This is a genomic window from Geodermatophilus sp. DSM 45219 (assembly GCF_900104025.1).
In the GTDB taxonomy this organism is placed as follows: domain Bacteria; phylum Actinomycetota; class Actinomycetes; order Mycobacteriales; family Geodermatophilaceae; genus Geodermatophilus.
On sequence record NZ_FNIQ01000006.1, the window covers coordinates 113,733 to 171,257 of the forward strand.

50 protein-coding genes and 1 pseudogene (1 of these 51 cut by a window edge) are annotated in these 57,525 nt (G+C 76.2%); 31 read left to right on the forward strand and 20 right to left on the reverse strand.

The genetic code is table 11. The features are described from left to right. From BLR12_RS18955 to BLR12_RS18975, 5 genes are all read left to right on the forward strand, one after another. Nucleotides 1-563 carry the final stretch of a sugar ABC transporter ATP-binding protein gene (locus BLR12_RS18955; RefSeq protein ID WP_255363633.1) on the forward strand. It extends 985 nt beyond the left edge of the window, so the window shows 563 of its 1,548 coding nt (coding positions 986-1,548); the start codon falls outside the window, past its left edge; the stop codon is at nt 561-563. After that, nucleotides 560-1,732, forward strand: a complete 1,173-nt coding sequence (locus BLR12_RS18960) for an ABC transporter permease (RefSeq protein ID WP_091381467.1) — start codon at nt 560-562, stop codon at nt 1,730-1,732. The genes BLR12_RS18955 and BLR12_RS18960 overlap by 4 nt, the downstream gene beginning before the upstream one ends. A 102-nt stretch (nt 1,733-1,834) precedes the next feature. Beyond that, a complete protein-coding gene (locus BLR12_RS18965) occupies nt 1,835-2,884 on the forward strand; it encodes a substrate-binding domain-containing protein (RefSeq protein WP_091381469.1) in 1,050 nt (349 codons plus the stop codon). Between the two features lie 65 nt (nt 2,885-2,949). Continuing rightward, nucleotides 2,950-4,128: a Gfo/Idh/MocA family protein gene (locus tag BLR12_RS18970; RefSeq protein ID WP_091381471.1), complete on the forward strand. Its 1,179-nt coding sequence runs from the start codon at nt 2,950-2,952 to the stop codon at nt 4,126-4,128. Then, nucleotides 4,128-5,135 carry a sugar phosphate isomerase/epimerase family protein gene (locus BLR12_RS18975; protein WP_091381472.1) on the forward strand — a complete coding sequence of 336 codons (1,008 nt, stop codon included), beginning with the start codon at nt 4,128-4,130 and terminating at the stop codon, nt 5,133-5,135. The genes BLR12_RS18970 and BLR12_RS18975 overlap by 1 nt, the downstream gene beginning before the upstream one ends. An 88-nt stretch (nt 5,136-5,223) precedes the next feature. On the opposite strand, the gene BLR12_RS18980 is transcribed toward BLR12_RS18975, so the two are convergent. From BLR12_RS18980 to BLR12_RS18995, 4 genes are all read right to left on the reverse strand, one after another. Beyond that, a complete protein-coding gene (locus tag BLR12_RS18980; protein WP_091381473.1) occupies nt 5,224-5,715 on the reverse strand; it encodes a plastocyanin/azurin family copper-binding protein in 492 nt (163 codons plus the stop codon). A 217-nt stretch (nt 5,716-5,932) separates the two neighbouring features. Continuing rightward, nucleotides 5,933-6,445, reverse strand: coding sequence for a hypothetical protein (locus BLR12_RS18985; protein WP_091381475.1), 513 nt, complete (start codon nt 6,443-6,445; stop codon nt 5,933-5,935). A gap of 92 nt (nt 6,446-6,537) precedes the next feature. Next, nucleotides 6,538-8,133, reverse strand: a complete 1,596-nt coding sequence (locus BLR12_RS18990; RefSeq protein WP_255363634.1) for a DEAD/DEAH box helicase — start codon at nt 8,131-8,133, stop codon at nt 6,538-6,540. 220 nt (nt 8,134-8,353) lie between these two features. Next, a complete protein-coding gene (locus BLR12_RS18995; protein ID WP_091381943.1) occupies nt 8,354-9,310 on the reverse strand; it encodes a GlxA family transcriptional regulator in 957 nt (318 codons plus the stop codon). Nucleotides 9,311-9,793: 483 nt separating this feature from the next. Here BLR12_RS18995 and BLR12_RS19005 point away from each other — a divergent pair, with 483 nt between their 5' ends. Both BLR12_RS19005 and BLR12_RS19010 read left to right on the forward strand, forming a co-directional pair. After that, on the forward strand, nt 9,794-11,110 hold the full coding sequence (locus BLR12_RS19005) for an MFS transporter (protein WP_255363636.1): 1,317 nt from the start codon (nt 9,794-9,796) through the stop codon (nt 11,108-11,110). Between the two features lie 157 nt (nt 11,111-11,267). Next, a complete protein-coding gene (locus tag BLR12_RS19010) occupies nt 11,268-12,134 on the forward strand; it encodes an endonuclease domain-containing protein (protein WP_143018813.1) in 867 nt (288 codons plus the stop codon). Nucleotides 12,135-12,189: 55 nt separating this feature from the next. On the opposite strand, the gene BLR12_RS19015 is transcribed toward BLR12_RS19010, so the two are convergent. From BLR12_RS19015 to ppk2, 3 genes are read right to left on the reverse strand one after another with little or no spacing between them, the layout of a single operon-like run. Continuing rightward, nucleotides 12,190-13,803: a GMC family oxidoreductase gene (locus tag BLR12_RS19015; protein ID WP_091381479.1), complete on the reverse strand. Its 1,614-nt coding sequence runs from the start codon at nt 13,801-13,803 to the stop codon at nt 12,190-12,192. Then, on the reverse strand, nt 13,800-15,299 hold the full coding sequence (locus BLR12_RS19020; protein WP_091381480.1) for an aldehyde dehydrogenase family protein: 1,500 nt from the start codon (nt 15,297-15,299) through the stop codon (nt 13,800-13,802). The genes BLR12_RS19015 and BLR12_RS19020 overlap by 4 nt, the downstream gene beginning before the upstream one ends. Nucleotides 15,300-15,346: 47 nt before the next feature. After that, nucleotides 15,347-16,279 (reverse strand): polyphosphate kinase 2, encoded by a 933-nt coding sequence (gene ppk2 / locus BLR12_RS19025; protein WP_091381482.1) that lies wholly within the window; start codon nt 16,277-16,279, stop codon nt 15,347-15,349. Nucleotides 16,280-16,342: 63 nt separating this feature from the next. Here ppk2 and BLR12_RS19030 point away from each other — a divergent pair, with 63 nt between their 5' ends. Together BLR12_RS19030 and BLR12_RS19035 are read left to right on the forward strand one after the other, a co-directional pair. Further along, nucleotides 16,343-16,891 carry a hypothetical protein gene (locus BLR12_RS19030; RefSeq protein ID WP_143018814.1) on the forward strand — a complete coding sequence of 183 codons (549 nt, stop codon included), beginning with the start codon at nt 16,343-16,345 and terminating at the stop codon, nt 16,889-16,891. A 23-nt stretch (nt 16,892-16,914) separates the two neighbouring features. After that, complete coding sequence (locus tag BLR12_RS19035; protein ID WP_255363637.1) at nt 16,915-19,902, forward strand: sacsin N-terminal ATP-binding-like domain-containing protein; 2,988 nt, start codon at nt 16,915-16,917, stop codon at nt 19,900-19,902. Between the two features lie 125 nt (nt 19,903-20,027). Here BLR12_RS19035 and BLR12_RS19040 read toward each other — a convergent pair whose 3' ends face one another. Continuing rightward, a complete protein-coding gene (locus BLR12_RS19040; RefSeq protein ID WP_091381487.1) occupies nt 20,028-20,396 on the reverse strand; it encodes a hypothetical protein in 369 nt (122 codons plus the stop codon). A 187-nt stretch (nt 20,397-20,583) separates the two neighbouring features. Next, nucleotides 20,584-20,880 carry a hypothetical protein gene (locus BLR12_RS19045; protein ID WP_143018815.1) on the reverse strand — a complete coding sequence of 99 codons (297 nt, stop codon included), beginning with the start codon at nt 20,878-20,880 and terminating at the stop codon, nt 20,584-20,586. Nucleotides 20,881-21,080: 200 nt separating this feature from the next. Here BLR12_RS19045 and BLR12_RS19050 point away from each other — a divergent pair, with 200 nt between their 5' ends. From BLR12_RS19050 to BLR12_RS19085, 8 genes and pseudogenes are all read left to right on the forward strand, one after another. After that, nucleotides 21,081-21,437, forward strand: coding sequence for an STAS domain-containing protein (locus BLR12_RS19050; protein ID WP_255363638.1), 357 nt, complete (start codon nt 21,081-21,083; stop codon nt 21,435-21,437). 499 nt (nt 21,438-21,936) lie between these two features. Beyond that, the gene (locus BLR12_RS19055; protein WP_091381491.1) at nt 21,937-22,725 is read left to right on the forward strand and encodes an ABC transporter ATP-binding protein; all 789 of its coding nucleotides are present in this window, start codon (nt 21,937-21,939) and stop codon (nt 22,723-22,725) included. Beyond that, complete coding sequence (locus BLR12_RS19060) at nt 22,713-23,633, forward strand: ABC transporter ATP-binding protein (RefSeq protein ID WP_255363639.1); 921 nt, start codon at nt 22,713-22,715, stop codon at nt 23,631-23,633. The genes BLR12_RS19055 and BLR12_RS19060 overlap by 13 nt, the downstream gene beginning before the upstream one ends. After that, nucleotides 23,630-24,520 carry a branched-chain amino acid ABC transporter permease gene (locus tag BLR12_RS19065; protein ID WP_091381495.1) on the forward strand — a complete coding sequence of 297 codons (891 nt, stop codon included), beginning with the start codon at nt 23,630-23,632 and terminating at the stop codon, nt 24,518-24,520. Before BLR12_RS19060 ends, BLR12_RS19065 begins: the two co-directional genes overlap by 4 nt. Then, the gene (locus tag BLR12_RS19070) at nt 24,513-25,766 is read left to right on the forward strand and encodes a branched-chain amino acid ABC transporter permease (protein WP_091381498.1); all 1,254 of its coding nucleotides are present in this window, start codon (nt 24,513-24,515) and stop codon (nt 25,764-25,766) included. The genes BLR12_RS19065 and BLR12_RS19070 overlap by 8 nt, the downstream gene beginning before the upstream one ends. After that, a complete protein-coding gene (locus BLR12_RS19075; RefSeq protein ID WP_091381500.1) occupies nt 25,763-27,013 on the forward strand; it encodes an ABC transporter substrate-binding protein in 1,251 nt (416 codons plus the stop codon). Before BLR12_RS19070 ends, BLR12_RS19075 begins: the two co-directional genes overlap by 4 nt. A gap of 113 nt (nt 27,014-27,126) precedes the next feature. Next, nucleotides 27,127-28,338: an acetyl-CoA C-acetyltransferase gene (locus BLR12_RS19080; protein WP_091381501.1), complete on the forward strand. Its 1,212-nt coding sequence runs from the start codon at nt 27,127-27,129 to the stop codon at nt 28,336-28,338. Between the two features lie 40 nt (nt 28,339-28,378). Beyond that, nucleotides 28,379-29,145 (forward strand): annotated as a pseudogene (locus tag BLR12_RS19085) (SDR family oxidoreductase). Nucleotides 29,146-29,229: 84 nt separating this feature from the next. Here the strand turns inward: BLR12_RS19085 and BLR12_RS19090 are convergent. The 3 genes from BLR12_RS19090 to BLR12_RS19100 form a co-directional block, all read right to left on the reverse strand. Then, entirely contained in the window at nt 29,230-30,585 is a 1,356-nt protein-coding gene (locus BLR12_RS19090; RefSeq protein ID WP_176832592.1) for a DUF2254 domain-containing protein, read from the reverse strand. After that, nucleotides 30,582-31,352, reverse strand: coding sequence for a DUF1206 domain-containing protein (locus tag BLR12_RS19095; protein ID WP_255363641.1), 771 nt, complete (start codon nt 31,350-31,352; stop codon nt 30,582-30,584). The genes BLR12_RS19090 and BLR12_RS19095 overlap by 4 nt, the downstream gene beginning before the upstream one ends. 170 nt (nt 31,353-31,522) lie before the next feature. Beyond that, nucleotides 31,523-32,368: a DUF1206 domain-containing protein gene (locus tag BLR12_RS19100; protein ID WP_091381505.1), complete on the reverse strand. Its 846-nt coding sequence runs from the start codon at nt 32,366-32,368 to the stop codon at nt 31,523-31,525. Nucleotides 32,369-32,413: 45 nt separating this feature from the next. On the opposite strand from BLR12_RS19100, the gene BLR12_RS19105 reads away from it, so the two are divergent. From BLR12_RS19105 to BLR12_RS19120, 4 genes are all read left to right on the forward strand, one after another. Further along, complete coding sequence (locus BLR12_RS19105) at nt 32,414-33,106, forward strand: hypothetical protein (RefSeq protein ID WP_143018816.1); 693 nt, start codon at nt 32,414-32,416, stop codon at nt 33,104-33,106. A 59-nt stretch (nt 33,107-33,165) separates the two neighbouring features. Continuing rightward, entirely contained in the window at nt 33,166-34,791 is a 1,626-nt protein-coding gene (locus BLR12_RS19110) for an SIR2 family NAD-dependent protein deacylase (RefSeq protein WP_091381949.1), read from the forward strand. Between the two features lie 120 nt (nt 34,792-34,911). After that, the gene (locus BLR12_RS19115) at nt 34,912-36,141 is read left to right on the forward strand and encodes a cytochrome P450 (RefSeq protein WP_091381508.1); all 1,230 of its coding nucleotides are present in this window, start codon (nt 34,912-34,914) and stop codon (nt 36,139-36,141) included. 95 nt (nt 36,142-36,236) lie between these two features. After that, nucleotides 36,237-36,440: a hypothetical protein gene (locus tag BLR12_RS19120; RefSeq protein ID WP_091381510.1), complete on the forward strand. Its 204-nt coding sequence runs from the start codon at nt 36,237-36,239 to the stop codon at nt 36,438-36,440. A 109-nt stretch (nt 36,441-36,549) separates the two neighbouring features. Here BLR12_RS19120 and BLR12_RS19125 read toward each other — a convergent pair whose 3' ends face one another. The 4 genes from BLR12_RS19125 to BLR12_RS19140 form a co-directional block, all read right to left on the reverse strand. Further along, nucleotides 36,550-37,764 (reverse strand): HNH endonuclease signature motif containing protein, encoded by a 1,215-nt coding sequence (locus BLR12_RS19125; RefSeq protein WP_091381512.1) that lies wholly within the window; start codon nt 37,762-37,764, stop codon nt 36,550-36,552. Between the two features lie 405 nt (nt 37,765-38,169). Further along, entirely contained in the window at nt 38,170-40,482 is a 2,313-nt protein-coding gene (locus BLR12_RS19130; RefSeq protein WP_091381513.1) for a HelD family protein, read from the reverse strand. Nucleotides 40,483-40,585: 103 nt separating this feature from the next. Further along, the gene (locus BLR12_RS19135) at nt 40,586-41,278 is read right to left on the reverse strand and encodes an alpha/beta fold hydrolase (protein WP_218120744.1); all 693 of its coding nucleotides are present in this window, start codon (nt 41,276-41,278) and stop codon (nt 40,586-40,588) included. A gap of 29 nt (nt 41,279-41,307) precedes the next feature. Beyond that, on the reverse strand, nt 41,308-44,421 hold the full coding sequence (locus BLR12_RS19140) for an AfsR/SARP family transcriptional regulator (RefSeq protein ID WP_091381517.1): 3,114 nt from the start codon (nt 44,419-44,421) through the stop codon (nt 41,308-41,310). An 85-nt stretch (nt 44,422-44,506) separates the two neighbouring features. On the opposite strand from BLR12_RS19140, the gene BLR12_RS19145 reads away from it, so the two are divergent. Together BLR12_RS19145 and BLR12_RS24680 are read left to right on the forward strand one after the other, a co-directional pair. Continuing rightward, nucleotides 44,507-45,385 carry an alpha/beta fold hydrolase gene (locus tag BLR12_RS19145; RefSeq protein ID WP_091381520.1) on the forward strand — a complete coding sequence of 293 codons (879 nt, stop codon included), beginning with the start codon at nt 44,507-44,509 and terminating at the stop codon, nt 45,383-45,385. Between the two features lie 240 nt (nt 45,386-45,625). Further along, entirely contained in the window at nt 45,626-45,790 is a 165-nt protein-coding gene (locus tag BLR12_RS24680; RefSeq protein ID WP_176832593.1) for a hypothetical protein, read from the forward strand. Nucleotides 45,791-45,845: 55 nt separating this feature from the next. Here the strand turns inward: BLR12_RS24680 and BLR12_RS19150 are convergent, their stop codons facing one another. Further along, on the reverse strand, nt 45,846-46,562 hold the full coding sequence (locus BLR12_RS19150) for a hemerythrin domain-containing protein (protein WP_091381523.1): 717 nt from the start codon (nt 46,560-46,562) through the stop codon (nt 45,846-45,848). 180 nt (nt 46,563-46,742) lie between these two features. Between BLR12_RS19150 and BLR12_RS19155 the strand changes: the two genes are divergently transcribed. From BLR12_RS19155 to BLR12_RS19175, 5 genes are all read left to right on the forward strand, one after another. Then, nucleotides 46,743-47,537, forward strand: coding sequence for an alpha/beta fold hydrolase (locus tag BLR12_RS19155; RefSeq protein WP_091381525.1), 795 nt, complete (start codon nt 46,743-46,745; stop codon nt 47,535-47,537). 8 nt (nt 47,538-47,545) lie between these two features. Further along, on the forward strand, nt 47,546-49,819 hold the full coding sequence (locus BLR12_RS19160) for a SpoIIE family protein phosphatase (RefSeq protein WP_091381528.1): 2,274 nt from the start codon (nt 47,546-47,548) through the stop codon (nt 49,817-49,819). Between the two features lie 93 nt (nt 49,820-49,912). Continuing rightward, a complete protein-coding gene (locus tag BLR12_RS19165; protein ID WP_091381530.1) occupies nt 49,913-50,284 on the forward strand; it encodes a hypothetical protein in 372 nt (123 codons plus the stop codon). Nucleotides 50,285-50,373: 89 nt separating this feature from the next. After that, complete coding sequence (locus BLR12_RS19170) at nt 50,374-51,534, forward strand: acyl-CoA dehydrogenase family protein (protein WP_091381532.1); 1,161 nt, start codon at nt 50,374-50,376, stop codon at nt 51,532-51,534. 154 nt (nt 51,535-51,688) lie between these two features. Beyond that, nucleotides 51,689-52,762: an acyl-CoA dehydrogenase family protein gene (locus BLR12_RS19175; RefSeq protein WP_091381534.1), complete on the forward strand. Its 1,074-nt coding sequence runs from the start codon at nt 51,689-51,691 to the stop codon at nt 52,760-52,762. Between the two features lie 62 nt (nt 52,763-52,824). Here BLR12_RS19175 and BLR12_RS19180 read toward each other — a convergent pair whose 3' ends face one another. Beyond that, nucleotides 52,825-53,445, reverse strand: a complete 621-nt coding sequence (locus BLR12_RS19180) for an antibiotic biosynthesis monooxygenase (RefSeq protein WP_091381535.1) — start codon at nt 53,443-53,445, stop codon at nt 52,825-52,827. Nucleotides 53,446-53,582: 137 nt separating this feature from the next. Continuing rightward, entirely contained in the window at nt 53,583-54,203 is a 621-nt protein-coding gene (locus BLR12_RS19185) for a hypothetical protein (RefSeq protein ID WP_091381537.1), read from the reverse strand. Nucleotides 54,204-54,569: 366 nt separating this feature from the next. On the opposite strand from BLR12_RS19185, the gene BLR12_RS19190 reads away from it, so the two are divergent. Together BLR12_RS19190 and BLR12_RS19195 are read left to right on the forward strand one after the other, a co-directional pair. Next, nucleotides 54,570-55,097, forward strand: coding sequence for a hypothetical protein (locus tag BLR12_RS19190; protein WP_091381539.1), 528 nt, complete (start codon nt 54,570-54,572; stop codon nt 55,095-55,097). Nucleotides 55,098-55,317: 220 nt separating this feature from the next. After that, nucleotides 55,318-56,058, forward strand: a complete 741-nt coding sequence (locus tag BLR12_RS19195) for an alanyl-tRNA editing protein (protein WP_091381541.1) — start codon at nt 55,318-55,320, stop codon at nt 56,056-56,058. 23 nt (nt 56,059-56,081) lie between these two features. Here the strand turns inward: BLR12_RS19195 and BLR12_RS19200 are convergent, their stop codons facing one another. Further along, on the reverse strand, nt 56,082-56,828 hold the full coding sequence (locus tag BLR12_RS19200; protein ID WP_091381543.1) for a DUF6308 family protein: 747 nt from the start codon (nt 56,826-56,828) through the stop codon (nt 56,082-56,084). Between the two features lie 301 nt (nt 56,829-57,129). On the opposite strand from BLR12_RS19200, the gene BLR12_RS19205 reads away from it, so the two are divergent. Continuing rightward, nucleotides 57,130-57,360: a hypothetical protein gene (locus tag BLR12_RS19205; protein ID WP_091381546.1), complete on the forward strand. Its 231-nt coding sequence runs from the start codon at nt 57,130-57,132 to the stop codon at nt 57,358-57,360. The last annotated feature ends 165 nt before the right edge of the window (nt 57,361-57,525 follow it).

Sequence of the window (57,525 nt, forward strand, 5' to 3'; positions counted from 1 at the left end):
CCGCGGTCGCCGCGGGTGTGGGCCTGGCCCCCGAGGAGCGCAAGAGCCAGGGCCTGCTGCTCGGCGAGTCGGTCTCCCGCAACATCAGCATCTCCAGCCTGGCCCGCTTCGCCCGCGCCGGCTTCCTGTCCCGGGGCGCGGAGGCCGAGGCCGCCCGCTCCCAGGTGACCGCCCTCGACGTCCGCCCCGCCGACGTCGACCGGGAGGTCCGGACGCTGTCGGGCGGCAACCAGCAGAAGGTCGTGCTGGCCCGCTGGCTGCTGCGCGACTGCCGGGTGCTGCTGCTCGACGAGCCCACCCGCGGCGTCGACGTGGGCGCCCGGTCGGAGATCTACGCGCTGATCCGCGACCTCGCCGACCGGGGCGTGGCCGTCGTCGTGGTCTCCAGCGAGATCCCCGAGGTGCTCGGCCTGGCCGACCGGGTGCTGGTGCTCGGCGACGGCCGGGTGCTGGCCGAGGAACCGGCCGGCGCACTGGACGAGCACCGCGTGCTCGACCTGGTCATGGAGGACGCGGCCGCCCACGGCGGCGCCGCGCGGCAGCGCGAGGGAGACGTGGCATGAGCAGCAGCACGGCAGCGACGACGGCGGAGGCCCCGCGGCCGCCGGCCGGCCCGGCACCGCGCGGCGGCGGGAAGGGCGCCGGGTTCATGTCCGGCCCGGTCGGCCGCAACCTCGGCCTGGTGGTCGCCCTGGTGGTGCTCTGCATCGTCGGCGCGGTCACCGCACCGGACCGGTTCGTCGACGTCGACAACGTGCTCACCATCCTGCGGGCGGCGGCGGTGATCGGCGTGGTCAGCGTCGGCATGACGTTCGTGATCATCGGCGGCGGCATCGACCTCTCGGTCGGCGCGATCGTGGCGCTGTCGTCGGTCTGGGCGACCACGCTGGCCACCCAGGCCATGGCCGAGGACGTCCACTGGGTCGTCATGGTCTTCACCGCGCTGGCCGTCGGGGCCGGGGCCGGCCTGGTCAACGGCGTGGTGATCGCCTACGGCAAGCTGGTCGCCTTCATCGCCACGCTCGCCATGCTCGCCGCCGCCCGGGGCCTGGCGGAGATCATCGCCAACCGGCGCACCCAGATCGTGCAGAACGCCGACTTCCTCGCGTTCTTCTCCGGTGACGTGCTCGGCGTCCCGACCCTGGTCATCATCTTCGCGCTGGTCGCGGTCGCCGGCTGGGTGCTGCTCAACCGGACGACGTTCGGCCGGCGCACCTTCGCCGTCGGTGGCAACGCCGAGGCCGCGCGGCTGGCCGGCATCCGGGTGCAGCGGCACACCATGTGGCTCTACGTGCTGTCCGGGCTCACCTGCGGCATCGCCGCGGTCATGCTCATGGCCCGGACGACGACCGGCAGCTCCACCCACGGCACGCTCTACGAGCTGGACGCGATCGCCGCGGTCGTCATCGGCGGCACGCTGCTCATCGGCGGCCGGGGCACGATCGTCGGCACCGTCCTCGGCGTGCTGATCTTCACCACGCTCGGCAACGTCTTCACGCTGAACAACCTGTCCAGCTCCGCCCAGGCCGTCGCCCGCGGCGTGATCATCGTCGTCGCCGTCCTGCTGCAGATGCGGCTGGCCACCGGCAGCTTCAGCCTGCGCCGGCTGGGCCGGGGCTCGGACGCCGGGAGCCCGCCCGCGGTGGCCGGCGCGGCCGGCACGGTCTCCGGCGGCGCGACGCCGGGCGGCCCGGGTGGACCGGCACCCGGCGCGACGACCGACCGCGCCTGACGGCGCCGCACCCCTGGACTCCCCGGGCCGCCGGCTCGGGAGACGCACCACCCCCACCACCTGGCCGACACCAGCCAGGGAGGCGATCCCCGAGGAGAAGAGATGACTGCACCGAGGCAGCGGCGCTCCCGCCTGTCGACCACCGCGGTGGCCCTCGTGGGCGCCGGCGCCCTGCTCGCCGGCTGCACGAGCAACACCCCCGAGACCGCCGCCGAGGGGGGTGGCGCCGAGGCCGCCAGCCCCAACGACGAGGCCGGCGAGACCGTGCGCATCGGCTTCTCGGCGCCGGCCGCCGACCACGGCTGGATGGCCGGCATCAGCCAGGCCGCGCAGGCCGAGGCCGAGCGCTACGAGGACGTCGAGCTCACCATCGCCGAGGGCACCAACGACGTCAGCACCCAGATCAGCCAGGTCGAGACCTTCATCAACGAGGGCGTCGACGCCATCGTGCTGCTGCCCTTCGACGGCGCCGCGCTGACCCCGGTCGCGCTGCAGGCCATGGAGGCCGGGATCCCGGTCATCAACGTCGACCGCGAGTTCAACAGCCCGTTCGCCGCGCGGGCCACGGTGCTGGGCGACAACTACGGCATGGGCGTCTCGGCCGGCACGTACATCTGCTCGCAGCTGGGCGACCAGCCCGACGCCGTCGTCGCCGAGATCGCCGGGATCGACTCGCTGCCGCTGACCCAGGACCGCAGCCGGGGCTTCGCCGACGCGCTCGCCGAGTGCGGGCTCAACGTCGACAACCGGGTCGCCGCGGAGTTCACCGTGGAATCCGGTGAGGAGGCGGCGGCCAACCTGCTGCAGGCCGCGCCGCAGATCGACGCCCTGTGGAACCACGACGACGACCAGGGCGTCGGCGTCCTGGCCGCCATCAACAACGCCGGGCGCGACGAGTTCCTCATGGTCGGCGGCGCGGGCTCGGCCAACGCGATGCGCGAGATCCAGGGCGGCCAGTCGGTGCTCGAGGCGACGGTCATCTACCCGCACACCCAGGCCGCCGACGGCATCGCGCTCGGCCGGCTGATCGCTCAGGGCAAGAGCATGTCCGACCTGGTCTCCCAGGCGGTGCCGCAGCGGATCGTGCTGAACGCGCCGGTCGTCACCGCGGAGAACGTCGACCAGTACATCGACGCCGCGTTCGAGTCCTGACCCGCTGACGCGGAGTCGCCGGGGTACCCACGGGGTCCCCGGCGACTCCGCTCCAAGGAGACCCCATGAAGCCCTCCCTCGGCGTCGGCCTGATCGGCTACGCCTTCATGGGCGCCGCGCACTCCCACGCATGGCGCACCGCCCCCCACTTCTTCGACCTGCCGCTGGCCCCTGCGCTGACCGTGCTGGCCGGCCGGGACGCCGTCCGGGTCGCCGACGCCGCCGAGCGGCTGGGCTGGTCGGGCACCGAGACCGACTGGCGCCGTGTCCTCGAGCGGGACGACGTGGACCTGGTCGACGTCTGCACCCCCGGCGACACCCACGCCGAGATCGCGATCGCCGCGCTCGAGGCCGGCAAGCACGTGCTGTGCGAGAAGCCGCTGGCCAACACCGTCGCCGAGGCCGAGGCGATGGCCGAGGCCGCCGCCCGCGCAGCCGAGCGCGGGGTGCGGTCGATGGTCGGCTTCACCTACCGCCGGGTGCCGGCGATCGCCCTGGCGCGCGAGCTCGTCGCCCGGGGCCGGCTCGGCCGGATCCGGCACGTGCGCGCCCAGTACCTGCAGGACTGGATCGCCGACCCCGCGGCCCCGATGTCCTGGCGGCTGCAGAAGGACCGGGCCGGCTCCGGCGCGCTGGGCGACATCGGCGCGCACATCGTCGACCTCACCCAGCACATCACCGGGCAGCGGCTCACCGGGGTGAGCGCGCTGCTGGAGACCTTCGTCAAGGAGCGGCCGCTGCCGGCCTCGGAGGGCTCGCTCGCCGGGGTCGCCGGCGAGGGCACCGGCACCGTCACCGTCGACGACGCGGCGGTCTTCCTCGGCCGGTTCGACGGCGGGGCGCTGGCCAGCTTCGAGGCGACCCGCTTCGCGCTCGGCCGCAAGAACGCCATCCGGATCGAGGTCAACGGATCGCGCGGCAGCCTGGCCTTCGACTTCGAGGACATGAACGTCCTGCACTTCTTCGACGGCGACGAGCCGGCCGAGACCGCGGGCTTCCGGCGCATCGTCGTCACCGAGCCCGGCCACCCCTACGTCGGCGCCTGGTGGCCGGCGGGGCACGGGCTGGGCTACGAGCACGGCTTCACCCACCAGGTCGTCGACCTGGTCACCGCCATCGGCAAGGGCGAGGACCCGACCCCCTCCTTCGCCGACGGACTGCAGGTGCAGCAGGTGCTCGACGCCGTGGAGCGCAGCGCGGCAGCCGACTCCGTGTGGACCCGGATCCAGGAGAGGAACGACTGATGCCCCGTCCCGTCACCCTGTTCACCGGCCAGTGGGCCGACCTGCCGTTCGAGGAGGTGTGCCGGCTGGCCTCCGGGTGGGGCTACGACGGCCTGGAGATCGCCTGCTGGGGCGACCACCTCGACGTCGAGCGCGCCGCCACGGACGACTCCTACGTGCAGGAGCGGCTCGAGCTGCTGAAGCGGCACGACCTGTCGGTGTTCGCGATCTCCAACCACCTCAACGGCCAGGCCGTCTGCGACGACCCGATCGACGAGCGGCACCGCGGCATGGTGCACCCGCGCGTGTGGGGGGACGGCGACCCCGAGGGCGTGCGGCAGCGGGCGGCCGAGGAGATGGAGACGACCGCGCGCGCGGCGGCGAGGCTCGGCGTGGACACCGTCGTCGGGTTCACCGGGTCGAAGATCTGGAAGACCGTCGCCATGTTCCCGCCGGTCCCCGAGTCGATGGTCGAGGACGGTTACGCCGACTTCGCGGCCCGGTGGAACCCGATCCTCGACGTCTTCGACGAGGTGGGCGTGCGGTTCGCGCACGAGGTGCACCCGTCGGAGATCGCCTACGACTACTGGACGACGGTCCGCGCGATGGAGGCGATCGGCCACCGCGAGGCGTTCGGGCTGAACTGGGACCCGTCGCACTTCGTGTGGCAGGACCTCGACCCGGTCTCCTTCATCTGGGACTTCCGGGACCGGATCTACCACGTCGACTGCAAGGACGCGAAGAAGCAGGTGGGCAACGGCCGCAACGGCCGGATGGGCTCGCACCTGCCCTGGGCCGACCCGCGGCGCGGCTGGGACTTCGTGTCCACCGGGCACGGCGACGTCCCCTGGGAGGCGTGCTTCCGGATGCTCAACACCATCGGCTACGACGGGCCGATCTCGGTGGAGTGGGAGGACGCCGGCATGGACCGGCTCGTGGGTGCGCCCGAGGCGCTGGAGTTCGTCCGCCGGCTGGCCTTCGACCCGCCCGCGGCCGCGTTCGACGCCGCCTTCGCCAGCGGGGGGTGAGCAGGGCCGGGGGTGGACAGCGATCGGGGATCCGCCGTCCACCCCCCGGCCCCCGAGGTGCCTTTCGCGCGCGAAAGGCACCCCGGGCTCAGGCGCTGACCGTGACCGGCGTCTCCATGCCGGCGGCGCGGTGGGCGCCGACCGAGCAGTAGAAGACGTAGTCGCCCTCCTCGAGGGCGACCGTGAGGGTGGCCGACTGCCCCGGCTGGAGCACCTCGGTGGCCGCGACGTCCGCCCCGTCGCGCTCCACCACGAAGTCGTGCGGCATGTTGCCCTCGTTGACGACCTCGAAGGTGTACTCGCCGGCGGCGTAGCTGTCCTCGGACAGCTCGATGAACATCTCGCCCTCGGTGACCTGGACCGTCTCGGCCTCGGCCTCCGCGGGCGCGCTCGACTCCGGGGCGCTCGACGAGGGCGGGGCCGAGGGTGCCGAGCTGCTGGCCTCCGCGCTGCTCGCGGGGGCCGCCGCCTCGGGGGCCGCCTCCTCGTCGGAGGAACAGCCGCTGACGACCAGGCCGAGGGCCAGGACGAGGGGCGCGGCGCGGCGGGCGGTGCGGGCGGGACGGGTCGGGAACGACACGCGGGGCCTCCAAGGCGTCGGCGGCGGACCGCTCCGGTGGCGGGCCCCGCTCAGGACCGATGGTGCACGGACGCAGCGGCTGCGGACAGCCCCTGCTCTGGGTGTTCGGTCCGCACCGGCGCGTCGGATGGGCGACACCCCGCGGTTTCCGTGGCGGGCACGACGGATCCCGGGGGAGCGGGGGCCGGGGACACGCGTCCCCGGCCCCCGCGACGCGTCACGCCGCGCGCCGGGCCGCCTTCTCGCTGGCCTTCGCGACCTTCTTGTTGGCCTTGGCCAGCGTCTTGGCGGCCTTGCGCACCCGGCGCGGCCCCCGGTCGACGGTGCCCCGGGTGAGCAGGCCGACGCCGATGCCGAGCAGCCACACGTCCTTGGCCACCGCGAGCCCGTCCTGGGTCGGCGCCAGACTGCCCGGCTTCCGCATGCCTGGGGTGTTCAGGTACAGCCCGACCAGCCCGCCGGAGAAGCCGGTCAGCAGCGCGCCGGCCAGTGCGGTCGGCACGAACGGGGTCAGCAGCGCGGCGCCGACGCCGATCTCCGCGTAGGACAGCGCCTTGACGAAGGTCTTCGGGTCGACGTCCTTGAGGAACGGGTAGGTGCCCGAGGCGAACCCGTGCAGGCCGGCCGCGGTGCCCTCGTCGGCGCCCCGCTTGCCCAGGCCGCTGTTGAGGATGAACGCTCCGGCCGAGATGCGGGGGCCGATCTCGGACAGGGTGATGGGCAGACGCATGGTGCTCCTCGCTGATAGCCGATGGTCAGGGCCCATCCTGGCCCTGGTCGCGGGGTGCAGTGCCCACCACCCCCGGCGTCAACCCCCGCCGGTCAGCGGCCCCCGCGGCGCGAGCGTCCGCTGAACGACGAGGCCGAGTGCGTGCCGGCGCGGGCGGCGAGCTCGGCGCGGGTGCGCGCCGGGCCGCTCGACCGGCCGGAGCCGCCGCGTGCGCCGCCGGTCGAGGAGCCGCCGGAGGACGAACCACCGCCCGCGGTGGACCCGCTCCCGGAGCCGCCGCGGCGGCGCCGGCCGCCGCCGGCGCCCTGCGGCTGGGGCTCCGGTGCGGGCGCCGGCTCGACGAACGGCGCGGCCGGCCCGGTGAGCTCGGTGATCTCCGCCGCGCCCGGGCGGACGACGCTGACCTTCGGGGTGATGCCGGCCTGGCGGGCCAGCGTGCGGACCTCGCCGGCCTGGTCCGGCGTCGAGACGGTGACGACGGCGCCCTCGGCGCCGGCGCGGGCGGTGCGGCCCGAACGGTGCAGGTAGGCCTTGTGCTCGGCGGGCGGGTCGACGTGGACGACGAGCGCGACGTCGTCCACGTGGATGCCGCGCGCCGCGATGTCGGTGGCGCACAGGACCCGGCTGGCACCGGTGGTGAACGCCTCGAGGTTGCGCTCGCGGGCGTTCTGGCTGAGGTTCCCGTGCAGGTCGACCGCCGGGATGCCCGACGCGGTCAGCTGCTTGGCGAGCTTCTTGGCCTGGTGCTTGGTGCGGGTGAACAGCACGCTGCGGCCCAGACCCGAGGCGAGCTGGCGCACGACCTCGGCCTTGTCGGCGTTCTGCACCTGCAGCACGTGGTGGGTCATGGTGCTGACCGGGGCCACCGCCGGGTCGACCGAGTGGGTGATCGGGTTGCTCAGGTAGCGCTTGACCAGCACGTCGACGCCGTTGTCCAGCGTGGCGGAGAAGAGCAGCCGCTGGCCGACCTTCGGCGTGCGGTCCATCAGGCGCTTGACGCCGGGCAGGAAGCCCAGGTCGGCCATGTGGTCGGCCTCGTCCAGGATCGTGATCTCGACCGCGGACAGGTCGCAGTGGCCCTGGCCGATGAGGTCCTCGAGCCGGCCGGGGCAGGCGATGAGGACGTCGATGCCGCCCGCGAGGGCCTGTACCTGCGGGTTCTGGCCGACGCCACCGAAGATCGTCGTGGTCCGCATGCCGAGGGCGCGGGCCATCGGGTCGACGACGGCGGCGACCTGGTTGGCCAGCTCGCGGGTGGGGACGAGGATCAGCGAGCGGGGCCGCTTGGGCTGCCGGCGGCTGTCCGAGGCGGCGAGGCGGGCGACCAGCGGCAGGCTGAAGGCCAGCGTCTTGCCCGAGCCGGTGCGTCCGCGGCCGAGCACGTCGCGGCCGGCGAGGCTGTCGGGCAGCGTCGCGACCTGGATCGGGAACGGTGCGGTGATCCCGCTGGCGGTCAGCACCTCGACCAGCGGGGCGGGGACGCCGAGGTCGGCGAAGGTGGCGTCGGTGGGCAGCACGGTCGCGGGCGCGCCGGCCGGGACGACCGGGGCCGGAACCGCCTCGGCGGCCGGCGCCGGCCGCTGCTGCGCGGCCTGCTGGCCGGTGTCCGGGCGGCTGCCCCGGCCGCGGCCGCCACGGCGGCGGCGGGTGCCCTCGGGGGCAGGGGTGGTGGCGTCGTGCGGGGTCATGGGGTGTTCCTCGGGCTCGGTTCGCCGTCGGGCGGCCCGGCCGGAGCGCGCCGGCGCGCCTGCACGGGGCAGGGCGGGCGCACGTCCTCGGCGGGACGTCGGACAGCCGGGCGCGCCGGGGTGGCGCTGCCGCGGTCCGACGTCCGTTCCCGCGCCCCGGATGGGCGGCGGGACAACGCCGGTACCCCCACTCAACCAGACGCGGCGCGCGACCGTGCCGTCACACGGGGGAGTGTCCGGTCACACCGCCGCCGCGGTAGCTGCGCCGGTAGGTGCCCGGGGCGACGCCGATGGTGGCGCGCAGGTGCTGGCGCAGGGACGCCGGCGTGCCGAAGCCGGCCTCGGTGGCGACCCGGTCGATCGGCGCGTCGGTGGACTCCAGCAGCTGACGCGCCAGCGCGATCCGCTGTCCGGCCAGCCAGCGCAGCGGCGACAGGCCGGTCTCGTCGCGGAACCGGCGGGTGAAGGTGCGCACGCTCATCCGGGCGTGTGCGGCGAGGTCCGCGAGGGTCAGCGGCTCGGCCAGCCGCTCGACGGCCCACGCCCGGGTCGCCGCCGTCCCCACGTCGCCGGCCTCGGGCAGCGGCCGCTCGACGAACTGGGCCTGACCGCCCTCCCGCCACGGGGCGACGACGTTGCGCCGGGCCACCCGGTTGGCCACCTCGCAGCCGTGGTCGCGGCGGACCAGGTGCAGCAGCAGGTCGATGCCCGCGGCGTTGCCGGCCGAGGTCAGCACGTCGCCGTCGTCGACGAAGAGCACCCCGGGGTCGAGGCGGACGGCGGGGAACAGGCCGCGGAAGGCCTCGGCGTGCATCCAGTGCGTGGTGGCCGGTCGCCCGTCGAGCAGCCCGGCTGCGGCCAGGACGAAGGCGCCGGTGCAGATGGAGACCAGCCGCGCGTGCCCGGCGGCGGCGCGCAGCGCCCCGGCCAGCCCGTCGGGGAGCGTCCCGTCGGTCATGGCCGGCCCCCCGTACACGCCGGGGACGACGACCGTCCCCGCGCTCTCCAGCAGCGAGGCGTCGTGCTCGGGGATGACGGAGTAGCCGGCGGAGGTGCGCACCGGGCCGCCGTCCAGGGTGGCCACCCGCACCCGGTAGAGCCGCCGGCCGTCGGCGTCGACCGCGGACTCCAGCAGCCGGTGGGGCAGGCCCAGCTCGAAGGCGATGCTGTTCGGCAGCGCGAGGACGGCGACCTCGTGGGGGCGGGCGGGGTGCGGAACCCTCGTCGCGGCCGGGACCGGGCCAGACGTCCCGCCCGGACTCGGGGCTGGTGTCCCGCCCGGACTCGGGGCTGGTGTCCCGCCCGGACTCGGGGCTGGTGTCCCGCCCGGACTCGGGGCTGGTGTCCCGCCCGGACTCGGGGCTGGTGTCCCGCCCGGACTCGGGGCTGGTGTCCCGCCCGGACTCGGGGCTGGTGTCCCGCCCGGACTCGGGGCTGGTGTCCCGCCCGGACTCGGGGCTGGTGTCCCGCCCGGACTCGGGGCTGGTGTCGCGGCCGGGACCGGGCCAGACGTCCCGCCCGGACTCGGGGCTGGTGTCCCGCCCGGACTCGGGGCTGGTGTCCCGCCCGGACTCGGGGCTGGTGTCATGGCCGGATCCTTGCACGTGTTGGCTGCCGGGCCACTGTCCGGTGCCGCGCCCCATCGGCCATGCTGTCGGCCGTGACGAGCACCGCCGCGCCGCGCACGTACCGGATCCACCCGGCCTGGTGGGTCGCCGCGGTGACCTTCCTGGCCCTGGTCGGCGCCGCGGCGTTCCGCGCGGTGCCCGGCGTGCTCATCGAGCCGCTGCGTGCGGAGTTCGGCTGGTCGCTGACGACGATCTCGGCCGCCGTCGCGGTCAACATGGCGCTGTTCGGGCTGACCGCGCCGTTCGCCGCCGCGCTGATGGAGCGCTTCGGCATCCGCCGGGTCGTGGTCGCGGCGCTGCTGCTGACCGCGGCCGGCAGCGGGCTCACCGTCTTCATGACCGCGAGCTGGCAGCTGGTGCTGCTGTGGGGCGTCGCCGTGGGCCTGGGCACCGGCTCGATGGCACTCGCGCTGGTCGCGACGGTGACCGGCCGCTGGTTCGTCGCCCGCCGCGGCCTGGTGTCGGGCATCCTCACCGCTGGGAGCGCGACGGGGCAGCTGGTGTTCCTGCCGGTGGTCGCCTGGACCGACGCGACCTGGGGCTGGCGGGCGGCGTCCCTGGGCACGACCGCGGCGGCACTGGCCGTCGTCCCGCTGGTGCTGTGGCTGCTGCGCGACCGGCCGCGCGACGCCGGGGTCGCCCCCTACGGCGGGACGGCGGCCGACGACGTCGACCCGGTGCGCTCCGGCGCGGCCCGGACGGCGGTGCGCGGGCTGGTCTCCGCGGTGCGCAGCGTCCCGTTCTGGCTGCTGGCCGGGGGCTTCTTCATCTGCGGGCTGTCGACCAACGGGCTGGTGCAGCCGCACTTCATCCCGGCCGCGCACGACCACGGCATGCCGGTGACCACCGCGGCGGGGCTGCTCGCCGTCGTCGGCGTCTTCGACATCGCCGGGACGGTGCTGTCGGGCTGGCTCACCGACCGCACCGACCCGCGCGTGCTGCTGCTGGCCTACTACGGCCTGCGCGGGCTGTCGCTGTTCGCGCTGCCGGCCCTCTTCGGCCCGGACCTGCACGTCAGCATGGTCGCGTTCATCGTCTTCTACGGGCTGGACTGGGTGGCCACGGTGCCCCCGACGCTGGCGCTGTGCCGGGAGTTCTTCGGCGCGCGGGCTCCGGTGGTGTTCGGCTGGGTGTTCGCCTCCCACCAGCTCGGGGCGGCGGTCGCGGCCTTCGGCGGCGGCGTGATCCGCGACGTGACCGGCTCCTACGACCCGGCGTGGCTGATGGCCGGGGCGCTCTGCATCGCCGCGGCGGTCATGTCGTTCCTCATCCCGCGCCGTCCACCCGCCGCCGGGACCGCGCTGCCGACCGACCGCGAGGAGGCCGCCGCCGCCCAGGCCCACGGCTGACCCGCCGTTCGCCTTTATCGCGACTTTGGCGGACTTGCCTCGCTGCCTTCATCGCGACATCGGCGGCTTCCCGCCCGATCGCGACCAGGACGGTGGACACGTCGTCGACCTGTGGACGACGGCCGGGAAGCGGCCGCTCGTGTCGCAGGCTGGCCGGATGTCCGCTCCCCGTCGTCTCCTCACCGGCGTCTTCATCGGCAGCCACGCGATCGCCGACGGGTACCTCACCCGCAACCAACTGCGCACCCGCAGCTATCGCCGGCTCGTGCAGGGGGTCTATGCCGATCCGGCCCTGGTCCTCGACCACCGGTTGCGGTGCCGCGGTGTGGCCCTCGTGATGCCTCCGGGTGCCGCCATCGGCGGGCATTCGGCCGCCGCCTGGTTCGGCGCCCCCTTCGCGGGGGCCACGGACCCGGTGACGGTCCTCTGCCCGGAGGAGGTCCGGTGGCGGGGTCCCCGCGAGGTCCGGCTGCACCACACGGACCTGCCGCCTCGCGAGGTCGTCATCGTGGACGACGTTCCGGTGACCACGGTCCTGCGGACGGCGTGGGACGTCATGGCGCTCGAGCCCCTGAGCACGGCGGTGGCCGCCCTCGACGCGATGGTCCGCGCTGGAGGCGTGTCGCTGCCCGATCTGGAGACGCTGGCGCAGCAGGGGAGTGGCCGGTGGGGCGTCGCCCGGGTCCGGCGGGCGGTGCCGCTGGTGGACCCGCGTGCCGAGTCCCCTCAGGAGTCCCGGTTGCGGGTGGCCCTCGTGCTCGCCGGGATGCGGCCGGTGCCGCAGTTCGAGGTGCACTCCGGGGGGCGGTTCGTCGCTCGCGTCGACCTCGCGTTCCCGGAGGTGCGCCTGGCCGTCGAGTACGAGGGTGCCCACCACTTCGTCGGCGACCAGATCGCGCGTGATGAGGCGCGGCTCGACCGGCTCCGGGCGGCGGGCTGGCGGGTCATCCGGGTCAGCGCGGCCGACATGCGCGACCTCGAGTCGCTCGTCGCCCGGATCCGCCTGGCTCTCGCCGAGGCCTGAGCCGCCGTTGTCGCGATGTCGGCAGCTCAGGATGCCAATATCGCGATAATGGCGGTCAGGCGGTGCCGGTGAGGGCCGGGTCCACGCTGCGGCCGGTGACCAGGTCGGCCGCCCGCTCGGCGATCATGATCGTCGGGGCGTTGGTGTTGCCCCGGACCAGTGTCGGCATGACCGACGCGTCGACCACCCGCAGCCCGTCGACCCCGCGCACCCGCAGCGTGGGGTCGACCACGGCGTCGTCGTCCACACCCATCCGGCAGGACGAGACCGGGTGGTACAGCGACTCCAGGGTGTCGCGCACCGACCTCCGCAGCCCCTCGCGGGAGTGCACCGTGCCACCGGGCGACCACTCCTCGGCCAGGACGTCGGCCAGCGGCCCGGACCAGGCGATCTCCCGCGCCCGCTCCACCCCGCACACCAGCGCGTCGAGGTCGCGCTCGTCGGTGAGGTAGCCGGGGTCGATCGCCGGCGCCCACGTCGGATCGGGCGAGCGCAGCCGCACCGAGCCGCGGGAGTCCACCCGCACCAGCACGGCGGCGGCGGTGAAGGCGTCGACGTCGGGGTCGACCTCCGCCTGCCGCCAGAACTTGACCGGCAGGAAGTGGTACTGCAGGTCGGGCTCGGGCAGGTCCGGCCGGGAGCGGGTGAACAACCCCGCCTCGGCCAGGTTGGACGTCAGCGGGCCGCGGCGGGCGCCGAACCAGCGGGCGTAGCCCGACGGCGACTCCGCGCGGAGTAGCGACCTCCCCGACCGGGTGTGCCAGACGACCGGCACCAGCGGGTGGTCCTGCAGGCCACCGCCCACGCCGGGCAGGTCGTGCACGACGTCGACCCCGACCGCGCGCAGGTGGTCGGCCGGCCCGATGCCCGAGAGCATGAGCAGCTGCGGGGAGTTGACCGCGCCGCCGGCGAGCACCACCTCGGCCGCGGCGTGCGCGGTGTGCAGCTGCCCGCCGGACCGGTACTCGACGCCGGTGGCCCGGCCGCCCGAGACCAGCACCCGGGTGGTCAGCGCCCCGGTGCGCACGGTGAGGTTGGGCCGGCCCGCAGCCGGGTGCAGGTACGCGTCGGCGGCCGACCAGCGGCGGCCGCGGCGCTGGGTGAGCTGGTAGAGCCCCGCGCCGTCCTGGCCGGCGCCGTTGAAGTCGTCGTTGCGCGGGTGCCCGGCGGCGACCGCGGACTCCACGGCGGCCCGGGACCAGGCGTGCGGCGAGCGCGGGTCCTCCACCCGCAGCGGCCCGCCGGCGCCGTGGAAGCGGTCCGCGCCGCGCGCGTTGTCCTCCATCCGGCGGAACAGCGGCAGCACGTGCTCGAAGGACCACGACGGGTCGCCGGTCAGCTCGGCCCACTCGTCGTAGTCGGCGGCCGCGCCCCGGATGTAGATCATCGCGTTGATCGACGACGACCCGCCCAGCAGCTTGCCCCGCGGCCAGAACAGCCGCCGTCCGCCCAGGCCCGGCTGCGGCTCGGTCGTGTAGTTCCAGTCCCGCCGGGTGCGCCAGACCTTGTACAGCGCCGCCGGGATCCGCACCTCCAGGACGTCGTCCGAGCCGCCGGCCTCCAGCAGCAGCACCCGCAGCGACGGGTCCTCGGTCAGCCGCCCCGCCAGGGCGCAGCCGGCCGAGCCCGCGCCGACGACGACGACGTCGTACTCCTCGGTGCCGTTCACCGGTGGCGCCCGTGCACCAGACCCATCACGCGGGCCAGCGCGTCGGCGGCCGCGGCCGGCCGGGTGAAGCTCATCAGGTCGACCGGCAACCGCACGCGCTGGCGGGTGATGGCCTTGGCGCGGGTGAACTCGCGCAGCCCGTCCTCGCCGTGGATCCGCCCGAAGCCGCTCTCGCCCACGCCGCCGAACGGCAGCGCCGGCACCGAGGCGAAGGTCAGCACCGAGTTCACCGAGGTCATCCCGCTCCTCATCCGGCGGGCGAGGTCCATGGCCCGCGCCCTCGACCGGGAGAACACCGCGCCGGCCAGGCCGTGCGCGTTGGCGTTGGTGCGCTCCAGCGCCTCCTCGGCGTCCCGCACCCGGGTGATGGTCAGCGTCGGGCCGAAGGTCTCCTCCCGCACGGCGGCGGAGGTCTCGGGGACGTCGAGCAGCACGGTCGGCGCGACGATCCGGCCCTCGACCGTGCCCCCGGCCGCGACCCGGCCCCCGGCGGCGACCGCGTCGTCCAGGTGCCGGCGGACGACGTCGGTCTGCGCGGCCATGGTCATCGGGCCGTAGGCGGCGCCGTCGTCGGTGCCCGGGCGCAGCCCCCGGACCTTCTCGGTCACCTGGGCGACGAAGGCGTCGTACACCCGCTCGGTCGCGTAGACCCGCTCGATGCCGATGCAGGTCTGCCCCGCGTTGCTCATCGCGCCCCACACCGCGGCGTCGGCGGCGGCGGCCACGTCGGCGTCGTCGTCGACGATCATCGCGTCCTTGCCACCGAGCTCCATGAGCACCGGGGTGAGGGTCTCCGCACACGCGGCCATCACCGTGCGGCCGGTGGGGGCCGAGCCGGTGAAGGCCAGCTTGCCCACTCCGGCGCGGCACAGCGCCGCACCGGTCTCGCCGAGGCCGGTGACGACCTGGAAGGCGTCGGCCACGTCGGGGACGGCGGCCCGCCACGCCTCGGCCAGCCACACGCCGACGGCCGGGGTGTGCTCCGAGGGCTTGAAGACGACGGCGTTGCCGGCGGCCAGCGCGTAGGCGATCGAGCCCATCGGCGTGAACACCGGGTAGTTCCACGGGCCGATCACGCCGACCACGCCCAGGGGCTGGTACTCCAGCCACGCCGCGTGGTTGGCCGCGAGCAGGCCGGCGCTGACCCGGCGCGGACCGAGCACCTTCCTCGCGTGCGCCGGCGCCCACGCGAGGTGGTCGACGGCGAGGGTGATCTCGAGGATCGCGTCGGCGTGCGGCTTGCCGTTCTCCCGGTGCACCAGGTCGGCCAGCTCGTGCATCCGGCGGGCCAGGTGGCCGCGGTAGGCCGCCAGCCGCTGCCGCCGGCCGTCGAAGCCGAGGTCCGCCCAGGTCGCCGCGGCGGCGCGGGCGCGCTCGACGGCCGCGCGCACGTCGTCGGCGGTGTGCACGGGGAAGGTCCCGACGACCACGCCCGTGGCGGGGGCGGTGGACTCGAAGCTCCGGAGAGCGGCGGTCTGGTCCTCGGCGAGCGACATGGGAACGCACGTTACCCACCGGTAGCGCTCGTCGGCGGCGGGCCGGCTCAGTGCGCCGCGGCCAGCTCCACGCGCTCCAGCGCCTCCCGGTCGGACTCCAGGACGTCGGCCGCGGCCACCACGATGTTCGGGTCCGGCCGCCCGACGACCGCGTCGTCCTTACCCTCGTAGGGCACCGAGCAGAGGACGTAGCGCAGCGCCTCCAGGCGGGCGCGCTTCTTGTCGTTGCTCTTGACCACCGTCCACGGCGCGACGTCGGTGTCGGTGGCGGCGAACATGGCCTCCTTGGCCGCGGTGTAGTCGTCCCAGCGGTCCAGGGAGGCCAGGTCGGTGGGGGACAGCTTCCACTGCCGCACCGGGTCGATCCGCCGCACGACGAACCGGGTGCGCTGCTCGCGCCGGGACACCGAGAACCAGAACTTCACCAGCCGGATGCCGCTGTCGACGAGCATCCGCTCGAACTCCGGCGCCTGGCGCACGAACCGCTCGTACTGCTCCTCGGTGCAGTAGCCCATCACCCGCTCGACGCCGGCGCGGTTGTACCAGGAGCGGTCGAACAGGGCGATCTCCCCGGCGGCGGGCAGGTGCTGCACGTAGCGCTGGAAGTACCACTGGGTCTGCTCGCGCTCCGAGGGCTTGTCCAGCGCGATCACCTTGGTGCCGCGCGGGTTGAGGTGCTCGGTGAAGCGCTTGATCGTGCCGCCCTTGCCGGCGGCGTCGCGGCCCTCGAAGAGGACGACGAGTTGCTGGCCGGTGTCCTTGACCCAGCCCTGCAGGCGGAGCAGCTGGATCTGCAGCCGGCGCTTCTCCCGCTCGTACTCCCTGCGACCCAGCCGCTCGGTGTAGGGGTAGCCCTCCCGCCAGGTCTCGATCCGCTTCCCGTCGGGGCCGAGCAGCTCGCCGTCGTCGTCCCAGTCCTCGTCGGAACCGTCCTCGGGGAGGGCCTGCAACCGGTAGCGGGAGACGTCGATCTCGGACATGCACCCGGGGTTACCCCTGTCGGCCACCGGTCCACGCGCGTCCGGACTGCCATGCTCCGCGGGGTGACCCGCGGCCGTGCCCTCGCGACGGCGCTCGCCGCGCTCGCCCTGCCCGCCGTGCTCGGCGGCTGCGCCCGGGACCTCGGGCAGGAGGCGCACGAGCTGCTGCAGCAGCGCGTGGACGGGCTGCACGAGGGGTTCCTCGACGCCCGGGCGCGCGACCCGCGGCCGACCGGCCGGGCGGCGCTGGAGTCGCTCGACCGGTGGGGCTACGCGCTCCGCACGTCGGTCGAGGGCGACGACGTCGTCCTCGTCCGGGCGGTGGGGGTCTCGGTGTCCGAGCGGCGGGGCTGGAAGAACATCGAGGAGAGCGCGTCGCTGGGCGCCTGCGTGCGGGTGACCGTGCGCGCCGGGGAGGGCGGGGACGACCGGGGGAGCGTCACCACCGAGCCGGTGACCTGCCCGGCCGGGGCCGAGGTCCTCGGTGACGACGGCTCACCGGTCGACGCACTCACCACCGACCTCGAGGGCCGGTCGGACGACGTCGGCGAGCCGCCCTACGACCCGCCGGTGTGCGTCTCGGGGGAGCTGTGCACCGAGGGCGGCGGCTGAGCGGCCGCTGCGACGATGACCCCGTGACCGCCGACCCGTTCTCCACCGCGGAGCTGCGGCGGCGGGTGCTGGCCGCCTGGGCCGACTCCCCGGCGCGCTTCCGCGAGGACGCCAACGCCGAGGAGGACCTGGTCCGCGGCGGCTACCGCGACCGGCTGCTCGTGGAGCTCGCGCAGAACGCCGCCGACGCCGCCGCCCGCGCGGGGGTGCCCGGTCGGCTGCGGCTGGAGCTGGCCGCCGACGGCGCCGGGGGAGAGGTGCTGCGGGCGGCCAACACCGGGGTCCCGCTGGACGCCGGCGGGGTGCAGGGCCTGGCCTCGCTGCGCGCCTCGGCCAAACGCGACGAGCCCGGCTCGGTCGGCCGCTTCGGGGTGGGGTTCGCGGCCGTCCTGGCCGTCACCGACGAGCCGGCGGTGCACTCCACCACCGGCGGCGTGGCCTTCGGTGCCGACCGCACCCGGGCCGAGGTCGCCGCCATCGGGGCGCTCGCCGACGAGGTGGCCCGCCGGGACGGCGCCGTGCCGGTCCTGCGGCTGCCGTGGCCGGCCGACGGGACCCCGCCCGAGGGCTTCGCCACCGAGGTGGTGCTGCCGCTGCGCACCGGCGCGCGGTCCGCCGTCCGCGCCGCGCTGGAGGAGCTCGAGCCGGAGCTGCTGCTGGCGCTGCCGGGGCTGGCCGCGGTCGACGTCGTCGTCGACGGGGTGGTGCGGGCGCTGTCGGTCCGGTGTGCGGGCGACCAGGCGGAGCTGACCGACGGCGACCGGACGACGACCTGGCGGCTGGAGCGGCGCGACGGCGTGCTGCCCGAGGAGCTGCTGGCCGACCGGCCGGTGGAGGAGCGGGGCCGCCGGGCCTGGACGCTCACCTGGGCCGTGCCGCTGGACGACGACGGCCGCCCGGTGCCGCTGCCGCTGCCGCAGCGGGTGCACGCGCCGACCCCGAGCGACGAGCCGCTCACCCTGCCCGCGCGGCTGGTCGCCCCCTTCCCGCTGGGCCCCGACCGCCGGCACGTGCTGCCCGGCCCGGTCACCGACGCGCTGGTCGCCGCCGCGGCCGGGGCCTACGCGGACCTGCTCGCCGGTCTGGCCCACGACGCCGCGGCGCTCGCCCTGGTGCCGCGCATCGGGCTGGCCGGCGCCGAGCTGGACGCGGCGCTGTGCACCGCGGCGCTGGACCGGCTGCGCGGGACGGCGTGGCTGCCAGTGGCCGGCGGGGACGCGGACCGCCAGACCCCCGCCCGGGCCGCGGTGCTCGCCGAGCCGACCGACGAGCGGGTCGCCGCGCTGACCGGTGCCGTCCCGGGACTGCTGCCTGCGGGGTGGTCCGGCCGCGGCGACGCCCCGGCGCTGGCCGCGCTCGGCGTGCGCCGGGTCGGCACCGCCGAGGCGGTGGAGGCCGTGCGGGGGATCGCCCGGCCGACGGCGTGGTGGGGCCGGCTCTACGCGGCCCTGGACGGCGCCGAGCGCGAGGAGCTGGCCGCGCTGCCGGTCCCGCTCGCCGACGGCCGCACCGCGCACGGCCCGGCCGGGGTGCTGCTGCCCGACGAGGGCCTACCGGTGGCCCGACTCGGCCCGCTCGGGCTCCGGGTGGCCGACCCGGGTGCGGCCGCCCCGCCCGCCGCGCGCCGGCTGCTCGAGCGGCTCGGCGCCCGCCCGGCGACCGCCGCCGCGGTGCTCGCCGACCCGGAGGTGCGGGCGGCGGTCGAGACCTCGGTCGAGGCGGCCGACGACGGCTGGGACACCGACCGCGACCCGGCTGCCTTCGCCGACGCCGTCCTCGCGCTGGTCGCCGCGGCGGGCACCGCGCCGGGGGAGCTGCCCTGGCTGGCCGAGCTGGCGCTGCCCGACGCCGACGGCGGCTGGGCAGCGGCAGGCGAGCTGGTGCTGCCGGGGTCGCGCTTCGGCGCCGTCCTCGCCGACGGCGCGCTGGGCACCCTCGACGGCGGGCTGGAGGCCGACCCGCGGGTGCTGCGCGCGGTGGGCGTGCTCGACGGCTTCGCGCTCGTCCGCGCCGAGGACCCCGACGACCTCGACGTCGACGGTGCGGCGGACTGGGCCGACGCCGTCCTGGACCGGCTGCCGGCCGACGCACCGGCGCCGGCGTGGCCGCCGCTGACCGCCGTCCGGGACCTCGAGCTGGTCGGGGACTGGGCCGGCGCGCTGCCGCTGCTCGCCGAGCTCCCCGCGGAGGCGTGGACCGACGTCGTCCTCGGCGGGGTGGCGGTGCCCGGCTACCTGCGCTGGTGGCTCTGCACCCACCCGGTGCTCGACGGGCGGCGTCCCGACCGGCTGCGGCACCCCGACGCGCCGGGGCTGCAGGGACTGTACGAACCGGCCCAGGCCCCGCCCGGCCTGCTGGGCCTGCTGCGCCCGCCGGCGTCGGCGGACGACGTGCTCGCCGACGTCGACGGCGCGCTGGAGCTGCTCGACCGGCTCGCCGACCCGCACCGCACCGTGCCACCCGCGCTGCTGCGCACGGTGCACGCGCGGCTCGCGGTCGCGCTGGACGGCGTCGACGTGGACCCGCCGGACCGGGTGCGCGTGGCCCCGGATTGCGTGGTGCCCGCCGGGGAGGCCGTCGTCCTGGACGCGCCGTGGCTACAGCCACTGGTCGACGCCCCGCTCGTGCCCGCCGGCGGGGCGCCCGGGGCGGTGGCCGACCTGCTCGACCTCCCGCTGGCGAGCGAGGTGGTGCCCGCACGGGTCGAGAGCCGGCCGGTGCGGCGGGTGCGCTGGGCCGACGTTCCGGGAGCCGAGCTGGCCGCCGCCCGGCTCGGGGTGCCGGCGCTGACCGGGGAGGTCGCGGTCCACGAGCCGCTGCGGGCCGGTGGACGCGCGGTGCCGTGGTGGCCGGGGGACGGGGCCGACGCCGTCGACGGCACGGCTGCCGCACTCGGCCGGGCACTGGCCTGGCGGGCCGGCGCGTGGCCGCTGCGGCAGGCGCTGGCCGAGGCCTTCGCCCGCCCGGACCACGCCGCCGCGCTCGCCGCCGAGGACGCCGTCGGCCCCTAGGCGGGGTCGACGGCACCTCCCCTCGGCCCCTGGCAGGGTCCCGCCGCCGGCCCCGTCCGGAGGCTCGGCCCCTTGCAGGGGCCCGTCGCGAGCCTGCGAGCGGTGGGGGGCGAGGGGGTCCTCGCTCACTGGCCCCAGCGCGGGATGGCGTGCGCACCTGCGGCGTGGCCGTGGGCGGCGTCGGGCCGGCCGCCGCTCCCGCGCCCGCCGGGTGCGGTCGGTGCGGCCGCCGCCGACCGCGCGCAGCGGTGCAGCGAGAGCCACTGCTCGGCGGTCAGGTCGGCGGGCCGGGTGGTGGGCGCGAGGCCCTCCGTCCGCAGCCACCGCGGGCCGGCAGGGCCGGGCAGGAGGCCCCGCAGCGCGGCGCCGAGTGCGGCGCCGGGGCGGGCGAGGACGGCGTGCGCCAGGCGGTCGAAGGCGGCCGCCTCCGTCCCGGGCAGGGCGGCGCGGGCGGTGGCGGGTGCGCCGTCGAGGGCGCGGTGCGGGCGTGACAAGGCAGACCTCCGGAGGAGGGCAGGGCTGCGCGCGGGCAGCCGTGAGGACCAGGGCGGAGCGGGCGCCGGAGCGCGGACGGCGGGGAGCTGGGGCTCGACCCGCGGGACGTCGCCGAGAGGGCGGTCGGGGCTTCTCAGGGGCGCATGACGGCGACGCTACGGACCCAGCGGGGTGCCGTCGAACGGATTACCCGCGGCCGGCGGCGCGGTCGGCCCTGCGCTTCTGGTGGGCCTCCCAGCGGGCCCGGTCGCGGTCGCGCGCACCCTGGGTGCGGGCCCGGCGCTCGGCGCGCCGGCGGGACCGGTCGAGCTCGCGCTGCTCGAAGGACGGGTGCTGCTCCCAGGTGCTCGACAGCGCCGCGACGCCCCACAGGCACAGCCCGACGATGGCGATGAACGAGGCGAGGATCGGGTCGAGGACCAGGAACGCTGCGGCCGAACCGGCCAGCCAGACCCCACCCCACACCAGCACTCGCCTCGACACGCGCCCCAGTATCCCCGCCTCCGGACGCGTGCCCACGGCCACTCGATCGCCAGCCGGCGGGCCTTGCCTTCGAAGGCGGAGGTCCCTACGGTCGGTGTAGCGGTTCAACAGTCAGCCGCGGCCGTCGCCGGACTCAGCGTCGTGCCATGGCTGGACCCGTGGCACCCCGCACGGGTTCGCTTCCCACAGAGAGGCGCACCGTGACCGCTGCTCCCGCATCCGACCTCGTCTCCATCGACGTCACCGGCTCCGCCAGCGGCGTCCTGCTCACCGTCGCCGGCGAGGTCGACTCCTCCACCGCCCCCTCGCTGCGGGCGGTCCTCGACTCGGCGTTGGCCGACGGCGTCCCGGCGCTCACCGTCGACCTCGACGGCGTGACCTTCCTCGACTCGGCGGGCCTCTGCGTGCTGGCCGCCGCCCACCGGCGGGCGGCCGAGGACGGCGTCCGGCTGCGGGTGCTGGCCTCCAACCGGGCGGTGATCCGGCCGCTGCAGATCACCGGCCTCTACGACCTGCTCGCCATCGAGCGGGTCGAGCCCGGCGCCGGGGTCGCCTGACGAAGGACCTCCCTGCCCCCCACCGCCGGCAGGCTCGCGGCGGGGCCCTGCAGGGAGGCCGCCCGTCCTCCACCCGGAGGAGCCCCGCGTCCTCCTGACGGCTCGTCCGAGCACCCCGTCCTCACCCCCGCGCCGGCGCCGGCGCAGGAGGCTGCCCGGGACGAGGTTCCGGCGGGGCCTGCAGGGGGCCGGGACCCGGTCCCCCCGCACCATGAGCACCCCGTCCGGCGGCGGCTGGCTACGTCGTGCGCCCACACCCGGCCGACCGGTCCCATGTGGCCGGTGCACATTGCGGGTGCCGTTTTCCCTGCATGGTTCCTGCACGGGTCGTCGCTGGATCACTTGCAGGTCACGATCGACGTGGCTCGTGGCGGACTCGGCGCGTCGCCCCTTTACAGTCTCCGGCCATGTGCCCTCAATCACAGCTCGATGCCGTTCCGCGGCACGGGGACCCACGGACGCCGGCCGCCCCGCCGGTGACAGCCGAGGTGCGCCCCGCATGCTGAGCATCGATTCGTTGCGGGTCACCTACGGCGGCGCCGTCGAGGCGGTGCGTGGCGTGACCATGGAGGTGCCCGACGGCAAGGTCGTGGCCGTCCTGGGGAGCAACGGCGCCGGCAAGTCGACCCTGCTGCGCACCGTCTCCGGCACGCTCCGGTTGCACCGGGGGCGCGTCGACGAGGGCAGCGTCCGCTTCGACGGCGACGTCCTCACCTCGCGGGACCCCGGGCAGATCGTCCGCCAGGGCGTCGTCCAGGTGCCGGAGGGCCGGCGCATCTTCGGCCGGCTGACCGTCGAGGAGAACCTGCGGGCCGGCGGCATGGGCAACCGGGACCGCGCCGCCAAGGCCGCCGCGCACGCCCGGGTGCACGACCTGTTCCCCGTGCTCGCCGAGCGCAGCGGCCAGCGGGCGGGGCTGCTCTCCGGCGGTGAGCAGCAGATGCTGGCGATCGGCCGGGCGCTCATGGCCAGCCCGAAGCTGCTGCTGCTCGACGAGCCCTCGCTGGGGCTGGCCCCCCGGATCATCGGCCAGATCGGCGAGGTGATCGCCGAGATCAACCGCCAGGGCACCTCGGTGCTGCTGGTCGAGCAGAACGCCACGATGGCCCTGGGCGTCGCCGACCTCGCCTACGTGCTCGACGTCGGCAAGGTCTCGCTGTCCGGGCCCGCCGCGGAGCTCGCGCGCACCGACGAGGTGCAGCGGCTCTACCTCGGGCACGGCGACGCGGCCGAGACCGGGCCGGCCACCCGCGGCCCCCGCCGCACGCTCTCCCGGTGGACGGCGTGACGGCGGCCGGCGTGGACACGCGCTCGGACGTCCCGCCCGTGGAGGTCGAGCACGTCAGCGTGCGCTTCGGCGCCATCAAGGCGTTGTCCGACGTCTCGTTCACGGTCGCCCCCGGGACGATCCACGCGGTCATCGGCCCCAACGGCGCCGGCAAGTCGACGATGTTCAACGTCCTCTCCGGCGTCTACCAGGCCGCCGAGGGTGAGGTCCGCTTCGGCGACGCGCGGCTGGACCGCATGCGCCCGTTCCAGATCGCCGGGGTCGGCGTGGCCCGGGCCTTCCAGAACATCGCCCTGTCCGGCGCCCAGTCGGTGGCCGAGAACCTCATGCTCGGCCGGCACCACCTCACGAAGGCGGGATTCCTCTCCTCCGGGCTCCGGCTGCCCCGTGCCACCCGTGAGGGCAAGGTGCACGGCGAGCGGATCCGGGAGATCGCCGAGTTCCTCGACCTCGGCGACAAGCTGCACACCCCGGTCGGCGTCCTGTCCTACGGCGACCAGAAGCGGGTCGAGGTGGCCCGCGCGCTGTGCACCGAGCCGCGGCTGCTGCTGCTCGACGAGCCGGTGGCCGGGATGAACGCCGAGGAGACCGGCCGGATGGCCGAGGCGATCCGCGAGATCCGCTCGGCGCTGGGCATCTCCGTCGTCCTGGTCGAGCACGACATGGGCATGGTCATGTCCCTGGCCGACCGGGTCACCGTCCTGGACTTCGGGCGCCGGATCGCCGACGGCACCCCCGCCGAGGTGCAGGCCGACCCCGAGGTCATCCGCGCCTACCTCGGCTCCGGTGAGGACGACGACCCCGCCGCGGCCGTGGCCGCGCACGGGCACCCGCCCGAGCCCACCCCGCGCCCCCAGACCCGGGCCCCCGCGACCCGCCCCCTCGACACGCCAGGGACGACCTCGTGACCCAGTTCCTCTCGCTCCTGCTCAACGGGCTGTCGCTCGGCGCGATCTACGCGCTGATCGCGCTCGGCTTCGTGATCATCTTCAAGGCCAGCGAGGTCGTGAGCTTCACCCACGGCTCGCTGCTGCTGCTGGGCGCCTACTCGATCGCCCGGCTGTCCGAGCCGCTGGGCTTCCTGGGCGCCGTGCTCGTCGGCCTGGTGATCACCGCGCTGGCCGCGTTCCTGGTCGAGCGGTTCATCATCAACCGCCTCCGCGGCGCGCCGGTGATCAGCCTCGCGATCGTCACCATCGGCGTCGACATCATCCTGCTGACCGAGCTCATCCGGCGGATCGGCCCGGACATCCTCAACGTGCCCCACCCGTGGGGCGGGGAGTCGGTCCGCATCGGCGGCATCGGGATCACCCAGAACCGGCTGATCGCGATGATCGTCGCCGGCCTGCTCATCGCCGCCTTCTTCGTCGCCTTCAAGTACTCCAGCTGGGGCGTCGCGATGCGCGCCTCCGCGGAGGACGGCGAGACCGCGGCGCTGATGGGCATCCGGCAGGGCCGGGTCTCCGCGCTGGCCTGGGTCGTCGCCGGCGTCCTGGCCGGGGTGGCCGCCCTGTTCCTGGTCGGCAGCCCGACCCCCGGGGTGAGCTCGGCCGTCTACGCCACGGCGCTGCGGGCCTTCCCGGCCGCCATCCTCGGCGGCCTGGACTCCACCGGCGGCGCGCTGGTCGGCGGCCTGCTCATCGGGCTCGCCGAGTCCTTCGCCGCCGGCTACCAGGAGAACCTGCTCTTCCTGGGCCGCGGGTTCGGCGAGGTCGTGCCCTACGTCGTGATGATCGCCGTCCTGCTCGTCCGGCCGTCGGGGCTCTTCGGCACCAAGGAGCTGACCCGTGTCTGAGCAGACCGTCTCCCCGCCGGCGGGCGCCACCAGCACAGCGTCCCGCGGGTCCGGCCGGTCCGGGCCGGCGCCGGACCGCCGCGGCTCGGTCGTGAAGTGGGTCCTGCTCGGCCTGCTGCTGGTGTTCCTGCTGGTCTTCCCGCTGTACTTCGACGAGTTCTGGCTGCGCACCGGGTTCGCGGTGTTCGGCGCGGCCATCGGTGCCATCGGGCTCAACCTGCTGGTGGGCACCACCGGCCAGCTGTCCCTGGCGCACGCCTTCTTCCTCGCCGTCGGCGCGGTCAGCTACAGCTACGTCTCGGGGGAGTCCGGCGGTCTCGGCACCCGGGCCGGCATCGAGGGGCTGGGCCTGCCGCCGATCGTCGGGATGGTGGTCGGCGTGCTGCTCGCCGGCCTGGCCGGGCTCGTCTTCAGCCCCATCGCGGCGCGGCTGCGGGGCATCTACCTCGGTGTCGCCTCGCTGGGGCTGGTGTTCATCGGCGTCCACGTGCTGAACACCTGGACGCCGGTGACCGGCGGGTTCAACGGGCGCTCGGCGCCGGAGTTCTCGCTGTTCGGCTTCACCTTCGGCAACAGCGACCCGCAGCTGTTCGTCCTCGGCGTCCCCTTCCGGGAGGCCGAGCGGCTCTGGTACCTCGGGCTGGTCCTGCTGATCGCCGCCTACATGTTCGCCCGCAACCTGCTGCGCAGCCGGCCCGGCCGGGCGCTGCAGACGCTGCGGGACAGCGAGGTCGCCGCGTCGGTCATGGGCGTCAACGTGCAGGCCTACAAGGCGCGGGTCTTCCTGGTCAGCTCGATGTACGCGGGCCTGTCCGGCGTCCTCTACGCGCTGTCCATCGGCAGCATCGCCCCGGAGTCCTTCGGCCTGGTCGTCTCCATCCAGTACCTGGCGATGATCGTCCTCGGCGGGCTCGGCTCGGTGGGCGGCGCGGTGCTGGGCGCGCTGTTCGTCACCGCGCTGCCGCTGCTGTTCCAGCAGTACGCCGACGTCCTGCCGCTGGTCAGCGCACCGGGGCAGGGCGGCATCTCGGCCGGCTTCGCCGCCCGGTTCCTCTACGGCGCGGCGATCATCCTGATCGTCCTCTTCGAGCCCGCCGGTCTGGCCGGCATCGCGCAGCGCCTCACCTCCCGCTTCCGCCGGGGCCGTGCGCCCGCCCGCGGCGGACCGGCCACACCAGCCCCGGAGCAACCCGGCTCCGCACCGACCCCCTCCGTCCGTCCATCGCAAGGGAGCGACACCAGATGAGAACAGGTAAGGCACTGCGTGCCGGTACCGCGGTCACCGCGGCCGTCGTCGTGGCGACCACCGCCGGCTGCAGCACCCGGGCGCCGGAGAGCAGCGGCGGGGGAGGGGGAGAGGGCGGCGCGGCCGCCGGCGAGGTCCTCACCGACGTCGGCATCGAGGGGGAGACGATCCGCCTCGGCGTCCTCACCGACCTGACCGGCGTGTTCGCCGCGCTCGGCCAGGACATCACCAACGCCAACCAGCTGTTCTGGCAGGACAACCAGGTCTGCGACACCTACACCGTCGAGCTCGACGTCCAGGACACCGGCTACGTGCCGCAGACCGGCGTGCAGCTCTACAGCGGCATGGAGCCGAACATCCTGGCGATGCAGCAGACGATCGGCTCGCCGATCAACACCGCGCTGGCCCCGGAGTACGAGGCCGACCAGATCGTCAACTTCCCCTCGGCGTGGGCGCGCACCCTCACCGAGATCCCGGGCACCGGGGTCGTGGGTGCCACCTACGACGTCGAGCTGGCCAACGGCTACGCCTACATGTTCGAGCAGGGGCTGCTGGCCGAGGGCGACACCGTCGGGCACATCTACTTCGAGGGCGAGTACGGCGAGAACGGCCTGGCCGGCAGCGAGGCGGTGGCCGAGGAGCGCGGGCTGACCATCATCCCGGCGCAGATCAAGGCCACCGACCAGGACATGACCGCGCAGATCACCCAGTTCGCCGCGGCCGGGGTCGACGCCATCGCCCTGACCGTCGCGCCCACGCAGACCGCGTCCGCGGCCGGCGTGGCGGCGGCCCAGGGCCTGAACGTGCCGATCATCGGCAGCAACCCGGTCTTCGCGCCGGGCCTGCTGCAGGGCCCGGCGGCCCAGGCGCTCAAGGACAACCTGTACGTCGCCAGCCCGGTGTCGGCCTTCGACGCCCAGCCCGAGCTGCTCGAGCAGTACCAGGCTGCCTACCCGAACGTGCAGCCGAGCCTCGGCGTGCTCGTCGGCTACGGCATGAGCGCGATCATGAAGCAGGTCCTCGACGCGGCCTGCGAGAACGGCGACCTCACCCGCGAGGGCGTCCTGAACGCGTTCAACGAGCTCCAGGACGTCGACACCGGCGGGCTCGTCGTGCCGATCAACGGCTTCGAGACCGGGGTGTCGCCGAGCACGCAGAGCTTCATCCTGCGTCCGGCCGACGTCCCCGGTGGCGCCACCGTCGTCCAGGAGGCGTTCGAGGGCGAGTTCGCGCAGGGTCTGGCCTAAGCGCCACCCCGTCCGGCGGCGCTCCTCCCCACGCGGGAGGGGCGCCGTCGGCGCGTCCGGGCCGCCGAGGGGCAGACTCAGCCCTGCTGTCGGCGACGAACGAGGAGGACCCCGTGCGCGATGCGGTCATCTGCGAGCCCCTGCGGACCCCGGTGGGCGGCTTCGGCGGCTCCCTGCGCGACGTCCCGGTGCAGGACCTCGCCTCCACCGTCATCCGGGCACTGCTCGAGCGCACCGGCCTGCCGCCGGAGTCGGTGGACGACGTCCTGCTCGGGCACTGCTACCCGACCATGGACGCCCCGGCGCTCGGCCGTGTCGCCGCGCTGGACGCCGGCCTGCCGGTGACCGCCGCCGGCATCCAGCTCGACCGCCGCTGCGGCTCGGGCCTGCAGGCGGTGCTGTACGCGTCGATGCAGGTGCAGACCGGCGCCTCCGACGTCGTCCTGGCCGGTGGGGCCGAGTCGATGAGCAACGCGCCGTTCTACTCCACCGCCATGCGCTGGGGCGTCAAGCCCGGGCCGGGTGTGCTGCTGCAGGACGGCCTGGCCCGCGGCCGGGTGACCGCCGGCGGACAGCACCACCCGGTGCCCGGCGGCATGCTGGAGACGGCGGAGAACCTGCGGCGGGAGTACCGGATCGGCCGCGAGGAGCAGGACGAGTACGCGGTCCGCAGCCACCAGCGCGCCGCCGCCGCCGCCGAGGCGGGGCGATTCGCCGACGAGATCGTGCCGGTCACGGTGAAGCAGCGGAAGGGCGAGGTCGTCGTCGACCGCGACGAGCACATCCGCCCCGACTCCAGCGTCGAGACCCTGGCGAAGCTGCGCCCGATCCTCGGCAGGGACGACCCGGAGGCGACCGTCACCGCCGGCAACGCCAGCGGGCAGAACGACGGCGCCGCGGTCTGCGTGGTCACCACCCCGGAGAAGGCCGCCGAGCTCGGGCTGCGCCCGCTGGCGCGGCTGGTGTCCTGGGCGGTGGCCGGCGTCCCGCCGAAGACCATGGGCATCGGCCCGGTGCCGGCCACGGCCAAGGCGCTGGACCTGGCCGGCCTGAAGCTGTCCGACGTCGACCTGATCGAGCTCAACGAGGCATTCGCCAGCCAGGTGCTCGCCGTCGCCCGCGAGTGGGGCTTCACCGACGCCGACTGGGAGCGGACCAACGTCAACGGCTCGGGCATCTCCCTCGGCCACCCGGTGGGCGCCACCGGCGGGCGGATCCTCGCCACGCTGACCCGCGAGATGGCCCGCCGCGAGGCCCGCTACGGGCTGGAGACGATGTGCATCGGCGGCGGCCAGGGCCTCGCCGCGGTCTTCGAGCGGGCCTGAGGAAGGACCCCGTCCTCCTCTCACCCAGGGGAGCTGCTGCATGTCCGTGCCCACCGACCGGCAGCGGGTCGCGATCGTCACCGGCGCGGCCCGCGGCATCGGTGCCGCCACCGCGCTGCGGCTGGCGGAGGACGGGTTCGCGGTCGCGGTCCTCGACCTCGCCGAGGACGACGCGCGCGGCACGGCGCAGCGGATCGAGGCGGCCGGCGGCCGGGCCCTGGCCGTGGGTGCGGACGTCGGTGACGCCGACCAGGTGCAGGCCGCCGTCCAGCGGGTCGTCGCCGAGCTGGGCCCACCGGTCGTGCTGGTCGACAACGCCGGGGTCACGCGCGACAACCTGCTGTTCAGGATGACCGACGCCGACTGGGACCTGGTCGTGCACGTGCACCTGCGCGGGTCGTTCCTGATGACCCGCGCGGTGCAGCAGCACATGGTCGAGGCCGGCTGGGGCCGGGTGGTGAACCTGTCGAGCACCTCGGCGCTGGCAACCGCGGGCAGGCCGACTACTCGACCGCCAAGGCCGGGCTGCAGGGCTTCACCAAGACCCTCGCCGTCGAGCTGGGCAGGTCCGGCGTCACCGCCAACGCCGTCGCCCCGGGGTTCATCGCCACGGACACGACCCGGGCGACCGCCGAGCGGATCGGCCGCGACTGGGACACCTACGTCGCCGAGCGGGCCGCGGCCATCCCGGTGCAGCGGGCCGGGCAGCCGGCGGACATCGCGCACACGGTGTCGTCCCTCGTCAGCGAGGGCGCCGGCTTCGTCTCCGGCCAGGTCGTCTACGTCGCCGGCGGGCCTCGCTCATGACGTTCCGGGCGGCCCCCCTGCAGGGGCCCGCCGCGAGCCTGCGAGTGGCAGGGGGCAGGGGGCAGGGGGCAGGGGGGTCCTTCGTCAGGTCCGCAGCGGCTCCCAGTGGTGGGCCAGCGCCCGCTCGACGGCGCCGGCCATCCGCCGCACGTCGTCCTCCGTGCGCCCGGCGGGGACCTCTTCGAGGGACTGCCCGGTCAGCGCCGCGCAGTGCCCCCGCACGGCCTGCCGCTGCCGTTCGGTCCGCGCCTGCCAGCCGGTCTCGGCGAGCAGCGCGAACAGCCGCTCGACGACGGTGGTGTCCTGCCGGCCGTAGCTGCGGACCTGGGTGACCGCGAGGTCCAGCAGCGCGGCGTGGTCCCACGACGGGACGAGCAGCCGGGTCAGGCCGTCGTCGCCGGCCACCTGCCGGTGCCAGGTCTCCCGGGTGCTGAGCTGCCCCATCAGCGCCGAGACGTGCGAGAGGGCGTGCACGGCGGTCGTCGGGTCGTTGATGCCGGGGGACAGGGCGCGCGCGGCGATGTCGACCAGCTTGCGCAGCCCGTAGCTGGGGTCGGCGGCCGGGGACCGCTCGAAGGAGAGCTCGACGTGCCGCTCGAGCGCCGCCGCCAGCGCCTCGGCGGGTGGCTCGGCCACCGGGTCGTCGGTCCACACCCAGGCCAGCGGCGTCCCCGCCACGACCGACTCGCCGGGACGGCGGTCCAGCCGCAGCACCGCGCGCTCCCGCGACAGCAGGGCCAGCAGCGGCTCCTCCGCGGTCTGCACCAGGAACCCGCTGGCGCGGGCGCACACCGGCTGGGCGCGCGCGGGCACTCCCGGCAGCGGGTCGTCGGGGGAGTCGCCGTCCAGCTGCGCCGTGAGCCGGTCGATCGTCGCGGTGGCCTCCGCGTGGACGTCGCGCATCATCGTCTCGACGCGCAGCTGGCGGGTCTGGTGGGCCAGGAACGTCACCAGCGCCGCGACCGAGGCGAGGGCGAAGACGAACGCCACGGTCACCGACAGCCGGGGGACGAAGGCCGAGCCCTCGCCGGAGTCGTCGGCCGACCGCACGCTGCGCAGCACCACGAGCGAGTACACGAAGGTGGCCAGCAGCGTCCCCAAGCACAGCTGGACGATGCGGTCGCGCACGAAGGTCTGCAGCAGCCGCGGGCTGTACTGGCTGCTGGCCAGCTGCAGCGTCACGATGGTGAGCGAGAACAGCAGCGTCACCACCGAGATGACCGACCCGGCGATCGTCGAGAGGATGCCGCGCGCCGCCGACGGGCCGCCCTCGAACACCAGGGCCAGCGGCCGCTCACCGGATGCCTGCAGCAGCTCGTCGAGCACCGGCAGGCCGATGCCCAGGCCGATCGCCAGCAGGATGGCCGCGGTCGGCAGCGGCCACAGCGCACCGGTGACGGCGTTCCGGATCCGTGAGGGCCGGTCGTTCCGCGGGGTCACGACGACGGGTCCCGGTCCGGGAAGCGGGCGCGGGCCAGGGCGTACACGCCGAACGCGGCGAACCCGGTGGCGACGGCGCCCAGCAGCCACGGTCCCGCGGTGACCGAGGCGATGGCGGTCATCGCGCCGTCCAGGCCGGTGGCGGTGGAGACGTCGGCGGTGGTGGCCGCCCGCCACAGCAGCACCCCGACCAGGCCGAAGGCGATGCCCTTGGCGACGTAGCCGACCCGGCCGAGGGCCTCGATCGCCGGCTCCCAGCGGTCGGGGGCCGCGGGCAGGTCGATGTCCTTCATGAAGCCGCCGGTCAGCCCGCGCACCAGCGTGTACAGGCCGACGGCGACCACGCCGGCCGCGACGGCGTACACCAGCAGCGCCCCGCCCCGGACGTCCAGGGTCTCGTCGGTGAGGTCGCGGAGCCGCTCGTCGGCCTCGTACTCCAGGCCCAGGGCGAACAGCAGCCCGGTGGTCCCGAGGACGCCGTAGACGGCGGCCTTGGCCAGGCACTTCACGCAGACGAACGCCGCCCGCCAGCGGTGCTGCGGGTCCAGCAGCCCGTGCCACCACAGCAGCACCTCGCCGGCCTGCCACAGCGCCAGGGAGAGCATGCCCAGGCCGATCAGCACGAGCAGCACGGTCCCGCCGGGCGTGCCGGCGACCGCCTGCAGCGCGCCGGTCTGGTCGGCGTCGGTGCGGTCGATGCCGCGGGCCAGCTGCACCGCCAGCCAGCCGATCAGCAGGTGCAGGACGCCGTAGGCGACCAGGCCCACCCGCGCGACGGCCTCGAGCAGCGGGTGGTCGGTGACCTCGCGGGCGTGCTCGACCAGCCGGTGGACCCGGCCCCCCTGCAGTGGAAGGACCCCGTCCTCCTCACCGTTCGCAGGCTCACGGCGAGCCTCTGGACGGGGCCACGAGGGGCGTGGGGGAGGGGGGTCTGCCATCAGGTCCGCTCGGGGTAGCGGGCCCGGACCAGGCAGAAGGCGCCGAACGCGGCGATGCCCAGCGCGACGAGGGTGAGCAGCACCTGGCCGAAGGGCACGGACAGGATGCTCCGCAGGGCACCGTCCAGGCCGCTGGCGTCGGCCGGGTCGAAGGTGGCCGCGGCCCACACCAGCAGTGCGCCGACCAGGCCGAAGGCGATCCCCTTGGCCGGGTAGCCGGCCTGGCCGAGCCGGGTGACCAGGCGGGTGGCCTTCGCCGGGGCCTCGCGGAGGTCGATCTCCTGCAGGAACCGCTTCGTGAGGCCCTTGTGCACCAGGTAGGCGCCGATGCCGAGGATGACCAGGCCGATCAGGCCGACCAGCCACCGCCCGGCGGGCCAGCCGAAGATGCCGGCGGCGGCCTGCTGCTGCTGGCCCCCGGACTGCCCGCCGCCCGTGGCGTACCGGACGGCCAGCACCGCGATCGCCGCGTAGACGACGGCCTTGGCCACCGACTTGACGACCTTGACGGCCGCCTCCTTGCGGGCGTCCCCGTGCGCCGACAGGCTGCCGCGCCAGCGCAGCGCCTCGGCCGCCTGCCACACCGCGAGCGCCACCATGCCGAGCGCGACCACCCACAGCAGCACCGTGCCGAACGGCTGCTGGGCCAGGGTGGCCAGCGCGCCGCCCTGGTCTGCCTGCGCCGAGCTGCCGCCCACGCCCCAGGCCAGCTGGACGGCCAGCCAGGCGATGAGCAGGTGCACCACGCCGTAGGCGACCAGTCCGATGCGGGCCAGGTGCTCCAAGGTGTCGCTGTTGCCCGCACGGTCCGCGGCACCCGTCGCCCGACCCGTCGTCCCGCCCATGGCCGGTCCTCCTGCTCCCTGCGACCCCCCGTTGGACTCCCGAGCGTGGCACAGCGGCGACCCGCCCGCCCGACGCAGCGTGCGGCCGCCGTCGGCCCGTGGGGGACACTCGTCGTCGTGGTGAGCGGTGCAGCGATGACGGCGGTGGAGCGGACGAGCCCGGAGCAGGCCCGGCGGGCGTGGCCCCGCTGGCTGGCCGGCGGGGTCGCGCTGGGGGTCCTCGCCGTCGTCGCGGTGTCCTGGGCCGACGGTGGTGCCCGGCTGGTGCTGGGCGCGGCCGGCGTGCTCGCGGCCGGGCGGGGAGCGCAGCTGGCCGCCGGTGGCAGCCGACCCATCGGGACCGGCGCGGCGCTGGCCGGCGCGGTCGCCGTCGCGGTGGCGCTGACGTCGGCGACCGCGGCGGGCTGGGTGCTGCTGGCCGCCGTCCCGGTGCTGCTGCTCGCCGGGGCGCTCACGCTGCTGAGCCGCGGCGGAGCGGTGCGCCGTGGCGGGCAGGCCGCGCTCGTCTGGTGGGCGCTGGTCACCGGGCTGCTCGCCGTCACCGGGGTCCTCGCCGGCTGGGAGCGCGCGGCCGGCGGCGCCACCGTCGTGGCGGCGCTCGGCCTGGGGCTGCTCGGGGTCGTCCTGGTCGTCGGCGCCACCAGCCTGCGGGCCATCGTCTCGCGGCCCGCGCCGGCGCGGCCCGCGGCGTGCGCCGGCTGCGCGTGCAGCGCCGGGGGCTGCGGCATCCCGCGCTGACCTCCCGTGGCCGGTTCCGCACCGGTTCACCCCGGACGGAACGGGGCACCTCCGAGGGCGTGACCGGACACGTCTTCGTCGTCGGGGCGGACCTCCGGCGGCTGGTCTGCGACGACGTCCTGGTGCCCACCGACCGCTCGCTGCGGGTCACCGCCGAGTGGCGGCAGCTGCTGCCCGGCGACGTCGTCTCGCACGAGGACGCCGACGACCTCTGCCTGGACCTCTGCTGGGGCGGTGACGAGCGGGTGCTCGAGGTGCCCGGCGGGCGCGCCGGCGATCCGGGACGGGCGCTGTGGCTGGTCGACACCGTCGACCGGCGGTCCCGCGACGCCGACGAGGCGCTGCGCTGGCTGGTCGACGGTGCCCGGGAGGCACTGGCCGCCGTCGCCCGGCGGGAGGTGCCGACCCCGGTGCAGGGCCGGGCCCGCCGGCTGGTCGCGCTGCCGGCCCTGGGCACCGGCTGGGGTGGGGCCGCCGGGCAGCGCGGCACCCTGCTGCAGCGGTTGCTGCCGGTGCTGCGCGAGGGCGCCGCCGAGCACGGCCTCGACGTCGCGCTGGTGCTCCGCGGCCCCAGCGACCTGGCCGCGGCGCAGCGGGTCCGCCGCGGCGAGCCGGACAGCTGGGACCTGCCCGCGCACCTGCGGGAGCTGGCCGAGGACCTCGGCGAGCGGGCCCGCCGCGGGCAGCTGGCCGCCTTCGTCGGGGCCGGCGTGAGCGCCGCGGCCGGACTGCCCACCTGGGAGCAGCTGCTCGACGAGCTGGCCGGGCGGTCGGGCCTGGACGACGGGCTCCGGGCGGGGCTGTCCCACCTGCCGGCCCAGGACGCCGCGGCGCTGCTGGCCCGCGAGCTCGGCCGCGAGCAGCTGGAGGCCTTCGTCGAGGAGCGCTTCGGGCCCGGCCACTACGCGCTGGCGCACGCGCTCATCGCCGACCTGCCGGTGCAGGAGTTCGTCACCACCAACTACGACCCGCTGGTCGAGCTGGCCGCCGCCGACATCGGCCGCGACCTGTCGGTGCTGCCCTTCGACGACGCCGTCCCCGGCCGGCCCTGGCTGCTCAAGCTGCACGGGGACGCCGCGCACCCGGAGAGCATCGTGCTGACCCGTGAGGAGTACCTGCAGTTCGGCGACTCCCGCGCGGCCCTGGCCGGGGTGCTGCACTCGCTGCTGCTCACCCGGCACGTGCTGTTCGTCGGCACCTCGATGCAGGACGACGACCTGATCCGCATCGCCCACCAGGTGCGCAGCGCCATCCAGGCCCGTGGCGCGGCACCGCGGCGGCGCAGCGGCACGGTGCTCGCGCTGCGCGAGGACCCGTCCCGCGCCCGGCTGTGGGAGCAGGACGTGCAGACGGTGGCGATCGCGCCGGCGGACACCCCGTCCGCGGAGGCCGCCCGGCTGCTGGAGGTGCTGCTGGACTGCATCGGCTGCCTGTCCACCCCGCCGACCGGCTACCTGCTCGACCCGGCCTACCGCGGCATGCTGTCGGCGGAGGAGCGGACGCTGGCCGACGCGCTCGAGCAGGTGGCGGGCGTGGTGCCCGAGGGGGCGTCGTCCTCGGCGGTGGAGGAGGTCGCCGCGCTGCTGCGCCGGCTGGGCTCCCGGGGCGCCGCCGCGGGCGGGCCGCCGCCGGACGAGGCCAGCGCCCCGCGCGACGACCGCCTGCAGCAGCAGCGGCCCGGCTGAAAGAGGACCCCGTCCTCCCCACCCTTCGCAGGCTCAGGGCGGGACCCGGGACGGGGCCGCGGCAGGACCATGCGGACGGGCCGCCGTGTGAGCAGCCGGTGGCCTGGGCAGGGGCTCCCCGTGCGCCGACCCGAGAGCAGTCCCCTCCTGATCCTCAAGGGCTACGGCTGGCTGCCCGACGCCCGCCGCGCCCGTGGGCGTCGCACCGTCACCGCGCGGCTGGGTGGCCTGCCGGTGCTGGGCATCGAGGGCCCCGAGGCCGCCCGCTTCCTCTACGACGAGGACCACGTGCGCCGCGCGCACGCCATCCCCGAGCCGGTGCAGGGGACGCTGTTCGGCAAGGGTGCCGTGCACACCCTGGACGGGGAGGCCCACCGGGTCCGCAAGGCGATGTTCGTGTCGCTGCTCATGGACCCCGGGCGGATCGCCGCGCTCGTCGACTCCGCCACCGCCGCCTGGGACGCTGCGGTACCCGGCTGGGCGGCCCGCGACGAGTTCGTGCTGTTCGACGAGGCGGCCGAGGTGCTGACCCGCGCGGTGTGCTCCTGGGCCGGCGTCCCGCTGGCGGACGACGAGGTGCCGTCGGTGGCCCGCGACCTGACAGCGATGGTGGACGGCTTCGCCACCGCGGGGCCCCGGCACTGGCGCGCCCGCCGGGCCCGCGGCCGCCGCGAGGCGTGGCTCTCGGAGCTGGTACAGCAGGTACGCGGCGGCGCGGCGGCGGTGCCCGCGGGCTCGATCGTCGACGTCGTCGCCCGGCACCGGGACGCCGGCGGGGAGCAGCTGGACCCGCGCACCGCCGCGGTCGAGGTGCTCAACGTGATCCGGCCGACCGTGGCGATCAGCTGGTTCCTCGCCTTCTCCGGGCACGCGCTCGCCCGCTGGCCGCAGCACCGCGAGCGGCTGGCCTCGGGCGACCCGGTGTTCGCCGAGGCGTGGGCCGACGAGGTGCGCCGCTTCTACCCGTTCGCGCCGTTCATCGGCGGGCGGGCGCCCCGCGCGGTCGAGTGGGACGGCGAGCGGGTGCCCGAGCACTCGATGGTGCTGCTCGACCTCTACGGGCAGAACCACGACGCGGACCTGTGGGGCGACCCCTACGCGTTCCGGCCCGAGCGCTTCATCGGCCGCGAGGTCGGCGCCTACGAGCTGGTGCCCCAGGGCGGCGGGGACCCGCGCACCGGCCACCGGTGTCCCGGCGAGCAGGTCACCGTGGCCGTCCTGGCCGCGCTGGCCGTCCGGCTGGCCCGGCTGCAGGCCGACGTCCCCGAGCAGGACCTGACGATCTCGCTGCGGCGGATCCCGGCGAAGCCCGCGAGCGGAGTGGTCCTGCGGGTCCGCGGGACCGGCTGAACCGGGCCGGTCGCGCTGCGTCGCAGGCGCGCCGGAGGTGGCGACGGGTGCCCGTGCCGCGTGGTGTCATCGCCAGGCCGGTGAGGGGAGGACACGTGGGCAGGTGGCTGGCGCCGCTGATGGGTGTGGTCGGTCTGCTGACGCTCGTCGCCGGCATGGTCTGGGTCGAGCTGGACAAGGGCTCGATGGGCGGCGTGGGCGTCGCCGGCTCCGGGCTGGCCGTGCTCGTCCTCGCCGTCGTCCTCGCCGTGGGGGTCGAGCTGGTCACGCGCCACCGGCACGCGGTCCCGCGCCGCTGACCCGCTGCTGACCACGCTCGGATTCCTCAGCGAGGTCCGCGCAGCCCATCACCGCGCGCGTCATGCCGCACGACCTCGGGGTCGTGCGGCTGAGCGTGAGGTGGTGCGGTCAGGCCGCGGCGTCGAGGAGCGGTGGTCCGACCAGGATCTCGGTGCCGTCGGGTCGCCAGGTGTGCCATCGGCCGTCGGGTCGCCGCTCGACGCGGAAGCCGTGGTGGACCTTCGTGTGATGGCGTTCGCACAGCAGCGCGGAGTTCTCCAGGCTGGTTTCGCCGCCGTCGATCCAGGCGAGCAGGTGGTGCACGTCGCACCAGGAGGTCGGCGCCCCGCAGCCGGTGAACACGCAGCCGCCGTCGCGCACCTCCGCGGCGCGGCGCAGGTGCGGGGGGACCAGGCGCAGGCTGCGGCCGTGGTCCAGCGGCATCCCGTCGGGGCCCATCACGATCCGGGTGATCTGGCTGTCGCAGGCCAGCCACCGCGTGCGAGCGGCGGAGATGGCCGCGCCGCAGCCCAGCTCGCCGGCGCCGGGGTTGGTGCCGGGCCCGAACAGGTCCTCGGCGTCGATCTTCACGATCAGCTGCGGTTTGTGCCCGCGCAGCACCGGCAGCCGGCCGGCGGCCAGGGCGGTGTCGCACAGCTGCACCAGCGCATCGGCGAGCTGCTGGGACCGGGTCCGCTCGTCCCCGGCGGCCCGGCCGGCCTGCACCACCGCCTCCAGCGCGGTCTGCAGCCGCTCCCCGCCCACGGCGTCCAGGTCGAACCGGCCGGTGATGCTGCCGTCGGCGTGCCGGGTGATGGCCAGCCGGCGGCCCTCGGTGGGATCGGGCTCCGGGCCGTCGGCGTCCAGCCGGTCCAGGTAGTGCCGCACCGCCTTGGCCACATCGGCGCACGGCCGGGTCACCGCCACCTCGGTGAGCACCGCGTCCACCGCGGCCAGGTCCACGCCCTGCTCGGCGGCCAACGCCAGGGCCGCCGGCTCGGCCACCCGGCCCAGCACCGCCGCCTGCTCGCCGGTCACCGCACCGGCGGCGAACGCCGCCGCCATCCCCGGCAGGTGCGCCAGCGCCCGCCCGGCCCGCACCACCCCCGCGGCCTGGGCGTCGGACAGGTGACCGTGCCCGCGCAGCCAGGAGCCCATCGTCTTCAGCCCGTCGTGCTCCGCGGCGCCGGAGACCTCGCACTCCCGCACCGTGCGCGCCACCTCCGCCGCGATCCGGTTCTGCGCCACCAGCAGCGGACCCAGCCGCTCCAGCAGCGCCGGGCCGAACAACGGCGCCAGGTCCTCGCCGGCGAGGGCGTCGAGGGAGGCCAGCAGCTCGTCCACGACACCTCCCACCGGTTCGATCAAGTGTTCGAAGTCTAGCCGACGAACAGGTCCTCATCAAGACGAATCCGCAGCTCAGAGGCTCGTCCACAGATGTCGCGGCTGTCTTGACAGCGACGAACGAGGCGTCCTCCGCGGCAGGTCCCGGTGGTGGTGGACAGGGTCGGTGGTCGTTGTCAGCGCTCACCGCCACACGACGCTCGGACGGTGACATGAGGCGCCCCTCGGATGACTGCCCGCGCACCACGACGGCCGTGCGGTCGTTGCTCAGCAGGCGGTGGTCTCACACACCTGCAAGAGGACGGCGCGCTCCACCAGCCCGGCCGTCGACGTGCGCCGACGGTTCGTCGAACGCCCGGCCGCAGCGTTGGTGCGCCCACCAGCAGGAACGCGCTCGACGAGCGGTCAGGCCAGCCGGAAGAGCTCCGGCGGCAGCTCGCCGGGGGAGAGCACGCCGAGCCGCTGGGTGGCCCGGGTGAGCGCCACGTAGAGGTCGTTGTGCCCGCGCACGCCCTCGTCGACCACCCGACGGGGGTCGACGACGAGCACCGCGTCGAACTCCAGCCCCTTGGCCTCGCCCGGCGTGAGCACCACGGGGCCCCGGGAGGAGTCGGCGTCCGGACCGGAGGTGACGACGTCCACCCGCGCCGCGACCGCGGCGGTCAGCTCGGCCACCCGGCTGGCCGGCGCGACGACCGCGGTGGTGCCCTCGTGTGCCGTCCAGCCCTCGACGACCTCGGCGACCCGGCCGGCCAGGGCGGCCTCGCCGGTCACCTCCGCCCACGGGGCCGCGGTGCCCGGCCGCACCGAGCGCGGGGCGCTCGCCCCGCTGCCGCCGGCGGCGAGGACGTCGGCGGCGACGGCCATGATCTCGGCCGGCGTCCGGTAGTTGACGGTCAGCTCCGCCAGCCGCCAGGCCTCCCCGACGTGCGGTCGCAGCGTCTCGTCCCACGCGGCGGCGCCGGCGAGGGTGCCGGTCTGGGCGAGGTCGCCGACGGCGGTCATCGACCGGGTCGGGCAGCGGCGCACCAGCAGCCGCCAGGCCATGGGGGACAGCTCCTGGGCCTCGTCGACCACGACGTGCCCGAAGGTCCAGGTGCGGTCGGCGGCGGCCCGCTCGGCGGTGGTGCGGGTGTCGACCGCCCGCTGCCGGTCGGCCAGCTCCTCGGCGCTGATCAGGTCGCCGGCACTGAGCACCTCGGCCTCCAGGTGCTCGTCCTCCAGGTCGATCGAGCGCGACCCGTGCAGCACGTCGAGGGTCTCCTGCGCCTCGGCCAGCCGGCGGCGGCGGTCCCGCTCGGCGCGGGCCCGTTGCGCGCTGTCGTCGAAGCCGAGCAGCTCCTCGGCCTCCTCCAGCAGCGGGACGTCGGCCGGCGTCCACCGCTCGGAGGACATGGCCGACCCCCGCGGGCGGTGCAGCAGCGCCCGGTCGGCCTCGGACCACCCCGGCGTCGCGGCGGTGGTGCGCGCGGGGTCGGCGTACAGGTCGGTCAGCAGCCGCTCGGGGGTGAGCACCGGCCACAGGTCGTCGACGAGCAGCCGGACGGCCGGTTCCTCGGCGACCTCGCGGCGCAGCGCGGCGGTGTCCTCGCGGTCGAGCAGGTCCGCCCCGCCGTCGATGCCCAGGCCGATCCGCTCGGCGTAGCGGCGGGTGAGCAGGTCGACGACGCGGCGGGCGAACACCGGCCGGGCGAGGTTGTGCAGCCGCTCGGCCCGGCGGGCGGCGTTCTGCGCGCGCTTCACGTCGATGGGCCGCAGCCGCAGCGCGAACCCGTCGACGGTCACCTCGCGCGGGGCGTCGGGCACGACCTGCCGGCCGGCGACGGCGCGCTCGAGCACCTGCACCATCTCCAGCCGGCCCTTGACCGCGGCGGTCTCCGGCGACTCGGTGCCGCGGGCGTCCAGGCCGGGCCGCAGCTGGCCGAGCCCGGCGAGCAGCACGCCGGTCTCCCCGAGGGAGGGCAGCACGTCGGCGATGTAGCGCAGGAAGGTGGGCGTGGGGCCGACGACGAGCAGGCCGCGGCGGGCCAGCCGCTCGCGGTACGTGTAGAGCAGGTAGGCGGCGCGGTGCAGCGCGACGGCGGTCTTGCCGGTGCCCGGCCCGCCCTGGACGACGAGGACGCCGCGGTCGTCGGCGCGGATGATGCGGTCCTGCTCCGCCTGGATGGTGCGGACGATGTCGGTCATCCGGCCGGTGCGCGCGGTGTCCAGCGCCGCCAGCAGCGCGGCCTCGCCGGTCAGCCCCGACCCGGTGACCCCGTCGGTCAGCACCTCGTCGTCCAGCCGGACGACGGTGCGCCCGCGGGTGCGGATGTGCCGGCGGCGGGAGACGCCGAGCGGGTGCACCGGGGTGGCGGTGTAGAAGGGCCGCGCGGCCGGCGCCCGCCAGTCGACCAGCGCGGGGTCGCCGCCGGCGTCGTCGGCGGCCAGGCCGATCCGGCCGATGTAGAGCGGGCCGTCGTCGGTGCGGTCGATCCGGCCGACGCACAGGCCGGCCTCGGCGGCGTCCAGCGCGGTCACCCGCTCGGTCTGGAACCGGACGGTGGCGTCGCGCTCCTGCAGCGCCTGCGGGTCGACCGCGGGCCACGCGATGGCCTGCTTCAGCCGCCGGTCGGCCAGGTCGCGGGCCGCGTCCAGGCGGCCGTAGAGCTCCTCCACGTACTGCTGCTCGGCGTCGATCTCGGGGTGGGGTACGACATCGGACTGCGTCGTCGGCACTGCTCTCCCCAGGTGTCGGTACTCGTCCTGCGAGAACGGACGAACGCCCATGGTGCCCCCGCATTCCCGCCGCGGGGGGCAGGCGCCCGGACCGTCGCGGGGCTCACAGCCGGTCGAGGCGGACCCCGGCCAGGAGGCCGACCAGGGTGCCGGCCAGCTCGGCCGGGCGGCTCAGTGCGACGAGGTGGCCACCGGGCAGCTCCCCGACCGGCAGGCCCAGCCGCTCCCCGGCCACCCTGCGCTGGAAGTCCACGGGGAAGAACCGGTCGTCCCGACCGGCCAGGACCCGGGTCGGGACGTCGGGCCAGCCGGGCAGCGGCCACGGCTCGGTGAACGGCGTCCCGGACTGGGCGAACGGGGCGGGTGCCCCCGCCAGGACCTCGGGCGGCACGTCGTGGGTGAACGCGTCGTCATCGTCCAGCGGCCAGCCGTGCGCCCGCGCCGCCTCCGCACGGGCCTGCTCGTGGCCGGTCGCGGTCCACCACTCGGCGCCGGTCTCGCCCGGCAGCGGGACCATGGCGTTGAGCAGGACCAGCAGGTCGACCGGCACGCGGTCGCAGACCAGCGGCGCGGTGAGCCCGCCCATCGACTGGCCGACGACCACCAGCGGCCGGGCGGAGCCGGCGGTGGCGACCGCCACCGCGTCCGCGTACCGCCCGAGACCGGCGGCGTCGTCCCCCGCGGGCAGGTCGACGGCGACGGCGGCACAGCCGCGCCGCTCCAGCTCGGGCACCAGGCGGTGCCAGTACCAGGCCCGGCCGCCGGCTCCGGGGACGAGGACGAACGTCGCGCGCACGTCCTGCTGACCGCCGGCCGGGACCGGACTCATCGCCGGGCGCGGCGGGCGGCGGCGGCCCAGTGCGGAGCGCCGATCCGGTCGGCCAGCGCTGCGGCGGCGGACAGGTGCGCGGCCGCGTCGTCCCGCCGGCCGAGCGCCCCGGCGAGCAGGCCGAGGTAGAGGGCGACCGGGCCGGGGCAGACCAGCCCGCTGCCGGCGGCCAGCTCACCGGCGGCGGGCAGCAGGTCGGTGTACAGCCGCTCGGCCGCCCGCCGGTCCCCGCTGCGGACAGCGGCCAGCGCGGCCAGGCAGCCGCGCGCCTCGTACAGGTGGCCGGGTGCCGGGTCGACGCGGCCGGGTGCCACGACGTCCGGCGCGTCCAGGCAGGCCAGCGCCAGCGGCAGCAGGCCCTCCTCGACACCGGTCATCCCGGTGCCCCGCAGCCGGGCCGCGGCGGCGCGGTAGGCCGCCGCCGCTTCGTCCCCGCGCCCCGCCACCGCCAGCCGGAGCGCGGCGTACCCACCGGTGAAGGCGCCGGCCAGCGGCAGGTCGTGCTCGCGGGCCAGGGCGTCGACGGCGGCGGCGGACCGGTCGGCGGCGTCCAGGTCGGCGAGCGCGGCGCGGGCCTGCAGGGTGACCAGGTGGCCGAGCACCTCGAACGGCACCAGACCGGGGGAGCCGGCGGCCAGCTCCACCAGCTGCTCCCCGACGGCCGCGCGCTCGGGCGCCAGCCCGGCCCGCCCGAAGGTCTGCAGGAAGCGGCCGTCCAGCGCCACGGCCAGCAGCCGCCGGTCGCCGAGCCGCCGGGCGATCCGCTCGGCCTCGCGGGCGGCGGCCCCACCCCGCGGGCCGGGGTCGGCCCGGCGCTCCATCGCGACGGTGGCCAGCAGCCGGGCGCGCTCGGCGGCGTGGCCAGGGGGGAGGCCGGCCAGCGCCCGCTCGGCGACCGCGACCAGGTGCGCCGAGAGCGCCTCGTCGTCGTTCGTCGTCCACACCGCCGGGACGTCGAACGCGCCCAGCACCCGCGCGGTCAGCACCGGGTCGCCGACCGCCTCGGCCACCTCGACCGCCGCGGCGCGGTGCTGCCGGGCCAGGTCGAGCCGGCCGCCGACGGCGAGCGTCCGCACCAGGCCGGTCAGCGCGACCAGCCGCTCGCGGGCGTCGCCGCCGCCGGCGCGGTCGAGGGCGTCCAGCACCGCCTGCCAGAGCCGGGCCGCCGCGGAGACGGCGGTGCGCCGCTCGGCCCGCTCGGCGGCGGCCCGGGCGGCGGCGGCGACCTCGGCCGGGTTGGCGCGCTCGCCGGCGGCGACGAGGTGGTGGGCGACCGCCTCGACGTCCCCGGGCCGGGATCCGGCCAGCCAGCGGCCGGCGGCGGCGTGCCAGCGCGCCCGGCGCGGACCGGGCACGTCGGCGTAGAGGGTCTCCTGCACCAGGGCGTGCGAGAAGCGCAGCCGGTCGGCGCCGGCCTCCTCCAGGAAGCCGGCGAGCAGCGCGGCCTCGACCGAGCCGAGCACCGCGTCCTCGTCCCCGGCGAGCGCGGCCAGCAGCTCCACGTCGGGCTCCGGGCCGAGGACGGCGGCCTGCCGCAGGTGGGTCCGCGCCTCCGCCGGCAGCGCGGCGAGACGCGCGCGCAGGACGTCGCGGACGCCGGCCGGCACGGTCGCCAGCGCCGCCTCCCCGCCGTCCTCCCACAGCCGGACCAGCTCGCGGACGAAGAACGGGTTGCCGCCGCTGCGCCGGTGCACCGCGCGGGCCTGGTCGGCGGGCATCGCGCGGTGGGTGAGCACCCGCACCAGCTCGCCCACCTGGTCGGCGGTGAGCCCGCCGAGGTAGACCCGGTGCGGGGCGCTGCGGGCGGCCCGGCCCAGGGCCGCGGCGAGCGGGGCGGCGACCTCGGTGGAGCGGTAGGTGCCGACCAGCAGCACCGGGCCGGCCGCGGGGTCGGCAGCCAGCGTGGTCAGCAGCGCGAGGGTCTCCTCGTCGGCCCGGTGCAGGTCGTCGAGCACGACCAGCGCCGGGCCGCGTCCGGCCAGCGCGGCGGGAAGGGCACGGGCCCGGGCGAACCGCGCCGCAGCCGGGTCCTCCGCGCCGTCGCCGGGGACCGGCAGGTCCAGCTGCCCGGCGACCTGGGCCCAGGGCCAGGCGGCGGGTGCGCCGGGCACCTCGGGGCTGGCGCCCCAGCCGGCCGCCCAGCCGTCGGCGCGCAGCCGGTCGGCCAGCAGCCGGGCCAGCGTGGTCTTGCCGGCGCCGGCCACGCCGGAGAGCAGCACCAGCCGCGGCGCGCCGCTGGTGCGCACCTCCGCGGCCGTCCGCAGCAGCCCGGCGAGCTCGTCGGCGCGGCCGACGACGCCGGCCCCGGGATCCAGGACCGGCGCGGGCGGCGGGACGGCCGGGCGGGGCACGAGGTGCGGGGCCTGGGCGAGGACGTCGGCCTGCAGCTGCCGCAGCGCCGGGCCCGGGTCGATGCCGGCCTCGGCGCGCAGCACGTCGCGGGCCCGCCGCAGCTGCGCCAGCGCGTCGCCCTGCCGGCCCGAGCGGTAGAGCCCCAGCGCGAGCAGCCGCCAGACCTCCTCGCGCAGCGGCGCCGTCGCGACGAGCGCCTCCAGCTCGGCCACCGCGGTCGCCGCGCGGCCGAGCGCGATCGCGGCCTCGGCGCGGCGCTCCAGGGCGACCAGCCGCAGCTCCTCCAGCCGGGCGGTCTCGGCGCGGGCCCAGGCGGCGCCGGCCACCTCGGCGTAGGCGGCGCCGCGCCACAGCGCCAGCGCCCCGTCGAGCGCCGCGTGCGCCTCGGCGGGCCGGCCGCCGGCGAGCAGCGCACCGGCCGCGTCGACGGCGGTCTCGAAGCGGCCCGCGTCGGTGTCCTCCGGCGCGACGCGCAGCGCGTAGCCGGGGGCGGCGGTGACCAGCAGGCGGGGCGGTGTGCGGGGCGGCCGGTCGGGCTCCAGCGCCCGGCGCAGCGCGCCGACGAAGGTCTGCACCGCGCCGACGGCGCCCGCAGGCGGGTCGTCCCACAGGTCGTCGACCAGCCGGGCCACCGACACCACGCGGCCGCGCGCGACCAGCAGCCGGGCCAGCACCTCGCGGTGCCGGGGGCCGCGCAGGTCGAGCAGCCGCCCGCCGTCCTCGGCCTGCAGCGGGCCGAGCACCCCGAACACCACCATCTCGGCGGGGACGCTACGTCACCCGGCGGACGCCGATGAGCGCGTGCTGACCGGCTGCTGATCGGCGCCGCCGAGGGTGGTGCCCATGAGCACCCCCACGATCCCCGGCTTCACCCAGCAGCGCGTCGACGTCGCCGACGGCGTCGCCCTCAACGTCGCCACCGGCGGCTCGGGCAGCCCCGTCGTCCTGCTGCACGGCTTCCCGCAGACCCACCTGATGTGGCGGCACGTCGCGGTCGACCTGGCCGCGGAGCACACCGTCCTGTGCCCGGACCTGCGCGGCTACGGAGCCAGCGACAAGCCCGCGGACGACGGGCGGACCTACGCGAAGCGGACCATGGCCGCCGACGTCGTCGCCGCCGCCCGCGCGCTCGGGCACGACCGGTTCGCCCTGGTCGGCCACGACCGCGGCGCGCTGGTCGCCATCCGCGCCGGCCTGGACCACCCCGACGTCGTCACCCACCTGGGCAGCCTCGACGTGCTGACCAACCTGGACACCTGGGACGTCCTGTCCGGGCTGTCGGCCTCGGTGGCCTGGCACCTCTACCTCATGGCCCAGCCGGCCGGGCTGCCCGAGGCGATGATCGCCGGGGCGGCCGACGCGTTCTTCGGCTCGTTCCTCGACGCCTGGGCGAACGACCCGGCCGCGATGCCGGCCGACGTCCGGGCCGAGTACCTGCGCGCCTCGCGCGAGGCGGTCCCCTCGATCGTTGCGGACTACCGAGCCTCGGCGCACGTGGACGTCGAGCACGACCGGGCCGACCGCGAGGCGGGCAACCGGCTGCGCATGCCGGTGACCGTGCTGCAGCAGGACTGGGGTCCCGAGCTCAGCTCCGGCGCCGCCGCGATGTGGGGCGCGTGGGCGACCGACCTCGACCACCGCACCGTCTCCTCGGGGCACTTCATGGCCGAGGAGGCGCCGGGCGAGGTGATCGCCGCGATCCGGGGCCTGCTGGCCCGCTGAGGTCGTGCGCCGGGTGGCGAGCTGTCGTCGACTCCGGCCCGTGAGACGACGACGGCTCGCCACCCGGTGCGAGGGAGCGGCTCGGCACCGCGGGCTCGGCCCTCGTCGACCCCGTCCGGGCGCGGACCCGCCGCGCCACGCGGGACGGCGCGCGCAGCCGGGCACGGACGGCAACCCCGTGGTCACCTCGATGACACGAAGGGTGCCTAACGTCGCCGGTGCGACCCCAGGAGGTGCCCCATGAGCCCGATCACGACCGACCGCCAGACCGACCCGCGACTGCGACGCCGGCCGGTGCGCACCCGCCCGCGCATCGACCGCAGCGCCTGGACGTGCCCGAACTGCCAGCGGGAGACCCTCCCGCCGCGCAAGCGCTGCGCCGACTGCGGCACGTCCCGCTACTGAGGCCCCGTCCGGAGGCTCACCGCGAGCCTGCGAGCGGTGAGCGGGACGGGGTCCTTCACCGGGCCGGTGGCGCTCCGCGCAGCCGGACGACGGCCGCGCGGTGCCGGCGCCGGCCGACCAGCCGCCAGGCCAGCCGGGACGGCGTCGGCAGCGCCGCGAGCAGCCGTGCCCGGTCGGTCGCGGAGGCGTCCTCGAGCGCCAGCACCCGCTCCCGCCGCGACAGCGGGCAGCGCGCCGACCGCCTCACCTCCGCCCACGCCGCGGGGGAGAGGTGCTCGGCGAGCAGCGGCAGCAGCTCGCGTTCCTCCTCGGCGGTCTGCGCGTCGACGGCGTCGGCCAGGTCCAGACAGGCCAGGGTGAAGGCGTCGCGGGCCCGGTCGGACCCCGCGACCGCCCACTGCCGTGCGGCGGTGGACAGGTCGCGCAGCCGGTGGTCGAGGCCGGCGACGCGGGCGGTCCAGGTCTCCACCCGCGGCCGGGCGGCCGGCGCCGTGCGCAGCAGCGCCGGCCACAGCAGCCCGCGCTCGACGGCGTGGTGGTGCAGCAGCAGCCGGCCCAGCAGGTCGGCGTGCCGGGTGAGGACCCTGGTGCGCTCGGCGTCGTCGGCCGACGCCCACGCGGCCAGGTCGGCGAGCAGCCGCAGCTCGCGGCGCACCAGCCGGTGCAGCAGCAGCTCGGCGGCGACGGCGGGCGGGTGCGGACCGGCCGGGCGGTCGTCGGCCGCGGGTGTCCGCGGGGTGAGGAAGCGGGGGAGCGCCGCGGCGGGGGGCATGGGAGACCTCGGTACGGCGGGGGTGGCAGGGCCGTTGCCCAGCGTAGGGACGCCGGCGTCCCGGGGACCAGGGCTCTCGGTCCCTGGTGCGGCGGGACGGCGGGGCGTGCGACGGCAGCTCGGTCACGACGCGCGGCGGGGGGAGGGACAGGAGGGGGCCCCGGCGGTTACCTTGCGGCCGTGAGCGTGATCGCCCGCAACCGGGTCCGCGTGAGCGGGGTGGACGACGGGCGGCCGATGGTCTTCGCGCACGGGTTCGGGTGCGACCAGGAGATGTGGCGTCTCGTCGTCCCGGCCTTCGAGCCCGACCACCGGGTGGTGCTGTTCGACCACGTCGGCTCCGGACGGTCGGACCTGTCGGCCTACGACCCGGTGAAGTACAACGCGCTCGACGGGTACGCCGACGACGTCGTCGAGATCTGCCGCGAGCTGGGCCTGGACGACGTCGTGTTCGTCGGGCACTCGGTGAGCGCGATGATGGGCGTCCTGGCCGCGGCGCGCACCCCGGGGCTGTTCGGCGCCCTCGTGATGGTCGGGCCCAACCCGCGGTACGTGGACGACGGCGACTACACCGGCGGCTTCAGCCGCGAGGACATCGCGGCGCTGCTGGAGTCGCTGGACAGCAACCACCTGGGCTGGTCGGCCGCGATGGCGCCGGTGATCATGGGCAACCCCGACCGGCCCGAGCTGACCGCCGAGCTGACCAACAGCTTCTGCCGCACCGACCCCGACATCGCCCGGCAGTTCGCCCGCGTCACCTTCCTGTCCGACAACCGCGCCGACCTGCCCGGCGTCCGGGTGCCCACGCTGGTGCTGCAGTGCAGCGACGACGCGATCGCCCCGGAGCCGGTCGGCCGGTACGTGCACGCGCAGGTGCCCGGCAGCGTCTTCACCCAGCTGGCGGCCACCGGACACTGCCCGCACCTGTCGGCGCCGGAGGAGACGGTCGCCGCGATCCGGGCCTTCCTGGAGTAGCGCCGGCGATGGACGAGCCGCGGCGATCCGACCCCCGGGAGGGCCCGGCGGGGCTGCGCCGGCTGCTCGAGGACGACCCGGCCGACCTCTACGAGAACGCCCCCTGCGGGTACTTCTCGGCGCTGCCCGACGGCCAGCTGGTCAAGGCCAACCGCACCTTCTGCGAGTGGACCGGGCGGCCGCTGGGCGAGCTGATCGGCACCCGCTTCCAGGCCCTGCTCAGCGTCGGCGGCCGGGTCTTCTACGAGACCCACCTGGCGCCGCTGCTGCGCATGCAGGGGATGGTCCGCGAGGTGGCGCTGGACGTCGTCCGGGCCGACGGGTCGATGCTGCCGTGCCTGCTCAACGCCGTCGAGGTGCGTGACGACCGCGGCGCCCCGCTGCTGGTGCGGGCCACGGTGTTCGAGGCGACGTCGCGGCGCCGCTACGAGCGCGCCCTGCTGGCCGCGCAGCGGGCGGCGGCGGAGTCCGAGCGCCGCGCGCACACGCTGCAGCAGGTGGTGTCCGAGCTGTCGGCGGCGTCCTCGGCGCGCGACGTGGCCGAGGTGATCGTGCGCCGCAGCCGGGAGGCCGTGGGCGCCAGCGGCGCCGCGCTGTGGCTGGCGGCCGAGCGGCGGGCGAACCGGCGGGACGAGGCCTCGGTGCCGCCGCTGGAGCTGGTGGCCAGCGACGGCATCCCCGCCGGCCTGCTCGAGGCGATGGAGGCCGCGGCGCTCGGCGGTGCGGAGCTGGTGCGCGACGGCGGGGTGCACACGGTGCCCCGGGGGGCGGGGCTGCGGGCGGTGTGGCCGGGGCTGGCCGACGCGATGGCCGAGGCCGAGCAGGAGGCGCTGGTCGTCGTCCCGGTGGACGCCGACACCCGGCACCTGGGCGCGCTGGTCCTGCTGCTCGGGGTGACCGGGGACAGCGGGCTGATCGACCTGACCCCGCCGGGGAACCGGGGCTCGCTGGTGCAGGCCGACGCCGACCTGCTGGCCACCGTCGGACGCCAGGCCGGCCAGGCGCTGGAGCGGGTGCGGCTGTTCGAGGAGACCGCGCGCGCCGCGGAGCGCTCGGCGTTCCTGCTCGACGCGGCGCGGCTGATGGCCGCGGCCGGCGACGTCGTGGAGACCGCGGAGCGGCTGGCCGAGCTCGCCGTGCCGCGGCTGGGCGACCTGTGCGTCATCGACCTGGCCACCGAGCACGGGCTGACCCGCCCGGCGGCCCGGCACGGCGACCCGGCGCGGCGGGCCCTGGTCACCGAGCTGGAGGAGCGGCACCTGCCGCAGCGCGGGGCGCCGCACCCGAGCGCGAAGGCGATGCAGGAGGGCCGGACGGTGTGGATCCGCGAGATCACCGACCGGTGGCTGGCCGAGGTCACCGCCGACCCGCGGCACCTGGAGGTGGCCCGGACGCTGGACCTGGTGAGCATGGTCTGCGTGCCGCTGGTGGCCGGGGGGCGTTCCCTCGGCGTCATCACGCTGTGCAGCGACCGGCGGCGCGGGCCGTTCACCCCGGCCGACGTGGAGGTGGCCGAGCAGCTCGCGCTGCAGGTGTCGCAGGTGGTCGACAAGGCCCAGCGGCTGGAACTGGAGACCCGGACCTCGCACACGCTGCAGGGCATCCTGCTGCCCCCGCCGCCCCCGCCGGTGCCGGGCCTCGCGGCCGCCGTCCGGTACCTGCCGGCCAGCCGCGGGGCCGACGTCGGGGGCGACTTCTACGACGTCGTCCCGCTGTCCGGCGGGCAGGTGGCCCTCGCCGCGGGGGACGTCGTCGGCCACGACATCACCGCCGCCGCGGTCATGGGGCAGCTGCGCAGCGTCCACCGGGCGCTGCTCGGCGACCGGCCACCGCCGAGCGCGGTCATCGACCGGCTGCAGGCCGTCTGGCCACTGCTGGGCCTGCCGCGCATGGCGACCGCGCTGTTCGCGGTGCTCGACCCGGCCACCGGCGGGCTGCGGGTCGCCTCCGCCGGGCACCTCCCGCCGCTGCTGGTGACCGGCGGGGCCGCGGAGCTGCTCGACGTGCGACCCACCCGGATGCTCGGTGCGCCGCCCGCGCCCGTGCCGGCCGTGGAGTGGGACGGGGTGCTCGCGCTCGGAGCGACCCTGCTGCTCTACACCGACGGGCTGGTGGAGAGCCGGGACGCCGACCTGGACGAGGGGCTCGCCGCGCTGATCGACGCCGCGGTGCGGGCCGGCACCACCGACCCCGACGAGCTGTGCGACCGGTTGCTGGCCGAGCTCGCCGGCGGGGTGCGCGCCGACGACGTGGCGCTGCTGGCGATCACCCGGCGTCCGTAGCGGTTCCGGGCGGACGGGCGGGCGACGCCCCTGGCGCGCGGTCGGCTCGCGCGCGACCATCGGCGCAGGGCACGTGCGGCGCGGGAGGCGGCCATGGAGCGTCGACCCAACCCGGGGGCCATCAACCCGGTCACGCAGTCGATCGACGGGGCCACCGGCGACATCACGATGTCCGGCGACGCGATGCGCTGGTCGCCGGAGCTGGCCGACGGCCAGGTGGGGGAGCGCGGGCTGGGGCCGGCCGCGTTGCCGGGGGTGGACGTCGCCGTCGGCTTCGGGGCGCTCATCGGCCTGGACGGCCCGGGGGTGCGGCGGCTGGTGTCCGGCGCGGTGACCTCGCTGGCGACGGTGGCCGGTGACGTGGTCGCCGAGCTGCGCCAGCTCACCCGGGCCCCCGAGGAGGACGACGAGGACCTCGACGACGACGAGCAGCCACCCCCCGACCCGCCGCCGTCCTCGGCCTGATCGCGACCGCGACGCGGCCGCGCCGCCGTCGGTGCCGCCCTGTAGAACCGACAGGTGCACAGCCACACCGACGTGGGGAGCCGCACCGCATGAGCAGTCCGCTGACCCTGGCGCCCGCGCCGCCGTCCGAGGCCGCCGAGGAGGTCCGCGCGCAGGTGCGGCAGTTCCTGGCCGAGGAGCTGGCCGCGGGCACCTTCACCACCCACGTCGACACCTGGCTGTCCGGGGTCGACCCGGCGTTCTCCCGCAAGCTGGGCGAGCGCGGCTGGCTGGGGATGACCTGGCCGAGGGAGTACGGCGGGCACGAGCGCTCGGCGATGGAGCGGTACGCGGTCACCGAGGAGCTGCTCGCGGCGGGCGCCCCGGTGGCGGCGCACTGGATCGCCGACCGGCAGTCCGGGCCGAACCTGCTGCGGTACGGCACCGAGGCGCAGCGCCGGGAGATCCTGCCGCGGATCGCCGCCGGGGAGTGCTTCTTCGTGATCGGCATGAGCGAGCCGGACTCCGGGTCGGACCTGGCCTCGATCCGCACGAAGGCGGTGCGTGACGCCGGCGGGGACTGGGTGGTGACCGGGGCGAAGGTGTGGACGTCGAACGCGCACCTGTCGCACTACGGGATCGTGCTGGTGCGCACGTCGGCGGCCGATCCGGCCGACCGGCACGCCGGGCTGTCCCAGCTGCTGGTGGACCTGTCGCTGCCGGGGATCACGATCAACCCGATCCGGATCCTCGACGGCGGGCACCACTTCAACGAGGTGGTGTTCGACGAGGTGGTCGTCCCCGGGGACATGCTGCTCGGGGAGGAGGGCGCCGGCTGGCACCAGGTGACCGCGGAGCTGGCGTTCGAGCGGTCCGGGCCGGAGCGGTTCCTGTCGACCTACCCGCTGCTGGCGGAGTTCGCCCGGCGGGCGTGCGACACCGGGGACGCCGCGCAGCTCGGCGCGCTGGGGCGGCTGTCGGCGCGGCTGCTGGCGCTGCGGCAGCTGTCGCTGCGGATCGCGGCGGCGCTGGACCGCGGCGAGCTGCCCGACATCCCCGCGGCGCTGGTCAAGGACGTGGGGACGACGTTCGAGGCCGACGTGGTCGACGAGATCCGGCGGGTGGTCGAGGTGGTCCCGTCGCTGGACTCGCCGGACCCGCTGGGGCGGGCGCTGGCCGAGGCGCAGCTGCACGCGCCGGGCTACACGCTGCGCGGGGGGACCAACGAGATCCTGCGGGGCATCGTCGCGCGCGGGTTGGGTCTGCGATGACGACGGCGAGCGGGCATCGCAGCGAGGCGGCCGCCGACAGGGAGGGAGCATCGCAGCGAGGAACGAGCGAGGAGCGGACCGACCGCGGAGGCGGCCTGGGCCTCGGAGCGAGGAGCGCAGCGAGCGCGGAGTCGAGCCAGGGAGCACTGCGCTGATGGCATCGGAGCAGGACCTGGTGGTCGGGACCGTCCGGGACATCCTCGCCGGCCACGAGCCGTTCGTGCTCACCGCGGACACCGCCTGGGACGCCGGGCTGTGGGCCGACCTGGCCGGGGCCGGGCTGACCGGGGTGGGCCTGCCCGAGGAGGCCGGCGGCTCGGGCGGCGAGCTGGCCGACGCGGTGGCCGTCGTCCGCACGCTGGCCGCGGGCGCCGGTGCGGTGCCGGTGGCCGAGCAGCTGCTGGCCGCCGGTCCCGCGCTGCTGGCCGCGGACCTGGACCTGCCCGACCCCACCGCACCGCTGACGCTGGCGGTCGCCGGCGCGGTCACCGCCGAGCCGTCCGACGACGGGGACGGGCCGGGCCGCTGGACGCTGACCGGCACCGCGACCGACGTCGCCTGGGCCGGGGTGGCGCGGCACGTCGCGGTGCTGGCGGGCGCGCCGGCGGGCATCGAGGGCGCGGTGCTGGCGCTGGTGGACGCCGAGGGGCTGGCCACCAGCGACGCCCGCAACCTGGCCGGGGAGCCGCGCGGGTCGCTGGTGCTGGGTGGCGCGCCGGCGTCCGGGGCGCTGCTGACACCGGCCGGGGCCGGGCAGGTGCGCGCCCGGTACGCGCTGGCGCGGGCCGTGCAGATGGCCGCGGCGCTGGAGCAGGTGCTGGCGTGGACGGTGCAGTACGCGGGGGAGCGGCACCAGTTCGGCCGCCCGCTGGGCCGGTTCCAGGCGGTGCAGGTGCAGCTGGCGCAGATGGCCGGCGAGGTCACGGCGGTGACCGCGCTGGTCGACGCCGCCGTCCAGACCCTCGCTCGGGACGAGGACGTCGTGCTGGCCGCGGCGGCGGCCAAGGTGCGCGCCGGTGCCGCGGTCGAGGTGGTGGCCCGGCTGGCGCACCAGGTGCACGGCGCGATCGGGTTCACCCAGGAGCACCGGCTGCACCACCTGACCCGGCGGCTGTGGTCCTGGCGCGAGGAGGCCGGCTCGGAGCTGACCTGGTCCCGCGTGCTGGGCGTCGGCCTGCTCGCCCAGGGCGGCGACGGCCTCTGGCCCGCCCTCACCCGCGTCGTCTAGCGGCAGCCCGGGGTCGGCCGGTACGGCCGGCCCCGGGACGGCCCCTGCGGGCAGGTCCTCCTTCAGACGGTCTCGGGCACCCGCAGGTGCGCCACGGCGAGCTCGAACTCGGCCACCTCGAGCACGTCGATGCCCATCGCGCGGGTGAACTCCGCCCGGTTGGCGTCAGCGGCGGGCCGCGAGTCCTCGAGCGCCTGGCGGTCGGCGAGGGTCACCGCGCCGGCGCCCAGCCCCTCGCGGCGGTCCACCAGCAGGCTGGCGCTGCAGAAACCACCCATCTGCTCGAGCCGGGGCAGCAGCGTCATCTTGTACGCATCGAGGACCTCGTCCACCCGCGCGGGGTCGATGCGCGTCCAGGTCACCCGTGTGCACGCGCCCTCCGGCGCCTCGTGCACCCGGTGGAGGACGGCGATCTCCCACTCGTGCACCTCCACCTGCGCGCCCATCATCTCGGTGTAGCGCTCCCGCATCGGCCGCACCTGCTCGGCGCTGGCGCGCATCGCCTCCTCCGACTCCCAGGCGCTGGTCACGATGGACCGGCCGGAGTCGCGGTCGGAGAGCATGGAGAGGCCGATGTTGCCGTCCATCCTCCGGACGGCGGGCAGCACCTCGTCGCGGATGTAGGCGATGGCGTCGTCCGTGCGCCGTGGGTCACCGCGGGCTGTGTTCGATCGGGCGTACACGTCCCCACTCCCTCCCGGAGAGCGGCGACGCCCCTGCGGCACCGCCGCACGGCCGAGCCTCCTCGCCCAGCGAGGACCTGGCAATGGACCGCCCGGTGTCCTGGCCGATGCCTGGGGGCATCGGCCAGGGACACCGCTCAGGCGGTCTCGGGTACCCGCAGGTGGGCCAGGACGAGGTCGAACTCGTGGACGTCGGTGACCGCCAGACCCAGGGCGGTGGCGAACTCGGCGCGCAGCCTCTCGGCGTCGCCACGGGTCTCGATCATGTCCTCGTGGCTGTCGTAGGTGACCGCCGCGACGGCCATGCCCTCCGCGGCGTGCGTCATGAGGCTGACGCTGCAGAAGCCGGCGAGGTCGTCCAGCCGCGGCATCAGGCTCATGCGGAAGGTGTCGATGCTGCGCTCCATGGTGTCGGGCTCGCCGCGCAGCCAGGTCACCCGGGTGCAGGCGCCGTGGTGGGCCTCGTGCCGGCGGTGCATGGCCGAGACCTCCCACTCCCGCACCTCGAACTCGCCGCCGAAGACCTGCACCGCCCGGTCGCGCATCGCCCGGACCCCCTCGGCGCTGGCCGCCATCGCCTCCCGGTCGCGCCAGGACGTCGTCACGATGCACATCCCGGTCTCCCGGTCGGCCAGCATGGACAGCCCGACGCAGCCGTCCATCGCCCGGACGGCGGGCATCACCTCGTCACGGACGTAGGCCGTCCCCTCGTCGACCGACTGGGGGTTCCCGTGGATGGTGGTCGAGCGTGCGTACACGTCACCGCTCCTCTCCAGGAGGCTGGAGTTCTCGGGCGGCGGTGCTCCGGCGGCATCGCCGCGCCGCCCAGCGTCCTCGCGCCGACGGCAGGAGGCAACGCCCCGGTGTCCCGCACCGTGACGGCGACCCGGACGGGCGGCGCCGGCCCCTGCACGGGTCCCCGCGAGGGCGCAGGCGGACGCGTCGCCGGTCGACCGGTGGCGTTGCGACGGCACGGAGTCGCGGTGGCCGGGCGTGGGGGGCTCCCCGCGACCCGGTCCCGCGAGTTCGGTGCGGTCTCGCCCAGCGTGCGCTCGCGACACCACGGCTGTTCACCGGCTGGGCCGACGCTGGAGCCGTCCGACGGAACCAACACAGGAGGTCCGATGACCGAGCCGAACAGCACGACGAAGCCGGCGTCCCAGGACCGTGCCCCGGAGGCCGGGGCCGATCAGGGGGATGCCGCCCGGACGCCCGAGGTCCGCGATCTGCCGACGTCGTCGGAGGGCGAGCTCACCGAGCTCGCGAGGACCCGGGACGACGCGGCGCGGCGCGCCCGGCAACTCGTCGCGGGTGAGGTCGCGACCCGCGTGCCGGACGGCGAGGAAGCCGACCAGCGCGCCCACCGGCTGCTGGCCGCCGTCCGGGCCGACCTGCTGGCGGAGCTCCGCCAGCAGGAGCAGGAGCAGGCCCGACGGCAGCTCGCGGAGGCCACCCGCAGCAGCGAGGACGCCGTGGCCGGCATCGTCCAGGGCGTCGCCACGATCGTCCGCAGCATCGTCCCCGCCGTCCTCGTCCGACCGGAGGACGTCGTCGAGGCGACGTACGCCCTGGCCGACCAGGGGCTGCGGGTCGGCCGGCGGCTGGCCCTCACGGCGACCCACAGCGTCCGGAGCCTGTCCCTGGCGGGGTGACGCAGCACACCGCGGCGGGTCGGGGCTGGCGCCCCGGCCCGCCGTCGTGCACCGAGCAGCGCCTCCCCGTCGGGGGGTCGGCAGTCGAGCGCCGTGGTCCCGGGCCGGCCCCGGTCGGAGGGGGTGCCCACCTCCACCGGCAACCCTCGGACGGCGCGGGCGCCCGGCTCGGTGAGTCCCGGTGTGGCCGTCGCCGGCTCCCGCCCGGCACCATGCCGGGGTGAGCACCGCGAGCAACCGGCACGGGCACACCCACCGCCTCGACCTCGCCGACGCCACCGTGCGGGAGTGGGACGCGACGGTGGTGGCGGCCGACCCCGAGCAGGGCGTCGTGCTCGACCGCAGCGCCTTCTACCCGGGCGGCGGCGGGCAGCCGCCGGACGAGGGTGTGCTGCTGTGGGGCGGGGTCCGCACCCGGATCGCCGGGACCCGCACGGGCGACGAGCTGTACCTGATCCCCGTCGAGGGCGATCCGCTGCCGCCGCCGGGCACCGCCGTCCGCGGCGCGCTCGACGACGAGCGGCGCACCCGGCTGATGCGTACCCACTCGGGGCTGCACGTGCTCACCGGCGTGGTGTTCCGCGACTTCGGCGCGCTGGTCACCGGCGGCAACATGGAGCCGCTGAGCGCGCGGATGGACTTCGACCTGGCCGAGGTGCCGCCGGACTTCAAGGAGCGGGTCGCCGAGGCGGTCAACGCCGAGATCGCCGCCGACCGCCGCATCGAGGTGCGGTCGCTGCCGCGTGAGGAGGCGTTCGCGATCCCCGACGTCATCCGGACGGCGACCAACCTGCTGCCGCCCGACATCGAGGTGGTCCGGATCGTCGACATCGTGGGCCTCGACACCCAGGCGGACGGCGGCACGCACGTCGCCTCGACGGCGATGGTGGGCCGGGTCGAGGTGGTGAAGATGGAGAACAAGGGCCGCGGCTTCCGCCGGCTGCGGGTGCGCATCGTCTGAGGCGGTACTGCGGCTCCGGCCGGTCAGCGCGTCCCGAGCGACACGGCGTGGGTCAGCCGCAGGCTGCCGCTGGCCCACACCAGGAGGTCGTGCAACCGCAGCCGGGTGGGGACGGCGCCGCCGGCCCGGCCGAGGACGCCGGCCACCGCCGTCTCGAGGGCGGCGAACGCTTCGGCGTTGGCCTGCAGCTCGCGGTGCACCACCGCCTCCACGCCGCTGTCGCCCTCCTCGACGTGCGGCAGCAGCTGGCGGCGCGTGGTGGTGCCGACCAGGGGGAACAGCTCCGGGCGGCGGTGGTGCAGCGCCGCCGAGACGTAGGCCGGCACCGCCCCCTGGCCGAGGTGCTGGAGGCCGCGCAGGGTGGCGCCGACCGTCCCCGGTTCCCGGAGCACCGAGAACTCCTCGCCGGGCAGCTCCCACAGCGCTCGCCCGGCGGCGCGTCCGGTCGCGGCGTCGGCGAGGTCGCCTGCCCGGTCCAGCGCGGCGCGGACCTCGGCCCACCCCGCCGGGTCGAGCCGGCCGTGCAGCGCCTCGGCGGCCAGGACGTCGTCGTCCCCGAGCGGCCCCTCGGCCCGGGGCCGGCAGTCGAAGCGCTCGTACGCGAACGCCGGCACCTGGACCCAGCGGCCTCCCGGGTGGCTGGGCGACCGGAAGCGCAGCGGCCGCCGCCCGCGGGCGTAGCCCAGCACGGCCGCCAGCGCGGTCTCCAGCGGGAGCGGATCGGGCCCGGCACTCGGCAGGACGAGGTCGGGACCCGCGGTGCCGCTCACGGCTCCCCAGCCTGACCGACCGCGGCCGGCGCCGCGAGAGCGCCCGGTGGAGGAGGGGTCGCTGCGCGGACGGCCCGTCGGCCCGGCGGGTCCGAACCGCACCTCCTGCGGTCCCGGGGATGCCGCTGCGGGGCGAGGATGTGGCATGGGCAAGCGGGCGAGACAGCGCAGGCAACCGCCGGCGGCGACGGGCGCGTCGCCGTCGGTGGGCGACGCGGTCCCGTGGCCGTCCGCGATCGTCCCGGGGACGTGGGTGGACGCCGCAGGTACGTCGTGGCACCTCCGTGGTGGGGAGCCGCCGGTGAAGCGGGTGGAACACCTGCTGCGCTCACCCGAGGTCCCGGTCCTGCACTTCTACGGACCGGACCCGCCGAGGGAGGTGGCCGAGGCCGACCGGGAGACGCTGTGGCAGCGCATGCGTCCCTACCTGCGGGAGACCGTGCGCGAGCCCGGCGACCACACCACCTTCGACGTCGCCGAGTTCAAGGACGACCGGCGTCGCTACATGCTCGTCATCGAGGAGGGCTGCTGACCCATCGTGCGGCCACCCGATCGAGCAGAGCGAGCCCGGAACCGGACCTGCCGATGGAGGCGGTGGCCGAGCGGCTCGGTGACGACTCGGTACACGGCACGTCTGGCTCGTGACGACCGGCGGGTTCTCCCGGCCGGCGGTCGACCTCGCGTGCCGTGGTGGCGC

Excerpts from the sequence above, each read along its gene's own strand:
- BLR12_RS19100 (WP_091381505.1), bottom strand. The coding sequence starts at position 32,368 with ATGGGCGGGACGACGGGTCGGGCGACGGGTGCCGCGGACCGTGCGGGC.
- BLR12_RS19145 (WP_091381520.1), top strand. The coding sequence starts at position 44,507 with ATGAGCACCCCCACGATCCCCGGCTTCACCCAGCAGCGCGTCGACGTC.
- BLR12_RS19170 (WP_091381532.1), top strand. The coding sequence starts at position 50,374 with ATGAGCAGTCCGCTGACCCTGGCGCCCGCGCCGCCGTCCGAGGCCGCC.
- BLR12_RS19160 (WP_091381528.1), top strand. The coding sequence starts at position 47,546 with ATGGACGAGCCGCGGCGATCCGACCCCCGGGAGGGCCCGGCGGGGCTG.
- BLR12_RS19075 (WP_091381500.1), top strand. The coding sequence starts at position 25,763 with ATGAGAACAGGTAAGGCACTGCGTGCCGGTACCGCGGTCACCGCGGCC.
- BLR12_RS19165 (WP_091381530.1), top strand. The coding sequence starts at position 49,913 with ATGGAGCGTCGACCCAACCCGGGGGCCATCAACCCGGTCACGCAGTCG.
- BLR12_RS19020 (WP_091381480.1), bottom strand. The coding sequence starts at position 15,299 with ATGTCGCTCGCCGAGGACCAGACCGCCGCTCTCCGGAGCTTCGAGTCC.
- ppk2 (WP_091381482.1), bottom strand. The coding sequence starts at position 16,279 with ATGTCCGAGATCGACGTCTCCCGCTACCGGTTGCAGGCCCTCCCCGAG.
- BLR12_RS19150 (WP_091381523.1), bottom strand. The coding sequence starts at position 46,562 with ATGCCCCCCGCCGCGGCGCTCCCCCGCTTCCTCACCCCGCGGACACCC.
- BLR12_RS19055 (WP_091381491.1), top strand. The coding sequence starts at position 21,937 with ATGCTGAGCATCGATTCGTTGCGGGTCACCTACGGCGGCGCCGTCGAG.
- BLR12_RS18985 (WP_091381475.1), bottom strand. The coding sequence starts at position 6,445 with ATGCGTCTGCCCATCACCCTGTCCGAGATCGGCCCCCGCATCTCGGCC.
- BLR12_RS18975 (WP_091381472.1), top strand. The coding sequence starts at position 4,128 with ATGCCCCGTCCCGTCACCCTGTTCACCGGCCAGTGGGCCGACCTGCCG.
- BLR12_RS19190 (WP_091381539.1), top strand. The coding sequence starts at position 54,570 with ATGACCGAGCCGAACAGCACGACGAAGCCGGCGTCCCAGGACCGTGCC.
- BLR12_RS19010 (WP_143018813.1), top strand. The coding sequence starts at position 11,268 with ATGTCCGCTCCCCGTCGTCTCCTCACCGGCGTCTTCATCGGCAGCCAC.
- BLR12_RS18965 (WP_091381469.1), top strand. The coding sequence starts at position 1,835 with ATGACTGCACCGAGGCAGCGGCGCTCCCGCCTGTCGACCACCGCGGTG.
- BLR12_RS24680 (WP_176832593.1), top strand. The coding sequence starts at position 45,626 with ATGAGCCCGATCACGACCGACCGCCAGACCGACCCGCGACTGCGACGC.
- BLR12_RS18960 (WP_091381467.1), top strand. The coding sequence starts at position 560 with ATGAGCAGCAGCACGGCAGCGACGACGGCGGAGGCCCCGCGGCCGCCG.
- BLR12_RS18970 (WP_091381471.1), top strand. The coding sequence starts at position 2,950 with ATGAAGCCCTCCCTCGGCGTCGGCCTGATCGGCTACGCCTTCATGGGC.
- BLR12_RS19140 (WP_091381517.1), bottom strand. The coding sequence starts at position 44,421 with ATGGTGGTGTTCGGGGTGCTCGGCCCGCTGCAGGCCGAGGACGGCGGG.
- BLR12_RS19175 (WP_091381534.1), top strand. The coding sequence starts at position 51,689 with ATGGCATCGGAGCAGGACCTGGTGGTCGGGACCGTCCGGGACATCCTC.
- BLR12_RS18990 (WP_255363634.1), bottom strand. The coding sequence starts at position 8,133 with ATGACCCCGCACGACGCCACCACCCCTGCCCCCGAGGGCACCCGCCGC.